Below are 57,671 nucleotides of genomic sequence, written 5' to 3' on the forward strand. Positions count from 1 at the left end.
GGGATTTTGTGTCCGGCTTCCTTCAGATTCTATCTCACGATAGACACCCTTGCCTTTCACTAACAGTTCCTACTGCCAAGTCTGTGGTGGACTTTCACCACCTAGTTATAACTCATGCCGGGCGCACGATCCACTCGGAAAGCGAACTTTGCTTATCCGAGTTAGCTGAAGCCGTGCCTGCGGAAAGAGAGTCAATTTCATTTGAGAAGCGGTAACTTTCGTTACTAATCACTGACTAAACGTATTAGGTTCTTAATGCGCAGTTTATATAAAAATAGTCATAACACAATCCATTTAGAAGAAAATAAAAAAAAGACAGGTGAAATCATCATAATTGATGATATCCCTGTCCTTGTACCAGAAAGTTTCGTCCACTAAATGTAATTTATGGACTTTCTTCTTGGGTAGTTTACCAATTGATAAACATTCTCCAGAGTTGCGTTAAAATAGAGTCTTTTTGCCTGAGAGATTCGCATAAAATACTTGCTCCTTCGGCGTCACCATATGGTGCTCTCTCCTCTATTCATCATTCGCTAGTAAAAATATGAAATTTGGACATACTATTATGTATCTAATGAATATGAACTTATCATTTAATTATCATGATTATAGCATATCCTTACTCAAAAAAGAGTGTTTTTTTTATAAAATAACAATAGTTCGGAAGGTGGATCTTCGTGCAAATTGATTTAAAACGTGATGTTGATTTCATCGAGAAGTTAGATCAAAAAGTAAAAGATGATGGTTCATTTAGTTCATGGGAATTATTTCATCTATCATACCAAGCTAGTGTTAACAATCTAACAACAGATTTCAAGGGCTTGAGATCACCAACTCTTTTGCCTCATGTTACATTTTTAACACATCAATTAGAGTGTGCAGAACAGGTTTTAGACGATATGAATGGAAGAGCAATCTTAGCAGATGAAGTTGGACTAGGTAAAACAATTGAAGCTGGATTAATATTAAAGGAGTATATGTTAAGAGGTTTAGTGAAAAAAGCTTTAATTCTTGTTCCTGCCTCATTAGTTAATCAATGGGCAATGGAGTTAACACAAAAATTTTATATTCCTGTTACAACCTCGAGAAAACGACCGGTATGGGATCAGGATAATATTATGATCACCTCAATCGATACAGCAAAACGTCAACAACACAAAGATATTATTTTAGAGCAAAATTATGATTTTGTCTTAGTTGATGAAGCACATAAATTAAAAAATCATCAAACAAAGAATTATCAATTTATTCGAGCTTTACAAAAAAAATATTGTTTACTACTAACTGCTACGCCAATTCAGAATAAGCTAAGTGATATTTTTAATTTAGTCTCCATATTAAAACCAGGATACCTAGGAGATTACCAGACCTTTACTGAAAAGTTTGGTAAAAATCATAAGACATTAGAACATGATGCACATTTAAAACAATTGATCCAAAAAGTAATGGTTCGTAATCGTAGAGAAGATACAGGTATAGATTGGACAAAGCGGAACGTAGAAACCGTATGGATCGATTTTACTGCTGAAGAAAGAGAAGCTTATAATAATTTAAAGGAAATTACAGAACAGAGTTCGCATTTTGCAGCCATTACATACCTACGTGAGTTATGCTCTTCACGCGAGGCTTGCTATGTGTCTATTAAAAAAAATTTATTACAGGAAAATAAAGAAAATAAAGAGGATTATGCAGCTTTTCTTAAATGTATAGAGAAGCTACCAAATCATTCAAAAGCGCTAAAAGTTGTTGAATTAATTCAATCAATGAATGATAAGTGTATTATCTTCACAGAATATCGTGCAACACAAGTATATTTACAATGGATCCTGCAGCAAAATGGCATCACTTCTGTACCATTTCGTGGCGGATTTAAGCGTGGTAAAAAAGATTGGATGCGGCAATTATTCCAAGAAAAAGCACAAGTTTTAATTGCTACAGAAGCTGGTGGTGAGGGTATTAACCTACAATTTTGTAATAATATGATTAATTACGATTTACCTTGGAATCCTATGCGCTTAGAGCAACGAATTGGTCGTATTCATCGTTATGGTCAAACGGAGGATGTCAACATCTATAATTTCGCAATAAAGGATACAATTGAAGACCATATACTACGACTACTTTATGAAAAAATCCAACTCTTTCAACGTGTGGTTGGTAATTTAGATGCAATTTTGTCAGATTTACAATTAACCAATATAGAGACAGAAGTAGAAAAAATATTTCAAGAATCAAAAACAGATGGTGAAATCAAAATAAAAATTGATAACTTATCTGCAGTTATCTCTAATGCTCAAGACTACTATGAACAGGAGGAGCAACATGGCAATCGCGAATCTTCATGATTTTCTGTTTACCTTTTTCAAAGCAAATCATTGTGACATATTAGAAAACCGTGGTGACAAATTAAGTATTCAATTAACTGATAAAATGGACGAATATCTATTAAACCGTCCATTTTATTGGCAATACGTCAAGAAGCTTGGTCTTCAAGGGGAACCAGGAAAAATCACCTTGCTAACAAATCCGTTATTGGACGATGAGGAAGGAGAACCTATTCATTTTGGCAGCCCTCGTTTACAACAAATTTTCCGTTTGTTAGATGAAGAAGGAAAGTTTGTTCGTCTGTATCAAATGGTACAGGTTGATCAACAAACTGCATTAGTGCCGTGGTTGGTTTTAAACATAAAGGTTAGCTTTATTGGAAAACAAAAAAAAGAAGCCATTAAGTCCATTGGCATTAATATGATTAATGGGGGTATGATCAACAATATAATTGATCAATTAGAAAAAATTCAGTGGGATACTAAAATTCCAGACTTTTGTTATAACTTAAGTCCATTAATACGTTTAAAGAGTAGCTATCAACGTATTATACAGCTTATTGAAAAAGAACTTCAAGAAACAGAGCATGATTGGGCTATTGAATCATGGCGACATATGGAAGAAGAAAAAAAGTTATTAGATTACTTTTATCAAACTGATAAAAAAGATTATACAGCACTTTACAAAAAAGAATCTGAAGCAATAGAAGCATTGTACCGGCCACAAATCGCAATATCCATTATAAATGGCGGTATTTTTCACATGACTCAATCTACCTCTTTGAATCAATTACTAGATTAAAATGAGAATTAACTTGTCACTATCTTTTATGATTGTTTCTCCAAATTTTAAACGAAACTGGTAACATTCCAAACCACTTGTTCGAAAGTTGGCTTTGTGTTTCCTGTTTCGTTTCTTTTTTTTTCTGTTTATACTGTATTCTTTCACTTTTTGGCATATCAACATACTTAACAAATTCCTCTGTTATATATTTCACTATATCATTTCCAGACATGTGCATCCCTCTTTTCATAATTTATTAATAGGATGCCCATAAATTTGATTTCTATAAAGGGAACTTACTTGAGTATGACATTACTAACCGTTTATGTAGATTAAGTCTAAAATATCTGAACCAATCTGTTCTACAGTTTTTCCGTCAGTCGGGACAGTGTATGTAGCTACTTGTAAGTAGGTACTTTCACGTTTACGCAATAGGGCTTGCTTATCTTTTTTTTGATCACTCCAAATCGGGCGTGTTGCATCATTTTTAAGACGGTTAAAAATTACATCCCAGCTAGTCTGCAAATATATAACCTGTTTATTTTGTAACCAATTTACATTAATGTCCCTTTCAATAATACCGCCACCTGTCGAGACAATACAGTCTTTTGTTTTGGTTTGCGTTAATACTTGACTTTCAAATGTACGAAAGGTTTCCTCACCATACGCTTCAAATATATCACTAATTTTCATACCATAAGCCTGTTCTACCATGTCATCGGTATCTTGTAAGGGTAATTGCAATTTTTCTGCTAGCCATTTTGCAACTGTTGTTTTACCACTTCCCATAAATCCAATTAAATAGATACTATCCATACTCTACCTCTTTTCAAACAAGTTGGATTTATTATAGCATTTCATTACATAATTTACGATTTCACAAAAAAAATTTTATGTTTTATCTTCGATTGGTTTCCGAAAAACAGCTAGATTTAAATTAAAAAACAATACTATAAGACTGCACGATAATACAATTTCTACTATTTCTCTCTTTTAAAAAGATACTTGCTTTTTCAAGAAAAGATTCGTATAGTAACCCTAGAAAGTGAGGTGAACAAATTGAATGACGCTGCCTTTTTCTCAAATGAATTACTTCATTCTGCTTTAGACTTAGCCGCTTCTGATATCCATTTTTGTCCTACTTCAACTACAACGAAAATTTACTTTCGTATTCATGGAAAGCGCGTTTTTCATAGTGAGATGCATGTAAAAGAGTACGAGACTCTAATCAGTTATTATAAGTTCTCTGCGGGTATGGACATTGGAGAAACAAGAAAACCACAAAACGGAGCTATTACATTTCACTATAGACATCAAACAATTTCACTTCGTTTATCTACACTGCCAGTTAACAATTCCGAAAGTCTTGCAATACGTTTATTACCTCAACAAGAAGCAATTTCATTAAATCATTTATTTTTGTTTCCAAATCAATTGGATAGAATTAAATCATGGGTTACCAATAAATCAGGGATAATTTTGTTAACTGGTCCAACTGGAAGTGGAAAGACCACTACATTATACGCATTGTTGCAAGTCCTTTTGGAAGAACAATCTTATCAAACCATAACATTAGAAGATCCAATTGAAAAAGAAATGAAGGACTTGCTACAAGTTCAAGTCAATGAAAAAAGCGGCATAACCTATCAAGTTGGGCTAAAAGCGGCACTTCGCCATGATCCAGATATTATCATGGTCGGGGAAATTCGCGATAAAAAAACGGCAGAATTTGTCTTCCATGCTGCCTATACCGGACACCTTGTCTTATCTACCTTACATGCCAAAAATGCATTTGGTACCATTTATCGTCTACTTGAAATGGGAATTAAGCAAACAGACTTAGAACAAAGTCTAATTGCAATTGCCGCTTTAGAACTATTTCCAATCATTACAAAAGGGAATATTCCCTCTCGTGCTGCAATCTTAGAATTATTGGATAAAGATATTTTAGAAGGTGCAATTAAGAATCCTGCTGATCAATCAAATCCCAAATTTGATACCTTTCAAAAGTTGAGGAGGAAGGCATTTGCTTATGGTTACACCAATCAAACGGAAACAACACGTATTAAATAAAGCAAAAGCACTATCCCTACAAGAACAAAATTATTTTTTAATCAGATTATCCCGCTTACTAGATCAACACTATACATTGCTAGATGCTTTGACAGTTTTACAGTGGAATACAAAATGGGAAAAACATGCAGAATTGATTGAATCTACATTAAAAGAAGGAAATTCGCTTGATATTGCTTTAAATAAAGCAAACTTTGATTCAAGAATTATTTCTTTTTTATATTTTGCTATGAAACACGGGAATATAAAGAAGGCATTACTACAAAGTATTCAGTTAGTCGACCAGCAATTGAGTTTATGGAAAAAATTCAAGCAAGTAACCCAATATCCGATTGTTCTATTTTTCTTGTTTATTTTGTTATTGTATTTTATTAAAACTTCTGTTTTTCCATCTTTTATACAACTCTTTTCAACGACAACACACACCTCTGATATGACTTCTTTTGCATTAAACCTAATAAACATTCTATTTCAAACTTTTCTATATGGTGGTATATTCATCATTTGCTGTGGTATTTATTGGTTGGTCATTCAAAGAAAATTATCAATTTATAAAAAAGTTAAAATATATCAACGAATTCCCCTACTAAAAAAAATTATAAGTCCTAATGCAACTTTACTATTTTCATTACATCTAAGTTCATTATTACAAGCTGGGTTATCACTAAAAGACTGCTTTGATATATTAACCAAACAATCACAAAACCCACTTCTTGCTTATCATAGTGAAATTATTATGGATGGGCTAAAACAAGGACAGTTGATTTCACAGATTCTTCCTGGCTGTGCTTTATTAGAACAAGACCTACATGCAATATTTCAAAAAAATACAACCTCAGAAATGTTAGCTAAAGATCTCCAAACCTATGCCGACTTTTTATTAGAGCATCTGCAATTAAAGATCAAAAAATTTCTTACACTTATTCAACCAACCTTTTTCATAATTATAGCTACATGTATCATTTTTATTTATCTTTCCCTTCTATTACCAATGTTTCAACTAATAAATACTATTTAGGAGATGTGACTCTAATGAACAACCAAAAAGGATTTACTTTAATAGAGATGTTAATTGTACTGACAATCATTACAACCTTATTAATTTTGTTAGTACCAAATCTCGCTGACAAGAATGAAACACTTCAACTTAAAGGCTGTGATGCACTTATACAAATGACCGAAAATCAGGTCCAGTCATATATAATTGATCATGGTACTTATCCGCCAGATGTAGAAACGCTTGTTGGGGATTATATTCAATCAGATAAATGCGCAAATGGTACAAAACAAATTCAATTCCAAACGAGTGAGGACTATACCATCATTGCAGCTGATGTAACTAATGAATAATCAAAAAGGGTTTACACTTATAGAAATACTGATCGTATTAAGCACTTTATCTATTTTGCTTGTAATTGGAGCTTCGTTGCAAACAAACACATATGATACTTATCAGCTGAATCGCTGGTACCAGCTATTTGAGAGCGATGTATTATATATGCAACAACAGACACTATTAAAAAGAAATAACCTTTATTTAATCATTAAGCCAGACACAAAATCGTATGAAATCCGCCAAGGTGGTAGGGGCAAAGTCTTAGTAGAGCGTCAAATCCCTCACAACTGGGAGGTGAAATTATATACATTATCTATGCCCTTATCTTTTTCCATTCAAGGAACTATTAAAGAACCTGGTATGTTTTTAATTATTATAGACGATAAGGAATTTGCTATTTATTTTCCTTTTGGAAAAGGAAGGAGCTATATTGTTGAAAGGTAAACGAGTAAAACAGACCGGCTTTGTTCTGTCAGAATTACTTGTCTCATTGAGTTTAATTATGATGGTTAGCTTTACATTGGTACCAATCATTTTTCAACTTAACATGGAACAACATATCTTATTTCAGCATAGAGAAGTACAATCACAACTTCATAATGAACTACAAACCTTCTCTAACACAACACCAAAAGAACCAAGTTATTTTGAGAAAGATATTAAAATAAATAACACAGTAGTTATGATTATATTTGAGAAAGAAGACCTATTATGGAAAGGATGTGCTACATGGATCAATGTTAAATATAAAAAAGAAAAAACATGTTTATACTATTATCCATCTAAATGAAAATGGTTTCACACTCGTATCACTGTTGATATCAGTTGCGATCATTGGATCCACACTAACATTAATTCCAACTATATTTCGCTTAATAGAGTATGACAGTCACACTTCTGAATATTCAATCCGGCAGTTCTTTCATTTTTTAAGCGATGAACTGCACAAAAACAAATATGATTATGTAGAGAACAACACGATTCATCTTACAAATGAATCAGGAAAAAGGATAACAATATCCTATTATCCAGAAGTTATTAGAAGGCAAGTGAATGGAGTGGGCCATGAGATTTTCGTCCGTAACATTGAAACATTTCATGTTAAAGAATTATCTTATGGTGTACATGTCTCTATCATTACGACCTCAGGAGAAAGTTATGCAAAAACATTTAGTTTTTATTAAGCACCGCATCTATAATCAAGACGGATTTTTACTGCCATATGTCACATTTATTATTACGCTTCTCTTATTGAGCGTGATGTCAGCTATTACACTATATAGTAATGATCAGTTAATTACTGAATTGCAGTTAGAACAGGTGGAATTAGAAACATTACACCAAATAGGATATACAGATTTTAGCAAAAATTTAGTAGATTACCCGATAACTACTCAGCAACAAATGATGAATTACTTCTACCCTAACGGAAAAGTACTTATTACGTATTATCAACATAATGATAATAAAATCGTCATTACACTAAAAGCAATAACATTAAAAAAGAACCAAAAAACGCGAGTATATTACTTAACGCTAGAATGATGAAGTTAAAAAATTCATTGTGTTTTGATGTATATTTTACTTAAATTAGTTAAAAATAAATTTTGTAACATGATGGGCTATAGCCAAGCGGTAAGGCAGCGGATTTTGATTCCGTCATTCGTTGGTTCGAATCCAGCTAGCCCAGTTAAATTAAATCATCTGTCCCTTAAACAAGGAACAGATGATTTTTTAAACACTAATAAATGGATTAAATTTCTTCTCTTTTTCTATGGTTGTCATTGGTCCATGACCAGGATAAATCTTATAACTATCCCCTAATGTAAGTAACTGTTCTTTAATACTGTTAATCAATTGTTGATGATTTCCACCCGGTAAATCTGTTCTGCCAATCCCATTTTCGAATAAGCAATCACCAGAAACAACAATTTTTTCATCTGCAAAAATAAATGAAACCCCACCTGGTGAATGACCTGGCGTATGTTTAACTTCAAAAGAAAATGACCCAACTTCCATCATGCCGATTGGAATAATGTAGTCAGCTGGTCTACATACAACATTCTCAACAGGAAAAAGTCCAGAACCATTTAATGTTGGATCTTCCATCCAATCTTCCTCTGCTTGGTGCAGATAAACTGGAATTTGATAGTGATTTCGTATATCTTCAACAGCACCAATATGATCGAAGTGCGCATGTGTTAATAGAATACTGATTGGTATCAGTTCCTTTTTTGTTAACCAATCACATAAAATTTTACTATCCCCACCTGGATCAATTATAATCGCTTGATTATCCTTATATATAACATAACAATTCGTCCCTAATTGACCTAGAGACAATCCTTGAATTTGCAAATTGTTCACTCCTTATTCACATTTAATTTTTATAACCCCTCGACAAAGTCCCATTACTATTTTAAAATGTGAAAGGATATTTATCAACACTACAATTAAGCGATGTTATATATGAATATTTTCTGTCGAGAGGATGTAGATTAAATGGCACTAACATTAATACTAATAATTATCACAATACTTTGTGGATCAGCTGTTTACAAAGAATTTAAATCTCAAAATATTTTTGGGGTATCTTTAACTGGTCTTTCTACTATTTTATTTGGCTTCTTATCTGTTACAACAATAATATAAGATATAATTGCTAGCACAAAAAACTCCTTATCTGTCGTCAGATAAGGAGTTTTTTGTTATCTTTTTATTATTCAGGATTATTAAAATCATAGAACCTAAATAAATCACCATAAATAATTTCATCCGAGTATGACAGTTCAGTCTGTACTTTTTCTTTTATCGGAGTACAAACATTATTTGCTTCATCTTCTTCATTGTTTAATAGACCGCTAGAGTCTATTGATATTAATTCACCTGTTTCACGATCAAAACATTGATCTTTTGTATAGATATAGTCATCACTTACAAAGCTGCCATCACGTAATGCTACAAATTCTTTTTTGTCTGCACTAAATAAATCAGTGCCAAAGTTAATATCTCCACTATTGTCAATACCTAGTAGATTGAGTAGTGTTGGTTTTACATCAATCTGCCCTGCAATATTAGAAATTACTTTTCCACCTTCTCCAGGTATATGAATGTACATTGGTACACGTTGTAATTGGACTTGGTCGTATGCCGTAATTTCATCTTTTTCTAAATATTGCGCCATTGCTTTATTATGAAAATCACTAATACCATAATGATCTCCCATTAACACAATAATTGAATCTTCATATTCACCAGCTATTTTCAGCTGCTCAAAGAAATTTTCAACTGCTTCATCTGTATATCGAACTGTTTGGAAATATTGGTTTAAGGTTTTAGAGTTTGAATCAAATTTAGCGATCGTAGCATCCTCTTCCGCCAAATCAAATGGGTAGTGATTTGTTAACGTAATAAAACGTGTATAATATGGCTCTTCTAACGCCTGCAAATACTTGATCGATTGTTCAAAGAAATCTTTATCTTTTAACCCCCAACCAACCTTATTTTCATCTGTAACTTGATAAGATTCCACATCGTAAAAGTGATCAATGCCAATATTTTCATACATTACGTCACGGTTCCAAAAACTTTCATTATTTGCATGAAATACTGCAGAAGTATAGCCTTCTTCTCCTAGTATTTCCGGTGTAGCATTATATTTGTTTTGCCCATGTGTGAAATAGACTGCACCACTAGGCAATGGATACATACCATTTTCAACTAGAAATTCAGAATCTGAAGTTTTCCCTTGTTCAGTCTGATGATAGAAATTTTCAAAATAATAACTGTCATCTATTAAATCATTCAAAAACGGTGTGATTTCTTCCCCGTGTAAGGTGTTGTTAATTACAAAACTTTGTACGGATTCAAGCGAAATAAAAATCACATTTTTGTCTTCTGCTACACCAAACAAATTATTTTCATCTTGATTAACCGTATCACCTTTCACATATTCTACTATCTCAGGTAATTGATTCCCATCTGCAAAAACACGCTGCGCCTGCGACCTGGACTGTTGGGCAATATCATAAATATGATAATTAAAAATACCAATATTTTTCACTAAATATTCTCGATCAAATGTCCGTTGTAATAATTGAGGACGCTCAATCTCTGCTAAAATATAATTTCCCAATAAAAATGCTATAGCTAGACTTAACGTAAGGGCTCTCTTCCGTTTTTCATACGAAACAGACAATTCGCCATCATATTTTTTACTTAAATACCAAATAACAGCTAAGTCACAAAACAATAAAATATCAGGTATGTGTATTAATGCTAATGCACTTGTACCTAAGTCAGCTGCATTGCTTCCCTGAAACAATACAGGAATTGTTAGAAAATCAGTAAAGTTTCGATAGAATACTAGATTAAAATACAAAATTAAAGACCCTATCAATGTTGTGTATCGAATAAACTTCATTTGATTTTGTTTTTTTAACCAAACACTAATCGCAAAAACAAAAAATGCTGATACAAATGGATTTATAAATAAGATAACTTCTTGCAGGAAATTATCCAGTTCGATATTAAATAAAAAACGATATACAATGTATGTTTTTATTCCAAATAAAATACTTGCAACTACATACAATGGTACATTATATTCTTTTCTTTGAAACATTACGTAAGTTTCCTCCTCGCATTTTATTCACCAAGTTTTTAATATTACATTTATAAATCCTTAAATCATTTATTCCACATAATCAGTAAAATAAACCTTATAAATAGAGACGTATTAACAGCGAAAAAAGTTTCATTTATTTTTACAATAACTTAACATTAACCTATTCTATGACAGATGCAAAAAAAAATAAACCCTAAAAACAGGGAATATTTTTTTATTTCAATTAAACTACTTTATTCACCTTTTTATATATAATTAAAACATGTCAAATTCATCTTCGCTTAGCTTTCATAACCTTCTTTGACAAGATATGCTCCACCAAAAATACCTGCATCATTGCCTAAGGTTGCAATGGCAAATTCACATCCTTCATCTATTCGAGGTAAAGCATAATTTGTAAAAGCTTTCTGAAGTGGTTGCAATAATTGTTCACCAGCCTTAGACACGCCTCCTCCTAAGATAATCTTGGAAGGATTAATAACTGTAGCTATATTAGCAAGCGCAAGGCCTAAAACATTTGTTACATCGTCTATTATCGATCGTGCTACATAATCGTCTTTAGCTGCCAAATCAAACACATCTTTTGCAGTTATGGTACCCTTCTGTTGAAGCTGTTCTTTTAATAAAGTATCTTTGCCTTCTGCAACTGCTTCATTCGCTAGGCGCGCAATTCCTGTAGCGGATGCAATCGTTTCTAAACAGCCATTTCTTCCACAATTACACGGAGCACCACCAGGTTCGACCATTATATGTCCAATTTCTCCTGCTGTGCCATTTGTACCATTTACAACTTGACCATTTGCTATAATTCCTCCACCAACACCCGTACCAAGAGTAACTGCAATAAAATTATCTGCCAGATTACCTGATCCTTTCCAGTTCTCTCCAACAGCTGCAATATTAGCGTCATTATCTACATATACTGATAACCCTGATAGTTCATGAAGAATTTCTGCTAATTTAAAATTCTCCCATCCTAAATTAACTGCAATTGAAACTTCACCAGTAGCAGTATCAACAAAACCAGGTGCTCCAGCTCCAATCCCTAAAACGTTAGATAAATCAATATTAAGTTCCTCTAATTTGGTCTCTATTGATCTCCAAATATCATGCGGGATTTTTTCTGCTTCAGCACCTTTACTTGTTGGAATTTCCCACTTATCAACAATATCCCCATTATATGTAATGACTCCGATTTTTACTGTTGTACCACCAATATCCACACCTAACAAAAATTTCTCCATTCTTCCACCCTTCCTCTCTCAATTATGTAATAGCGACATTTCTTGTCTTAATAATAATAAAGCCATTTGATATTCATTTGTTGAAAGACATTGTGCTTGATAAAGTTCTTTTACTTCCACTTCCATTAACTCTAAGTCAGCCAATCGATCACCAATATAAATAATTGTTCCAAACCTTTTTAATAATTGTTGTACGTCGTAAATTGTTCTCATTTTTATCACCTATTTCATTATAACAAATTTCTTTTTGATTATTAATCAAAACTTTAAAATAATTTTTTATACATCACTATAATTACGGCGTAAGAAGCCCCTCAGGAATGCGTAGTGTATTTCCGTAGCGAAACTACGTATAAAATAACTACATGATGACATTAAAATTCTATCCTTTCTTACTTTATTAAAAAGCCCTGATCGAATTAACGATCAGGGTCTTGAGGATCTAAAAAGGCCGGGCGTCTACTTTTTAGTGGAACTGGCGTACGTACAATTACATCAAGAAAGGCTTTAGCGGAAAAAGGAATAAACGGCCACATATACCCCGTCTTAAATGTATTCATACGAATAAGGTAAATTAACCATGCTGTTATACCAATCATATAACCCGCTACACCGAAACTTGCCGTAATTAATAATAAAAAAATACGAACGAGTCGATTTGCTAGACTTATTTCATAGCTTGGTGTTGCAAATGTTCCCATAGCTGCAATGGCCAAATACAACACTACTTCATTTGAAAAGAGTCCAACTTCTACTGCAACCTGGCCAATCATAATGGCAGCCACTAAACCAAGGGCGGTAGCAAGAGCGGTTGGTGTATGAATTGCTGCCATCCGCAACATGTCTATCCCTACTTCTGCTATTAAAAATTGTATTAATATTGGTATAGAACCGGTATCTTCTGGACCAAAAAAGCTAAGTATATCTGGTAATAATGTTGGATTACTTGATATTAAATAGTAAAAAGGTAAGACGAAAATAGATGCAAATACAGCTATAAAACGAACCATACGTAAATACGCACCAACAAGTGGTTTTTGACGATACTCTTCTGCATGTTGGAGATGGTGCCAGAATGTGGCCGGTAAAATCATCACACTTGGAGAACCATCAATAATCAAAATAATATGTCCTTCATAAAGGTGTGCAGCTGCTGTGTCAGGCCTTTCCGTATAACGAATAGTTGGATATGGATTCCAGTGACGTCCACTCAAAAATTCTTCAATAGTTTTTTCAGCCATTGGTAACCCATCTGTATCAATTAAACTCAAATGTTCTTTTAATAATTTTACTTTTTCAGGATCAGCAATATCTTCAATATAACAAATACATACATCTGATTGAGAGCGTCTACCTATACTACTATACTCCATACGAAGTGAGCGATCACGGATACGCCTTCTTGTTAAAGCAGTATTAAAAATGATTGTTTCTACATATCCATCTCTCGAACCACGTACCACTCTTTCCAAATCTGGTTCTTGGAGACCACGAACCGGGTAAGTTCTGGCATCAATCATAATAACTTGATCTAAACCATCAATTAATAATGCAGTCGGACCAGCAAGTATTGTATCCGTCACAACATTCAGATCATCAACTGTATCTAATTCAACATATGGAATGTAAGTTTTAAGCAATTTTACTAATGGTTCTGGTTCGAGTTGTTCTGGTTTTAGTTCTGCTAAGAAACGCATTACATAATGGAGAATGTCATCTTTCACAAAACCATCAATTAAAAACATTGCCATATCCATACCGGCATAATTCAAATCCAGTTGAACGACATCAAAGCTTTTCTCTACACCTAATCGCTCATGTAAATATTTTTTGTTCTTGGTAAATGACTTACTTAATGGTTTTTTTTCATTCATCTGATCACCCTTATCCTATACCATCATTTTTTATCTTCACTTACTTTTTACCAAGAATTAAAAAACATACATTTACATATAAAAGAAAACTTGTACATATACATCAATTAATAAGTATAATCACCATGGAGGGCTGTCATGCGCTATATTGCATTGTGTTTTACTACAATATTACTTATCGTTATATTTTTCCTTCATATACAAAATGTACCGACTAAAACTACAATAAAATATTTCCCACCAGATGAGTCTATAACTTTTCAAACTGCTTTCACAAAACTACAACTATTAATGGAAAAAGATCAGGATTCATATACAATAGAATGGCGCTCCTATTCGGAGACAGATGAGCCAACATATTTGAGACAAGATATTTCTCTTTTATATGTAGATGGGCTGCTTAAAGGGGTTAAAAGTGAATGGCAAGAAGAAGTAAGCCGTATCGAATTGGATACAACTTTGTATGGAGAAGATAGTAGTCATTATCAGGCTATTTCATATCATCATGCTGAGGTTCATCATCCAGAAGATAAAATTAAAAGTGTCCAAAAAATGTCTCACGATGAACTATATGTAATCGATTCAACAAATACGCCCTTAGAATCATTTAAGACGCCAACGAACGACACACAAACAGAATGGCAGCATGCGTTGAATCATACAAAGACGCAACAATTACACTATCACTGGCAACAGTTAATCAACCATTTTCAATTAGCTAGTTCTGATTTTTTATTTGTTCCTTTATCAAAACTTTATCAATATGAGACTTCACCTTTCCCTACTCTTACTCAGGATCAAACTGCTAAAGTAATCGGACAGCTGTGGGAAGGATTATATGCAAATTATATCCTTCCCTTTAATCAAGCTGATCCTTCTTCTAAAAGTTTGATACCGTTAATACTTGTAGACAAAGAAGGAACACATTTGCGCGTACTATTCCAAGATCATAATGGAAAAATGCAACAGTTAATTCAGCGCTATTCATTTCCAAGCAATTCTTGAGCTAAAGACGTAAAGGTTTCATTATTTGGACTCAATCTCACTGCTTCTCTTATTGCATTTTTTGCTTTTTCTGTATTACCACGCTCCATATATATTAGGGTTAAATTATAATAAGCTTCAGGAATGGCATTTGGTTCAAGCGCTACTAACACCTCTAAGTCTGCTAAAGCTTTTGATGATTGCTCTAATTTACTATATGCGTAGGAACGAAGGAAGAGTAACTCTGCCTGAAAATTTGTAGGTTCAGTCTCTAATGTCTCTGATGTAACATCTATCACCTGGCTGAATTCCTCTTCTTCTATTAGATGATTTGCTATTTGCGCTTGTAACATCGGATCATAATGCCCTGATTTATTTGATATACCATATAAGACTAAACTCACTACTATCACTATATATGCAACAATGGCAAGTAGCTGCTGACTTAGTTGTTTTTTGTTAGGAAAAAACACAATTGATGATGCTATTAACCCACCAATTAAGCCACCTATATGTGCTCCATTGTCAATTTGTTGTACCACAAAACCAAATACAATATTAAAGGCGATTATAACAATAACATTCCAACCCATTGTTTGGAAAAAAATTCTTTGATGATGAAAGCCAAAGAATAATAGAGCTCCAAATAAACCAAAAATCGCACCAGATGCTCCTGCAGCTAATTGCGGATTAAGAGCAAAACTAGTTAACCCTCCCATTATTCCTGCAAAGAAATAAATAATCAAAAAGCGTTTTGAACCATAGATTTGTTCTACAATACTCCCAACAATATGAAGTGCTAGCATATTCATTACAAGATGTAACAAACCGATATGTAAGAACATAGAAGAGATAATTCTCCACCACTCCCCATCTATAATAGCCGGATTATACTTTGCACCGAATTGTAGTAATATATCTGTTGAAGTACTTCCTCCTTGCAACTCTAATAAGATAAACATTAAAACATTAACTGCTAAAATCCAATAAGTTAGTGTAGGTTTTGCATATCGAAAAACTTGATCAGCTTGTTTTTTTACTTGATTATATTTTCCAAGAATTGATGTTTTTAAGTATTGTGTTTTACTTTCTAACTCCATGATGTTATCAGGTGGAGTTATCTCAAATTTTTCGACATCAATGGATTCAAATAATCGATTTTTCTCAATTGCCCCTTCCTTATCATCCAGATAATAAAGATGCATACGAGAAAACTTTCTTTGATTCATATTTACTGTTTTCTTTAAAGCCTTCCAATCATCCACAGGTGCATACTCTGCGACATAGACATTATGAAATTCTATATTTCTACCTAGAAATAAATTTGTGAGTTTTTTACTATTTTTTATTGTCCTTTCAATATCCAATCTCAATTGATTTTTCCAATCAAACCCATTATTAACTATACGTATCACATGGTTTTTCTTATTTTTCTTTCTTTGTAACCATATCTCTGTCTGGTCATTATTTATAAAAACAAGTTCAAAACCTTGTTGTCGAGTAAGATAATCAGTGAGTTGGTAAAAATAATATGTTCTTTCTATAAACATACGCTTCATCCTCTCCTCCTTTATCATACCATTTTTCCTTTAAAATAAAGAAGGAAACATCTCAACGTTAGAAATGTTTCCTTCTCAATTACTTTTCTTGCTCAAAGACACTTGGCATCATTTCATTTCGCAAAAGTGGAAATCGCATCGAGATTGCAACAATTATTTTTCGAAACACAGAGAATGCCAATAACATATTCATTACCTTATATTTTTTTCTATATAAAATCACACCACCAAAAACCATACCAATTATCCACAACATTTTTTGCACTGCTATAATCATCCTTCCTTTTTAATTTAACAAGGATAGTTTACCTCGATGTGAGAAAAATATGATTTTAATTACTATAAAGATGGTTTCTTTTGATCATTTGTAATTAATTGATCAACGGGAATATCAAAAGATTCAACTGGAATTGTATCTATAATTTGATTAACTGAAGCCAAAGACATAGTATCACCAGTATAATGTGCTAAGAAACGGTCATAATAACCTCCACCATGACCAACCCGGAATCTTTTTTGATCAAATACTAAGCCAGGTACAAGAACTAAATCGATCTGTTCTGGTGTAATCAAGACAGTTTTATCAGGGGCAGGTTCTAATAAACCATAATAGACTGTTTCCAATTGCTCGTATGATTCAAAAGTATAGAACTTAAGATCAGCTTTTTCTGGGTAACATTTTGGTAAAGCAATCTGTTTTCCTTGTTTCCAAGCATTTTCAATTATAGGGCCTGTATCCCACTCAATTCCCTTTGAAATTGTTGTAGCGATTACATCCGCTTGTTTCCAATTTGTACTAGAAAATAAATGATTATATAGAGTTTTTTCAATCTCAATTTTTTCTTCTAATGATAATGAAGAAAGTTTCTTTTTCATTTTATTTCGTAACGTCTCTTTCGAATCCATATAACCTACCCCCATATTTATATGTAGATATTTAAACACAAAATCTTATTCAACAAAAAAATTTAATCTAACACTTTTTCTGAAGGACTATTGTTTGCGACACGATTCAAATAGAATCCGTCGTAAGTGAAATCTGTATTTCCTAATCTCGTTACGATAGAACACTTCGCATTCCGCGGGCTCGGCCGAAGCTAACTTGGTAAAGAAGAACACTTTACCAAGTGGATCTTCGGACACGTGGGACTGCGATTACTCGCCCCATCAAAAACATTTGCTGTCACCACATCATTATCAATTTATTTCTATATATAACGTGGTGGATTATTATTAAATCAAACAAACACAAGTAATTTTCAGATATTGATTGGAGCGTAGGGTCAGTCGACTCCAGCGGGAAAAGTAACATCTGAAGATCCACTCGGAAGTGTTCTTTACTTCCGAGTTAGCTGAAGAGTTACCCGCGGAAAGCGACTGACCCTACGCGTAAATCAAAGTTAATGTTACGACGGAGTTTATATCAATTTCGTACTTTTACAAGCAACATTGCAAAGAATCTAATGAAAAAAACTCTTACCAAATGAAAGGTAAGAGTTTCAATTAAGACATATTATTTTGTTTCACGGTGAAGCGTATGTCTTTTTAGACGTGGGCTATATTTTTTCATTTCTAAACGTTCTGGATTTGTACGTTTATTTTTTGTAGTAATATAATTACGATCACCTGATTCAGTACAAGCAAGTGTGATATTTACGCGCATCATTATCCCTCCAAACTATTCATCTAACATCTTTTTAAAATTAATATCATTTTCAGACTTATTTATATTACCAAAAATATAAACATAATTCAAGTTTCTTCGATTGTTTTTTAGAATAAAAAATTATTTTTCCTGTTAACAATTGTTCGAATAGAAACAATTGTGTTATAACTAATAGTGTATACATATAGGAGGGAACAATGTGCTAACTACCGCTTTTATAAGTTTATTTGTTATTGCCATCGTGTTATTTATTGTTTCATTTTTCACAAATGACAAATTCAAACAATTGGAAGATCAATTAGAGCAATTATCTATATCAACATTGCAAGATACGTATCAAATTAAAAAGAAGATTAAAATTTTAGAAGAAGAACTACTCTCAGACGACCTAGATATGGGTACCATTGATTTACAAAAATCATCACAAACACAAACCCCTTTAATGCGTAAAGTACAACAAATGCATCAAAAAGGACATTCGGCAGCTGAAATTGCAACGTCAACCAATTTAAGTGAATATGATATTCATTCACTTATCAGACAGTTTTCATCAAAAGGGTAAAGGGGTTTAAATATGAAACAAATAGTTCGAGCATTTGCACTGGGGATTCTGACTGCTACAGTATTATTAGGAGTTATTTATTTTTTTGATAATGACAACGATGATGTTGTTGGTGAACAAAATACTGCAGAAAATAATGTAATGGATTTGGAAGAAATGATCGAAGAATTAGAGATGAATGGTTACTATGTATCGACAGAAGAACCTACGGATGAACAAGACTTAACTGAAACTGAGACACAAAAAGAAAGTACCGAGAATGAATCTGAAAATGAAAGTGGATCTGATACCGATACTGAGACAACTGCTCCAGAAACATTTAACTTAACAATCGAATCAGGAATGACTATTTCACAAGTTGCTGAAAGTTTAGAAAATGCAAATATAATAGAAGATCGTGAAGTTTTTATAACATATCTAAACGATAATGATTATGGAACCAACATACAAATAGGAGAGTTTGAGTTAAACAGTGAAATGACACTTCAAGAAATAGCTGATACAATAGCAAATCAAAATTAAAAAACAACAGTGCTTGATGCTCAAGCACTGCTGTTTTGTTATTCATTTAAGTTAAGGGACTCTCCTTTTACCAAGTACATAATACTTTCTGCAATATTTGTTAAATGGTCACCAAATCGTTCAATAAAACGTCCACAAAAAGCAATTTGCATAATAAATTGAATCTTTTGGGGATTAGTTACTGTCTCTTCGAGTAGTGACTGTAATCCATTTGAATACATTGTATCAATCTGATCATCTAATTCAGATAATTCTCTAGCTAATGAAATATCTTCTTGTTTATAAGCCAGAATTGCTAAATCAATCATTCGTAGTGCCACATCACGCATATCTCCCAAAGACTTAGGAATTTCCATGCCATGATTATCTCCCAGATGCGTTGTTGAACGGGCAATATTCTTTGCGTTATCAGCCATACGTTCTAAATCTGTAGAGAGACGGATTGCTACTATTAATTTACGTAAATCTGAAGCAACCGGCTGTTGTTTCGCAATTAATAGAATAGCTGTTTCATTAATATCAAGGTCCATTTTGTCCAATTTCTTATCTGCTTCGATTACTTCACCTGCAAATTTAGTATCTGCTTGATAAAGTGCCGAAACAGAATCTTGTAATTGTTGCTTAGCTCCTTCCGCTAGATGAATAACCTTTTGCTTCATTAAAGCTAATTCACTTTCAAACTGTTCTCTTGCTACCATAAATATTCTCCCCTTTACTATTTATTAACCAAATCTTCCAGTAATATAATCCTCTGTACGTTTATCTTTTGGTGTTGAAAATAATGTATCAGTATCAGTATATTCAACCACTTCTCCATTTAAGAAAAAAGCAGTTCTATCTGATATACGGGCAGCTTGTTGCATATTATGCGTAACAATAACAATTGAGTAATCTTTTTTTAATTCTTGAATTAATTCTTCTACTTTTAGTGTAGATTTGGGATCTAGTGCAGATGTAGGTTCATCCATTAAAATTACATCTGGTTCAATCGCTAAACAACGAGCAATACATATCCTTTGTTGTTGCCCCCCTGAGAGACTATATGCATTGTCTTTTAGCCTATCTTTTACCTCATCCCAAATATAAGCACCACGTAAACTTTTTTCTACAATTTCATCTAGGATTTTTTTGTTGCGGATCCCATGAATCTTTGGACCATATGCGATATTGTCATAAATAGATTTAGGAAATGGATTCGGTTTTTGAAAAACCATTCCTACACTTGTTCTTAGTGCTTCAACCTTAAATGATTTATCAAGTATATCTCTACCTCTGTATTTGATTGTTCCAGAAGTATGCACACTAGGTACTAATTCAACCATTCTATTTAGTGTTTTTAAATACGTTGATTTCCCACATCCCGATGGGCCAATAATGGCCGTCACTTCTCTTTCATATATTGGTAAATCAATGTTTCTTAATGCGTGTGTATTTCCATACCATAAATTTAGATCTTTTGTATCATATACAATGTTTTTGTTTTCACGCTCTGTACCGTTTGAATTTATATTATTCTGATTGACATCTGTAACAAGGTTCATATTTTCACCCCTAAAATTAATATCTTTGTTGGAATTTATTTCTTATAATTATAGCAGTTGAGTTTAGAATAAATAATAATACTAATAATACAATAATTGTTGCTGCAGCCAAATAAGCGTATTCTTCCATAAGTGAAGAATCCAATGTCCAATAGTATATTTGCATTGGAAGTACCGTGAATTTATCAAAAATACCTCCAGGGAAAGGAATTAATAATGCTGGTATACCAAGCACTACCAACGGTGCAGTCTCACCAATCGCACGAGAAAGCGCTAAGATTGAACCAGTAAGAATCCCTGGGAGTGACGCAGGCAAAATAATATTTTTTACTGTTTGCCATTTCGTTGCACCCATTCCATAAGACGCTTCACTTAAATGTTGTGGAACTGCACGTATTGCCTCTTGACTTGCTACAATAACAATTGGTAAAACAAGCAAAGACATCGTTAAACCACCAGCAAGAACGATATTACCAAAATCTAAAGCCCGTACAAAAATCGTCATACCTAATATTCCATAGACAATAGATGGCACACCAGCTAAGTTTGCAATATTCGTTTGTATAACAGATTGCAATCGACCTTTTTTGGCATATAACTCGTTGTAAATTGCGGTACTAACTCCTAAAACCATCGTAACTGGTATTACAACGACCATCAACCAAAATGTTCCCAAAATCGCTCCCATTATTCCTGCTCTTTCTGGCATAGTTGATAATTTTCCAGTTAAAAAGTCCATGTTAATATAGCTAAGACCCTGTGACATTACACGAAAAATCAGTACGGCTAGAACTACAAGTCCAAATATGGTTGCTAAAAAGAAAATACTTTTCAAAAAATTATTTATTATTACGCGTGATTTCATTTTTTTCTCAACTTGAGCTGTATCTATATATTTCATTTAATATTCCTCCCTAAATCTACGAGAGACATATCTTGCAACGATATTCATCAGTAATGTAAAACAAAATAACGTCATAGCAACTGCATAAAGGCTATAATAAATAGTGGAACCAGCAGGTGCATCACCACCAGAAACTTCAACAATATAAGCAGTCATGGTTTGCATCGATTGTGTAACATCAAGCGTAAAGTTTTTTGAACTTCCACTTGCGATAGTTAAAATCATCGTCTCACCAATCGCACGAGAGATCCCTAAAACAAAGGAAGCGATGATTCCTGACAATGCTGCAGGAACGATAACTCGTAATGTAACTTCTAACCTTGTTGCACCTAATGCTAATGCTCCTTCTCGCATGCCATTTGGTACAGAACTCATTGCATCTTCTGATAAGGATGCAATCATTGGAACAATCATAATCCCCATTACAATCCCTGGACTTAAAACATTTGTAGCTTCTAATCCAGGTATAAACTCCCTTAAAAGAGGTGTAACAAAAGTAAAAGCAAAAAATCCATAAACAATTGTTGGAATTCCAGCTAGTAATTCTAAAAGTGGTTTTAGTGTTCTTCTAACACGATCGGATGCATATTCACTTAGAAAGATTGCTGTCATTATCCCAATTGGACCAGCTACAAGCATTGCAATAACAGATGAAATGATTGTACCTGAAATTAGTGGTAATATCCCAAATTGAGGATTTTGACTTAAAGGTTTCAATACTGTTCCAGTAAAGAATTCAATAATAGAAACTCGATTAAAAAAATGTATTGTTTCTGTTAATAAAGTGACCAATATCCCAATAGTTGTTACTAAAGATATCATTGCGATTAGAAATAATATGATCGGAACTGATTTCTCTGTTATATTTGAGATACTTTTTGTTTTACTATTTTTGTGAATTAAATCTCTTACTTGAACAGCATTATTTTTTGTTGTATCGCTGTTGTTCATAACTAAATAACACCTCTCTTGTTCAAATTTCTAACAATAAGAAGAGAGCAATATTGATGCTCTCCCCTCCCTTGACTATTTACTTTTGTATAAATCTATTACTTAAGTCCCTCTAAGAAATCAATACTCTCTTGTGCTTCTTGGTCTGGAATAGGTGCAAAGCCAGTTTCACCAGCAAATGTATTAACGTTATTCATAAGGTAAATCGCATAGTCTAAGACTTGTGCTTCTTGTTTTGCGTTATTCACATTTAAATAAGTAAATACTGGTCTTGTAAAGTTTGCATAGTCTCCATCTTCAGCAATTGTATCTAGCGATGGTTCAACTGGTCCATCACCAAAGTCAACGTTTACTGCCTGTAATTTGTCTTGGTTATTTACATAGTAACCAAAACCGAAAAACCCGATCGAGTTAACATCTTCTGAAACCAATGTTACAAGCGTTGAATAATTTTGTTGAAGATTAGCGTCACCTACTAGATCTTGTTCTTCTAGAATACTTTCATAAAAGAATTCATATGTTCCATGGTTTTCATTCGGTCCATACGTGTTAATTTTTTCATTTGGCCAATCAGGATTAATATCCGACCAATTTGTTATTCCTCCATCTGCAAGGAATATATTTATTATTTCTTCTTCTGTCATCTCTGTTGCCCAGTCATTTTCAGGGTGCATTACAATTGTTAAACCGTCTAATGCAACTTTTAGTTCTTTCACTTCAATACCTAGTTCTTCTGCTTTAGTTTTCTCTTCATCCTTGATATGGCGAGATGCATTATTAAAGTCTGTTCCGTCTTCCACTAGAAATTTTTCAAATCCAGCACTTGTACCTGAACGTCCTACTTCAACTGATACACCCTCTTGTTCTGTAAACATATATTCTTCAGCTATTCTTGCCATCAAGGGATATACAGTACCTGACCCATCAACCTCGACACTACCTTCTAATGCAGTTTCATTATTATTGTTATTTGACTCATCTTCAGCTCCACAAGCAGCAAGTAAACCGATTGATAAAATTGCAAGTAAAGCAAATCCAACTAACTTTAGTTTCTTCATATCATCTGTCCCCTATAATTTTTATTTTTATATATTAGGCTTGTTTATCTCAGCCACAACTACATCATAACGTATAAGTTTTAATTTAATGTTAATCGAATGTAAAGATTGTGTAAATTAATCATATCTTTTGTCCAAACCATGCGAAATATGCATATAGGAACTAATTTTACTTTTATAGTTGAAATGCTTTCTCTTTTACTATATTTATGATTCAAATCTATTACATCAATAACATTATTTTTTATCGCTGTTTTTCTGCACTAAATAACACCTTTCTTGTACAAATTTTTATAAAAAATAAGAAGAGAGCATTATTTATGCTCTCCCCTCCCTTGACTATTTACTTTTATATAAATCTATTACTTAAGTCCCTCTAAGAAATCAATACTCTCTTGTGCTTCTTGATCTGGAATAGGTGCAAAGCCAGTTTCACCAGCAAATGTGTTAACGTTATTCATAAGGTAAATTGCATAATCTAAGACTTGTGCTTCTTGTTTTGCGTTATTCACATTTAAATAAGTAAATACTGGTCTTGTAAAGTTTGCATAGTCTCCATCTTCAGCAATTGTATCTAGCGATGGTTCAACTGGTCCATCACCAAAGTCAACGTTTACTGCCTGTAATTTGTCTTGGTTATTTACATAGTAACCAAAACCGAAAAATCCGATTGAATTAACATCTTCTGAAACCAATGTTACAAGCGTTGAATATTCTTGTTGAAGATTAGCGTCACTTACTAGATCTTGTTCTTCTAAGATACTCTCATAAAAGAATTCATATGTTCCATGGTTTTCATTCGGTCCATACGTGTTAATTTTTTCATTTGGCCAATCAGGATTAATATCCGACCAATTTGTTACTCCTTTGTCTGCAAGGAAAATATTTATTATCTCTTCTTCTGTCATCTCTGTTGCCCAGTCATTTTCAGGGTGCATTACGAATGTTAAACCGTCTAATGCAACTTTTAGTTCTTTCACCTCAATACCTAGCTCTTCTGCTTTGGCTTTCTCTTCATCTTTGATATGGCGAGAGGCATCATTAAAGTCTGTTCCGTCTTCCACTAGGAATTTTTGAAATCCAGCACTTGTACCTGAGCGACCTACTTCAACAGATACACCCTCTTGTTCTGTCAACATATACTCTTCAGCTATTCTAGCCATTAAGGGGTATACAGTACCTGAACCATCAACTACGACATTACCCTCTAATTCAGTTGATGTATCGTCATTGTTTTTATCTTCTTCTGTGCTCGCATTATCTTCTATGTTCATATCTTCTGTTCCTGTTTCTTCTCCGTTTGACTCTTCCGTACCGCAGGCTGCAAGTAAACTAATTGATAAAATTACGAGTAAAGCAAATCCAACTAACTTTAGTTTCTTCATGTAATGTTTCCCCCTATAATTTTTATTTTAGGCTTGTTTATCTCAGCCACAACTACATCATAACGTATAAGTTTTAATCTACCGTTAATTGCATGTTAAGAATGTGTAAACCAAACAAATCTCTTGGCTAATAATACGAAAGACAAAAAGGATGTGAGCGAAATAATCGCTCACATCCTTTTCTCTAGTCAATTAACCTTCTTGATTTTCTTGATCTGCTACTTCTTCGTTTAGATTTTCAGTTATACCTGTTTGCTGGCGTTCCTCTTTTAATTGAAAATATTTATTTATAATCCGGTTACCGATTGCGTGATGAATTCCATTTTGGTCATTTCCAGTTCCAGCACGAGGAATCATGATCGCAAATGCTACTTCTGGTTCATCGTATGGAGCATAACCGACTAAAGCTAGGTTATAGGTATAGATCTCCTTTCCATTATCATAAAAAATATTTTGAGCCGTACCAGTCTTTGCTGCTACCTTGTACTTATTATCACGCCAATGGCCTGAAGCAGTACCACTTGAAACAACGCGTTTAAACCCTTCTTGGACACGATCGATATAACTGTCATCCATTACAACACGGTTTAATACATCGGTATCAAAACTTTCCAGGACTGGTCCTAAAGAATCTTTAGCATTAGATTGCCTAATTTCTTTAACCAAGTGAGGGCGAACGCGGTAGCCCTCATTCGCAATCGTTGAAACATATTGTGCTAACTGTAATGTTGTATAGGTATCATATTGACCGATTGCAAGGTTTAGTAATAGTCCTTGACCGCGAGGGCCAGGATCACCTACTAACCCAGTCGCTTCATATGGTAAATCAATTCCCGTTTCCACACCTAATCCAAATTGATTATAATAGTTACGTAAGACTTGAAAGGAATCCCAATCAAAATTATATAGTGGTTCTTCGTAGCGATACGTAGCAGTTGCTAAACGAATTGCTACATTGAACATATAGACGTTTGATGATTTTTCAATAGCTTCTAAATCATTTACATACCCCATATTTCTCCATGAACTTTTCTCGCGAGTTCCTGCTATTTTAATTGGCGTATCATAAATTTCTTCTCCAGGTCTCACCACTCCTGAATCTAACCCTGCTAGAACTGTTGCACCTTTTATAGTTGATCCTGGTAAATGCGCATCAATAATTGTTCGATACGATTGATCTACGTACTCATTGTCCTCACGATCATAATGGGCACCAGATAGGCTAAGAACGTCTCCTGTTTGTGGATCCATCATCACTACTAATGCATCTTCCATATGTTTATTTTCACTTGGGTTTTGACTAATAAAGCTTTCTAGTTCTTCTTGAACAATCTTATCGATTTCTTGTTGCAATTTTATGTCTACTGTTAATACTAAATCGTTACCACTTTTACCTTCAATAATGGTCTCGGAACCTACTATATTACCGTTATTATCTGTCGTGTATTCAACGACTTCTTTTTGACCACGTAAAACACTTTCATATTCTTCCTCTAACCCACTTATACCTACACGATCATTTCTACTATAACCTCGTGTTAGATAATAGTCACTTTTATCCCTTGGTATTCCCTGGTCTGAAGACGTGATGTTACCAATAAATGTAGAAAGTGTATTTCCTACTTTTGATACCCGATTCCAATCTGGTAACGCATCAATTCCTGGAAGTTCATATAAGTGTTCTGAGACTAATGCATACTCTAACTCTGTTACATTTTCATTTTTTATTGTGTGTGGCGAAAGTTGATAAGCAGCATCTAATTCTTTTTTTATTGCAACAATATTTAATAGTTTAGGGTCTTCCCAATTAAATTCGTTATAATCATTAGGTTTAATTTTATCAAGCATTGCCTGATATTGACCACCGTTATCTAGATCCTTTTCTTCTTCAGTCAATCGGGCCGCAGCTTCTGTTGCATTGAATAAATACCAATACTCTTTCTTGTCTCTTTCTCGAACTAATTTCTCAAGGTCGTCCATTTTTTCTTCCATCATAATGAATTCCGCTAACTTTTCAGCAATCTCTAATCGCTTCAATACAGAATCTCCATTTTTGGGTGGGGTATAGACTATCGACCTTTGTGGAACATTGTCCAAAATCAGTGTGCCATAGCGATCATACATTAAACCTCTAGGAACTGAGATGGTTGCTTGTGTATTTTCAGTTTTATCTATTTGTTTTTGCGCCTCTTCTCCATTTAATATTTGCACAACACCTAACTGCAAAATTAGCAATGAGAATAGAACAAACACAAAAATAAACAATATATTTAACCGAAAGGGAAGTTGCGACTTTTTCTTTTTCTTTTTCTTTTCCCCCACTTAATTCTCCCCCTTTTATCATAAAAAATCAGATAGGGTTATTATAACATGATGTTTATCTATTTTCATGATTCATTACCTCATCTTTTAACGCAGAGGTGGGGTTTTTTGTGGTAGGAAGAAACGAAACTCTTCGAATAAAGAAATAAACAAGAAAATGACCGCCCCCTAGGATTACTAACACATAAGGAATAACTTGGTCAGTAGGAAAAAGTGTAACACTTAATATAAATAGTAGAATAGAACTAACTCTTCCTACATTTAGAAACAACTCTCGAACGACAATATATTCAATTCGCATTTCTTTTGCTTTCCACGCATGTCCAATAATGTCATAGGTCATTGATGCATAAGGAACTGTGAATAAAGGATAAGCTATACCGATTAATGCACCATATACTAGTAAAATGGTGTAATTCACATTAAATATAATTAGGAAGATAGCAAAATACAACGCTAACCCTCCAACTAAAATTGATTTTTTTCGCATTTTTTGTTTAATCAACCTTGTTGCCGCATAATAACAAACAAAGGAAAATCCTGAGAAAACGAGGTTAAATGTACCCAAAGCTAATTCACTTCCAGTTGCAATGAACACCCATATAGAAATAACAAATACGAATATACCTTCTCTTAACCCTTGTAAAGTATGTGCATAAAGTATGTGACGCCAATTTGAATTCTTTTTTCTTTCACGCAAAATGCGTCTAAAATCGAATTTACCAACAGCAGATCTTCTGTTTAAAAAGAAGCTACAAACTACTGCACATATAAATAATAGAAAAGAAATCGAAAAGATTATTGTATAACCTTGTGAATTATTCATTTGTGAAATAATAAAACCCGCAACGATAGGACCAATCATACCGCCAAATGATTGCATTAAACCTAAAAACCCATTAAAAAAATCACGAGTATCCGGTTCAGTAATCTCAAATGTCAATACATTAAACGCTAACCAGTAAAAGCCATACCCAACTCCTAGCAATCCCCCTAATAAAATATTAAATTTTGCCGCATTCTCACCGACCAATAAAACAGTCATAAAGAAGAAGGCTAAAAAAGTCACACCTAAACGTAAAACAATAACTCTGTCAACTTTTTTAGCAAATCGTCCTGCCACAATAAAAGTTGTCGGTTGCAAAACATATATGGCTAAATTATAAAGAGCAATAGCTATGTAATCATTAGATTGTTTCCATAAGTAAATATTAACAAAAGTATTTGATAAAAATGTGGCAAGAGCATATAACCCCCCAATTGTGAGTAATAACTTCAAGTCACGATTTATTTCAATATCACCTAATAGAATGTTATGTTTTTTTGGCATATCAGTTCTCCTCATTTCGTTCTATGGTTTATTGTTTTCAAAAGATAAGCAGATATGCACTATTGTAGAGATGATATTTAATACAATTTAATTTAGCTTTTTATATTTTTTTAGCAATAAAAAAAGCTGAGGATAGACCCTCAACTTTTTTAACTATATTATTTAGCTGCTTGATATAACTTAGCAACTTCATCCCAATTAACTACGTTCCAAAATGCAGCTACGTAATCAGGACGTTTATTTTGGTATTTCAAGTAATAGGCATGTTCCCAAACATCTAGACCAAGAATCGGCTTCTTGCCTTCCATCACAGGTGTATCTTGGTTTGGTGTACTTGTAATTACAAGGTTACCATTGTCTACAATCAGCCAAGCCCAACCAGAACCAAATCTTCCTGTAGCTGCGGCCTTAAATTTTTCTTTAAAATCATCAAGGCTACCAAAGGAGTCTTTAATTGCTGAAGCTAGTTCTCCCGTTGGCTCACCACCACCATTTGGTGAAAGCAATGTCCAAAATAAGCTATGGTTTGCATGGCCACCACCATTATTACGTACAGCAGTACGAACAGATTCAGGTAGGCTATCTAAATCAGAAAGAAGTTCTTCCAATGATTTATTTTGAAGATCTGCATGCCCTTCAAGCGCTGCATTTAATTTAGTAACATATGTGTTATGGTGTTTCGTATGATGAATATTCATTGTTTCCTTATCAATGTGTGGTTCTAACGCATCATAAGCGTAAGGTAGTTCTGGTAATTCAAATTTAGCCATAAATAATCCTCCTTAAAATATATGTAAGAAAAACGTCACAAAATTTTCGTTTTTCTGTTACATTTAGGTTATCAAAGCACTTTTAATCTTGCAACTTTTATGCTTCAGAAGAAAAATGAATTCTTCATATAGTTACTATTCACTAGTAACTCTTTTTTTAAACTCATTTTTTATTTTTTCTGTTTATCTTATTTTTTCCACTAATATCGGTTTGAGCAATATTATCCATTTCCTCTGTAGTACCATAATCTTTATCAGAATTAACGTGCATATTACTGTAACTTTCTTTTTCTTGATAAAAGTCTGATGGACTATTTGAAGAACCATACTCATCTACTGACTGCCATGTGTCTTCAGCATCAAAAGCAGTTGATTCATCTTCATCAGCTTTAGACTTTCTATTAATAATATTTGGATCTAATACCTGTTCTTCTAATGGTCTTCTGTTTTCGTCAGAAGTTTTCGCATGATTTATACAATATAATGCAGTAGGTAATGCTACTAAACGTTCTTCAGATATTTCTGTCCCACATGTTTTACATATACCATATGTTCCATTCTCAATTGCTTTAAGTGCAAGATTGATATCCTCAATCTCTTGAATTGAATGTTCATTTAATGCAATATTTTTTTCTCGTTCAAATAATTCTGATCCTTGATCACCAGGGTGGTTATCATAGTTAGATAACTCTTCTACAATTTGGTTTACTTGCTCTTTTTCTAGGTTGGTCTGAATTTTTATTTGACCTAAGACATTTTGCTTTTGTTCAAGTAATAGCTTTTCACATTTTTGTTTTACTCTATCTGATATCATAATTTATCCTCCCTGAACTTTCATTGGGTATTTATAATAGCTATACCTCAGAATAGAGTTTTTAAACTTTTCAGATTAAGTTCGTGTCAAACAGTCGAATACAATTGTTTTTAAACAAAAAAACAAGCAGATTTCTGCTTGTTTTAAAAGATGGCTCGGGACGGAATCGAACCGCCGACACACGGATTTTCAGTCCGTTGCTCTACCGACTGAGCTACCGAGCCGTAATATGTATTTAGAAAAATGGAGGAGGATGAGGGATTCGAACCCCCGCGAGCCGCGAAGCCCCTGTCGGTTTTCAAGACCGATCCCTTCAGCCAGACTTGGGTAATCCTCCGTAATACAAATATTTTCTTAGAAATGGTGGACCCTGCAGGATTCGAACCTGCGACCGATCGGTTATGAGCCGATAGCTCTAACCAACTGAGCTAAGGGTCCTTATTACTTTAAATGGGGCGACCGGTGGGAATTGAACCCACGAATGCCGGAACCACAATCCGGTGCGTTAACCCCTTCGCCACGACCGCCATCATTAGTAAAACATATTTTAATTGGTAGCGGCGGAGGGGATCGAACCCCCGACCTCACGGGTATGAACCGTACGCTCTCGCCAGCTGAGCTACACCGCCATGTTGGCTCCACAGGTAGGATTCGAACCTACGACCGATCGGTTAACAGCCGATAGCTCTACCACTGAGCTACTGTGGAATAATAAAATATGTAAAGCTAAAATTTTAACTAAAGTAACTATCGCACTTAAGCGACGTATAATAATATAACATGTATCTGTATACCTGTCAACAGATTTATTAAATATTTTTTTGTTTCTGTTTTTTTAAAATTAAGCAACAAAAATAATATAGCATGTACTACTAAATCATTCAAGCTTTTTTTTATAAAATATTAAAAAAGAGAGTGAAATTCGTAAATGCCACTCTCTTTTTATTTTTTGAATACTACATGCAGAAAGTTCTCTTCGAAGATAAGATCTAATATTTGCGAATAGCCACTTGAACTACACAGTCTTCCACCGTCGGTATCCCCAATGGGCAGAGTTACTATCATCCTTCTGTAACAGCTTTCTACGCTTTATTAATTATTTTATCTATACTTGGTGCACCTTTTATTTACAATTAAATAGAAAGAACTCTCTAGGTTGGTTTACTTAAACATTGTCACGCAAGTTATACAATAAACGCTTCTTCATCTATTATTCCCCTTAAGTCATTGATCTGTTTTTTTCTCAGTTTTTGCTTCTTCATTTAGTACGACCTTAGGACTACTCTTGTGCATTTTGGACTGGTCATGACTGTAACTAATACTGAAATTATCCGTTATAATAGATAGAGAACTAGACAAATCACGTAACCTTAAGCTAACCTCATTTGTTCTTTTCATTTCTTCGATTTGGTAGTCACTCGCTGCTAGCATCTGTTCTGAACTTGCCAATGTTTCCTGCGAAACAGAAGATAGGTTATCTGCAGTTTCTTCTAGCACTGGTAAAACCTCTTCAATTTCTACTAGATCACCTTGCATTCCTTGTAGATTACTACTAAACACAGAGATTTCGTGCATCAAATGATCAAAAGATACTTTAGATTCGTTAGCCATCTTCAAGTTGTTTGTAATTTTATTTAGCATTTGATCAAATTCTTGAGTTGCTTGTATTGTTATATTTTCCAAATTTGAGATTGACTTTGTTATCTTTTCTGTTGCAGCTGTTGATTGCTCTGCTAATATTCTTACCTCATTTGCCACTACTGCAAATCCTTTACCAGCTTCTCCAGCCCGTGCTGCTTCAATCGATGCATTTAGCGCAAGTAATTTTGTTTGTTCTGCAATGCCTTTTACTAACCCAACCAGATTTGTAATTATTAATGAGTTGTCCTTAACATGATTTATCGTTTTCGTTAGCTTATCAAAATCATGCTCAAATTTTTGAATCGTTATAATTAATTCAGCCATTGTGTCCTCACCATGCTTCGCAGATTCATTCATATGTTCTGAACTATCAAAAACAATATCCATATTTCCCAGCATTGCTTCAATTTTATCTTTCATTGTCTTAAAACTATTGACGCTGTTTTCAGAACTACTAGCTGTCTGTTGCGCACCTAATTTTACAATATTTATCGCCGATACTAGTTGGTGACTGGAACTAAGCGTATTTTCAGATGACTTGTTTAATTCACCACCTGTAGTTTCCAGTTCCTTTGTTGTTTCCTTTAATTCGTGGATCATATTTCTCATTTGATCAATCATCGCATTATAACTTGTATGTAATGATACAATTTCCGGAATGGTAGTAGAAAGGGACGCGGAATGCTTAAGATTACCCTCACGCACCTCTTTCATTGTACGCTTCAAAATATTAAGAGGTTTTGTTACACTTCCTACAAAAAGAATCGTTAAGATAGCAGTAACTATTATACTTATAGCACTAACTAATAATATAAAGTAACCCATTTGATCAATAGGCTCCATATAGGATTCTGTTGGAATTAAAAGTGCATATGTACCGTCTATTTCTTTCATTTCTCTGAATGATATTGTATAATTCTCACCACTTATTTTTTCATAAATAATTCCGTTTTTTTGTTCTTTTATTCTATTAATTTGGTTATCTGATAGTAAAGGCAAAGATGTTTCACTTACTTTAAATGCAGTGACATCACCATTTTCGAGATAGAAGAATTCAGATTCAATTCCATCAGAAGCAAGCTTTTTCTGTTGTGAGCGCACATTCTCCTCAAGTTGCTGCATAAAGTATTCATCGTCACTGACATAAACAAATTTTAAATTCTCTGCGATATAGCCCATTAATTCTGTTTCTCGAACTAACCTATTCTCTATCGAGTTCATCGTCATATCCTTAGCTTTCATATAAGAACTATACCCAATAATTGCAATAGTTATTACTAGCAGTGAAACAAACAGAATACATAGTCTGGCACTCAAACTAAGCTTGCTTAATAATCTTTTGTACCAATTCCTTTTATTAAGTATTTTGTCCTTTAATATTTTTTCTTTTTTTCCCTTTTCCAAAATAAATGCCCCCACAATCACTGTACTATTTTCCTAATATAGGTTTGATTATACAGGTGAAGTATGAAGTTACTGTAAATTTTCCGATAATTTTGATTTACAATACAATCTTTCATTTTTTAATTATTTACGTTAAAAAATGAAAACTTGAATTACTTATTTGAGGTAAATTAGAACAACAAAAACAAAATGATATTCCTTATGTATATTAATAATTTTAAAAGGCTATATCAGCAATTTTAACAGTCCACCTTTGACAATAGTATTCGATCCTATTACACCATTTCTCTTTCTGGTTAAGATTTGGATACTTATTATTTTTCTGTAGCTAAAGTTTAATATAAGAAATATCTGTTTTATTTCGTTCATTGTTATACCAATAGACATAACCTTCTATTCGATTTTTTAACTCTTACTATTTTATCCACTACTGGCAATTTAAATATATTAAAAAATTAAAAAATACCTGTAGTTTAAACACTTTTTTTAAAGTGTTCTAACTACAGGTACCATATTAAAATACCCTCTTTTTTCTAGTGTACCGTCTCAGGAATCTTCTCTCCTAATACCTCTTCTGCAATATTTAAGGAGTGATCTCCAATACGTTCTAAATTACTTAGTATATCAACAAACACAATACCTGAAGCTCCAGAACATAGCCCCTCATTTAAACGTATAATGTGCTTTTTACGGAAATTTTTCTCCATTTTGTCTATCTCGGTCTCTTTTTGTACTACTTGTAAAGCCAATTCACGATCCATATCTGCTAATGATTGAACTGCAAGCTTAACAGTTGCTGATGTCAAATCAAACATCTCATTGAGATCAATTTTAGCTTGTTCAGTAATCGTAATTTTATTAGATATCTTGTATTGAATTAGTTCAACTATATTCTCAAAGTGATCCCCAATTCTTTCAATATCTCGAACAGAGTCAATTAATGTTGAGTGTTTCTCACTTTCAACATCAGATAAAGAAGCGCTAGACAATTGAATTAAATAATCTGTTATTTCACGATCTAATTTATTCAATGCATTCTCAATTTGTAAAGCTGATTCAGCATGTTTTGTCTGCTGATTGTTCAGATATAAGCTTGTTTCTTCCAACCCTTTATAAGCATATTCACCCATACGAATCACTTCTTCTTTTGATTGCTCTAATGCAACAGAAGGTGCTTGTTGTATGAATATCGGATCAAGATGAGTTGGTTTATATTTAACTACCGAATCTTCTCCTGGGATTAATTTTGTTACTAACAAGGCTAATGCCCCAATAAACGGAAATTGTATAATTGCATTTGAGAAATTGAATATACCATGCGCAAATGCTATCGTCATTTCATGATTTAAGCTTAATTCATTTTGTATCATTGCAATAAATTGCGTATATGGTCCAATAATGATTAAAATAATCGTTGTCCCAATGACATTAAAAATAACATGTGTTAATGCTGCTCTTCTTGCAGCAACAGTAGCACCAATTGATGCAATAACTGCTGTAATTGTTGTTCCAATATTATCTCCAAATAAAACTGGAAGTGCGGCTTCTAACTCAATCGCACCTTCGGCAAATAAACTTTGCAATATCCCAATTGTTGCACTTGAGCTTTGGACAATTACTGTAAATAAAGTCCCAACAGTAACACCTAGGATCGGACTACTAGACATTTCCACAGTTAGATCTTGGAACGCTCCAACATAGCGAAGTGGTTTTAAACCGCTGCCCATTAAGTCTAGTCCATAGAACAATGCACCGAAGCCAAATACAGCTTGTCCAATGTTCGAGATCTTATTACTCTTAAAGAAAAATAGCATTAAAGCACCAATAGCTAAAATAGGTAAAGCGTACTCCTTAATTTCAATACCAATGATAAACGCAGTAACTGTTGTACCAATATTTGCACCCATAATAACACCAATTGATTGTCTAAGTGTCATAAAACCTGCATTAACTAATCCAACTGTTAGTACCGTTGTACCTGTACTTGTTTGTAATAGAATCGTTACTACAATACCAGCAAGAACCCCCATAAAAGGATTACTTGTAAACTTATCAAGGATATCTTTAAGTCTTTCACCCGCTGACTTTTGTAGTCCTTCCCCCATATATTTAATACCTAACAAGAAAATACCTAATCCACCGATGAATTCAAATATCAGTGATTGAATATCAATATTCACTGGACCATACACCCCTTTGTACAATTATTTATATAAAAATCAATAACACACCTCTACCATTATTAAAGATAGTAGCATAATTGTAAAGTTTTTTTAATAAAAATTTACACTAAATTTACACAAAGTTTGCGAAAATTCGACAATATTATTAAAAATGTAAAAAACAGTCACTGAACTTATACCCTATAAGTTTCTCTAAGGTACAAAAAATATTGCTTCTAAAATATAGAAGCAATATTTTTAACCATTCTTTATTTGTTCTGCTACTAAAATTCTTGTTCCGTCAACTTGCTTCACTACAATCGGTTCGCCTTTCATTATCCATTGTCCATTCGAAACTGCACTATAATCTATATTCTCAATACGTACTGTTCCAACTGGGCGCATATCAGTCAGTGTAACACCATCTTTACCAACTAAATCTGTATAGGTATGATTCATCGAACTGTACCCTTTATCTGTGGTAAGTTTATCAAGCAAAGCTAATTTATTCCACATTTTTCTTCCTTTAAAGACCTTCAAAAAGAAAAATGAGCTACTACCTCCAATAAAGACACCTATTATAGCATATAAACCTGCTGACCAATTTGGTGAACTTAACCCAACAGACACAATCATTAGAACAACACCAATTGTTGCAAATGTGCCATCATTAATTAATTTTCCATCAAGAATAATTAATAACAGTCCAATTGAATAGATAATGATCATGACAAAAAACATTCCAGGGTCTAGAAATGTTAAAAAATATACTGTTATAAAACCAAATCCTAATATTGCGAAGATACCTCGCATATTAATTAGTAATTCACCTATTAAAAATAAGGTACCAAAACCTACCATTATAAAACTCATCCAGTCATTCGATATTAAAGACATTTGATTTCACTTCCTCTCACTTTATAATTTACTATACGAACTAAAGAAGTATTTTGTTTCAAAAATTATCTATATCACCATATTACATAGAAAGAAGTGAGGTTTATGCTACCATCTAAGAAAATAATACTTATTATTGTTATTTCATTGATCTTTTTCAGTGTTGTTAAGGATCTTAAGGATGGTTCTCCAATCCATCATACCACAGAAAAACAAGTTGTAACGAGTAAGTTCACAGACAGTAAAAATGACCCGGATGGCCCAGTCTCTTTTCAAGTGATCTCATATAAAGTTAGTGCAAGCGAGACATTCATATCGATTATTGACCAAATAAATAATCAACAGCAAACAATAGATATTGAGCAAGCAATGGTTGATTTTAAGGCATTGAATCCAAAAGTTGATATTCTCGACTTACAGCCCGAAACCACTTACCTGTTTCCTATGTATTAATAGTTGATTGATAATTAAATTGTCGTAAATATATAAAAGAGCTGAGAAAGTAATTTCTCAGCTCTTTTTATTACACCATTGGAACAATAAATAAAGTAATGATCATCGAAATAGCACCAGCGATTATTGCTGTGTTACCGAGCGTATTAGCTCCTCGACTCTTAGCAACAAATCCAAGTACAATCCCTGCCCCGCTTAAGATAACAGGCATCATGAAAAATGAAACAATCGACAGTACTACTGCAAACCACCCGAATCCACTCTTTACATCCACTTCCGCAGTATCAGATTCATTTACATCTGCTTGACTAAATTCATTAGCAGTCAGTTCTTGTGCAAATTCAACTTCATCATCTTCTTCTGCAGTTGGATAATTTGTATATCCAGCGATAATTGGAGGATTTCTTTGGGCCCCTTGTTGTCCAAAACCAACTTGGTCTGCATCTAGATCGGCTTCACCATCAAATTTTGGTGCATCTTCTATCTGTTCATTTTCATCAAACGATTGCATTTCGTCCATATCATGACCCTCTCTTTCATTTCTTGAGGTGCCTTTTTAGTCTATGGACTTTCTTATGCTTCATTACCTGTAAATATTTCTAATCAATTAGCATAAGCAACAGTTCTATGCTCTTTTGCTCTGTTTTGAATTAACATAGCATATTGACTTTCTGCAGTTCCATTAGATTTTTTATAAGCTTCCATACCTGACATTCCGCGATGGTAAGCAGTAAGTGCTTCATCCCAATTATTATATTGATTGTGTAAAAAGTCTAAATAGACCACAGATAGCTGGATCGAATAATAAGGGTCAAAAAGTAATTCTTCATCATATGGCAAGTCAGCCATATCAGCAATCCAAGGTGCTGTATTTTTCATAAACTGTGACATACCATAAGCATGCCCGTATTTTGTTTTTGGCCCGACTAAGTTTGGATCAAATGTATTACCTGTTTCAACCTTCAATAGTTCGTATACAAGATAGGGATCAATCTCATATTTTTTCGCTTCATTGGCTAAATATATCCCCCAAGATTTCTTGAACGCCCCATCACTATCTGACAAGAAATTTTCGGCTTTACTTTCTAGATCTGAAAAAGTATGATAATTTACTGATTCTTCCTCATTTGATTGATTACCTTTATATGCTGCTGTTGCTTGTAACTTCTTATTCTCTTGCTGCAATTCTTGTTTCTCTTGGTTCAATATGTCGATTTTTGTTTGATAATCTTTAAATGATATTATAAAAATAATAGCTACTAATGAAATTAATCCACAATATATGCCTATAGTTTTTTTCACTATTACATGTACTCCCTTCCTGTTTTTCCATTATTTTATCCTACAGCTTGTTATCCTAACGTAATAACTATTATTTTGCAACTAATAAAGCTTTTAATTGGAACAAATTTGATTGGCTCTGCATATATTATTGTAATGAACTTATATTTCAAAAAATCGAGGTGGCAATTATGCAACCATTTGTTCAGCAAATGATTGAAAAAAAAATTAAAAACCTTTCCAGCTCAGAATTACTTAATTATGCTCAACAATATCAAATAAACCTAACACGCACACAGGCTAATGAAATTGTAACTTTTCTGCGATCTACTGATTTAAACCCATTAGAGCAAGCTGACCGTGTTAAATTACTAAAAAAATTAGCACAAATCACAGATCTTAAAACAGCACAACAAGCGCAACAGTTATTTAACCAAATCATAAAACAATATGGAGTGGAGTCATGGTTTAACTAACTTATTGAACTTCTCTAGATAAGCAAAAAAGCACTCATCTCATGATGAATGCTTTTTTGTTATTGCTACATAATTTTTTCTTTTAAATCTGATTGAAACTTAGATTTTTTTAACATTTCAATTTCAAATTTATATGGTGGCTTTTTATTTTTCTTATCTTCACCTACATATGGCGTTTCTAAGATTTTTGGTAAATGACTTAATTGTGGATGGTGCACGATGTAACGAAGAGCATCATATCCAATGTGACCAAATCCAATATTTTCATGTCGATCTTTATGTGCTTCAATTGGATTTTTACTATCATTAACATGAATGACTTTCAAGCGGTCTAATCCAATAATTCGATCAAATTTGTCTAAAACACCATCAAAGTCATTTACTATATCATAGCCTGCATCATGAACATGACAAGTATCTAAACAGACAGATAGTTTATCATTTCGCTCGACACCCTCAATAATTTGTGCAAGTTCTTCAAAGGTTCTCCCTACTTCCGAACCTTTCCCAGCCATCGTTTCTAGAGCAATCTGAACATCCTGTTCCTTAAGTAATACTTCATTCAAACCCTCAATAATTTTAGCAATTCCTTTATCTGCACCTTGTCCCACATGGGCGCCAGGATGTAGTACAATTTGTTTCGCCCCAATAGCTTGCGTACGTTCGATCTCACTTTGCATAAAGGTAACACCCAATTCAAATGTTTCCTTCTTTGTAGTATTACCCAGGTTAATGATGTAGGGTGCATGAACAACAATATCATCAATACCATTATTTTTCATATGTTCGCGACCCGCTTCAATATTTAATTCTTCTATTGGTCGCCTTCTTGTATTTTGGGGTGCACCTGTATATATCATAAACGTAGTAGCACCATAAGAAAATGCTTCTTCACTTGAGCCTAACAGCATTTTTTTTCCGCTCATTGATACGTGTGAGCCTATCTTCAAATTCAACACCTCTTTTTTCTATAGCTTGTCTAATTTTAACATACAAATATTTACCCACACATACATTTTGCTTCTATTTAGAACGCTTATTTTGTTTATGGCTGATTCTCTTCTTCAATTTCTCTTGTTCGTATTTCATTTTCTTTTTATATCCTGGCTTTACTTTTTTTGTTTTACGAACACGATTCCAAGCCTCTTGATCCGCTGTATTACCCGTCTGTTTTCGCTGTGAACGCTCGTTCCAACCCTTTATTTCTTTCCATTCACCCTTCACGATGTCAAACGTAGTAAAGGTTAGACCGCGCTTTGCTAACTTTTGGATAAACGGAATATCACTTTCTGCGTAGAAGTTAATTGCCGTTCCTTCCATACCCGCACGAGCTGTTCGCCCTACCCGGTGTATATAAAATTCCTCTTCTTTTGGCATTTGGGCATTGATTACATGACTAATACCTTTGATGTCTATTCCTCTAGCTGCTAAATCTGTTGCCACAATATATTGATAACGTAAAGATTGAATTTCTTTTAAAACACGTTTTCTTTCACGAGCTTGCAGTCCTCCATGTATCAGACCAGCTTGAATACCTTTTTCCTGCAGTTCTTTATGAAGCTGATTTGCGGATTCTTTACCATTAGTAAAAATTATAGCTAAATAAGGGTTGATTACCTGTGATAAACGATAGATTAATTCTGCTGGTTCACGATGCCTTAGCGGAACTAATCGATGCTCAATTGTTTCTGGTGCAAAATGATCTTTTATGTGAAAGTGGGAAGGTTTTTGCAAGTATTTTGTTAAAAAAGGTTGTAACCTTTCTGGAATAGTTGCAGAAAACACTAAGAGTTGAATGGATTCTGGAGCACGGACCAGCATTTTATCAATTTCAGTAATTAAACCTAAATCTAACATTAAATCTGCTTCATCGATTACAAAACCTTGTGCAGTATAAATATCCAGTGCACCTTCTTGAATTAAATCCAGGACCCTTCCTGGTGTACCAACAACAATTTGTGGTTGAACTTTTAACTTTTCAATCGCTCTTTTTTTATCAGTTCCACCGATAAATAATTTCGCATTAACTTTATCTTCTTGATTAGAGAACTCAAGAATTTTTTTTACTTCATTATAAATCTGGGTTGCTAGTTCCCTTGTTGGTGATGTAATTACAATTTGAACTTCTTGTTTTGTTACATCTAATCGGCTACATAATGGCAGTAAAAATGCGTGAGTTTTACCTGAGCCAGTATGCGATTGTCCAATGACACTTTCACCTCGTAGCACGGCAGGAATAACTTTCTGTTGGATCGGTGTAGGTTCGTTAAATTTTAATTGGTCAATAACTTCCTGAATCCATGGCTGTAAGTTATATTGTTTAAATTGATGATTCTTCATTATTTAACTCCTTGTTCTTCTATTTTGTACCCCCATTATAAAGGAGATATACTTAAAATGCACACACTCTCACCATTATATATCTTAGTTTAATAAAAACATATCTTTATTTTGATATTTACACTATTTATCGCTAAAATTTGCTTTTTGGGGAAATGTATGGAGGTCATGTTATTGTTATGATGTGTAGACGCCCGGAAATTGCACAAAATGTTGTTATAGATCCAAACCTACCAAGACTATTAAAAGCAGATCAGTTCCAACAGATAAAACTGAACTGCTTTTTATTTTTGTTTACTGAAAGAGCAATAATGTTTTTTAAATAGAACTTAAATTCTAAAGAAATTGAAATGGCTCTGTGTTTTGTTCGGATATTATGAATGTAATATTTAAATCTTTTTCAGAAGCTTTCATTTCCATGTATAACTTCACATCTTCTATCATTACTTTTTCCACATGATGACCAGGGTCAACTATCGACAAGCCCATTGCATTTGCATCTTGGGAATCGTGAAACGTCATATCACCTGTGACATATACATCTGCCCCCGCACGCTTTGCCTGTGCAATAAAACCTTCACCACTTCCTCCTAATATAGCTACCTTCTTCACCTTTTTTTCTAAGTCACCTACTACACGTAGATTAGGAACTGAAAATTTTTCTTTTACGAATTCACAAAACTGTTGTAATGACATCGTTTCACTTAACACACCAATACGACCTACTCCAATTTTTTCACCATGATTTGCTAAAGGAATTAAATCAAAAGCAGGTTCTTCATACGGATGAACATGTTTTATCACTGAAAGGAGCTGATTCAATTGATCCTCTTTTATAATTGTTTCAAGTTTAACCTCTTCAACAAATTCAACCTTTCCTTCTTGACCAATAAATGGATTGGAACCAGCTATTGGTTTAAATGCCCCCTTACCTTGTGTTTGAAAGGCACAATGACTATAATTACCAATATGCCCAGCACCATGCTCTGCCAGTGCCTCTCGTAATGAATCTACGTAGGCATTAGGTACATAGACAATTAACTTATATAAATTCACTTGTTTTGTCGGAATTAATACCTCTCTGTCTGACAGTTCCAAACGGTCTGCTAACATATCATTGACGCCACCTTCGGTTATATCAAGATTAGTGTGGGCCGCATAAACAGTAATGTTATGTTGTAATAGCTTTGCCAAAATTCTACCTTTAGGTTGGTCGATGTTAATCCGTTTTATGCTTTTAAATAACAAAGGGTGATGTGCAATTATTAAGTTAACTTCATTTTCAATCGCCTCATCCACAACGCTTTCTAATACATCTAATGTTATCATTACTCTATTAACTTTTTTATTTAATGATCCCACCTGCAAACCAACATTATCCCAATCATAAGCATATTGTTTTGGTGCCCAATCTTCAAGAATACGCACGACGTCACTCACTAGTATCGTCTCTGGCATCTCGTAAAACCTCCTCAATCAATTTAACTTCTTGTTTAAAGTGTTCTAACTTTTCATAATCAACGACTTTTGCTTTTTGCATTTGACCAATGATACGTATTCGATTGATTTTTTCAAGTTGCCACTTCTCGATAAAAGCTTCATTTTTCTCATGCAATAAATACGGACCAAATAAGATATCCTTTTGTTCATCCAGAGAAACGTTTGTTTCATCCACGCTGTCTGCAACTAATATTTCATAAATATGCCCGTCTTCCTTTAAAATTTGTTCTGCCACTAATTCAAAATGATGCTGAACGAACCACTTTCGAACTAGGTGTGCATCAACATTAGGCTGAACAATAACTCGCTCTATATTTTTTAGTTTATCTTTTCCGTTATCTAAAATTGAACGGATTAATCCACCACCCATACCTGCAATAACAATTTGGCGAACGTCATAATTTGTTATTACTTCTAACCCATCACCCTTTACTACTTTAACTCGATTTTCTAAATTGAGTGCTTGAACATGTTTCTTAGCACTTTGAAATGGTCCTTCATTTATTTCCCCGGCAATTGCAGTCGCAGTTGGATCAACAGAACAGATGTAACAAGGTAAATAAGCGTGATCACTACCTATATCAGCAAAATAGGCATTTTGAGGTAAGTACATTGCTACCGTTTTTAAACGTTCAGATAATACTTTATTATTCATAACACGAACTCCTTAACTAAATAGCATTATTTTCATATATCTAAAGTAATAAAACAAGGCTTTCTCATCAACATTTATGCTTGCAAATATTCGGACTTGATGTAAAAAGTGCAATAACTATAGTCGTGAATTACTCACCCGCTCCATAAGTGAAATGGACTCGCTTTCCGTGGGCACGGCTTCAGCTCGTGGGTAATGAAAGGATTACAGGCTAAAACCGTCCTTGCCGGACAACGCCTGCATGACCCTTGTCGGGCCCCAGGAGTCTCGACCATTTCACTTACTTCGCTAGGTAGTGTGTGTTTTTTTTTATAGCTTTTAATGTATAGTTACTAAATCCCTTTGCAATTAAATATAATAAAGCACTTTAAACCTTCTTAATTTACGAGTTACACTAGCGCATCAAATGAAATTGGTGACACTCCAGCAGGAACAGCGGATGTTTTTGATGGGGCGAGTAATCGCAGTCCCACGGGCCGAAAATCCATTTTTAGAAGTGTTCTTCTTCTAAAAATTAGTTGAGGCCGTGCCTGCGGAAAGGGAACCAATTTTATTTGAGGAGCGATAATTTACGGTATTAATTGCTGACTTAGCAGATTAGATTCTTACTACAGAGTCTACTTATTATGTGTCATAAACAACAATCTTTTAAAAAAAAGCGTAAAACAAAGAAACTAATAGTCCAATACTTCCTAATACAATTAAAACTTTATTTTTAAGATATAATCCTAAACTTACCCAAATTAAACATTGGATTCCTGCAACTATAATCGTCAGCAGAAGAACCCCAAACCAAGACTGAATAAAGTATAAAGATATAAAGAGAAATATACATAAAACAACAATAAAAGAATACGTAATATTTATGTTTGTTTTTTTTCTTAATACGATATAATAGCCAATCGCCATAAGTAACATAATCAGTGAAAATGTCAATTGCACAGAGCTGAAATCTATAAAATATAACCCTAAAAATGTTGCAGGTAACAGGAAAAAATTTGATGATATAAGGAATACATTATATTTTGATATTTGATCAGACTGCTCGTCTGATTCCTCTATAAAATTAGTTGTATCTCCTTGAGTATAAAGGGCTAATAAAAAATCACAATAATGGCTTGGCAATAATTTATTCTTCTTCCAATGTTGAATTTCTTTAATAATAATATTTGTGCGGTTCTCTGTCATTAGCAGCACACTCCAATGCAATGAGTTTACAGATGCTGGCAATCATTTACAGAAATAAAAAGGCACAGCCAGTGAACTCCAACTGTTTAAATCGTAAATTGGGAGAGTATACCGACTGCGCATATTTTTCAAGATATATCTATTCAAGAAAGTCTTTTAACCGTTTACTTCGGCTAGGGTGACGTAATTTTCGTAATGCTTTCGCTTCTATTTGTCTAATTCTTTCCCTAGTTACACCAAAGACTTTACCAACTTCTTCTAAAGTTCGTGTCCGCCCATCATCTAACCCAAATCTTAAACGAAGTACATTTTCTTCCCTGTCAGTTAAAGTGTCTAACACATCTTCTAGTTGTTCTTTTAATAATTCATACGCCGCATGATCAGATGGAGATGTAGCTTCTTGATCTTCAATAAAATCTCCTAAATGAGAGTCATCTTCTTCCCCAATAGGAGTCTCTAATGATACAGGTTCTTGAGCTATTTTTAGAATTTCACGAACTTTATCCGGTGTTAGTTCCATTTCTTCTCCGATTTCCTCTGGAGTAGGTTCACGACCAAAGTCTTGTAATAATTGACGTTGAACTCGGATTAGTTTATTGATTGTTTCTACCATATGCACTGGAATTCGGATTGTTCTTGCTTGATCAGCAATCGCTCTAGTTATTGCTTGACGAATCCACCAAGTAGCATACGTACTAAACTTAAAGCCTTTTTGATAATCAAATTTTTCTACAGCTTTTATTAACCCCATGTTCCCTTCTTGGATTAGATCCAAAAAGAGCATACCGCGACCTACATAACGTTTTGCAATACTTACAACTAGGCGCAAGTTTGCTTCAGCCAGTCGCCTTTTGGCTTCCTCATCACCTTGTTCAATCCGTTCTGCCAAGTTGATTTCTTCTTTTGCAGATAATAGGTCTACTCGACCAATTTCCTTTAGATACATCCTAACGGGGTCATTGATTTTAATTCCTAAAGGTACGCTTAAATCATTTAGATCAAATTCCTCTACTTTTGAAATTTGTTGCATACTTGGATCCTCTTCTGAATCACCAATTATCTCAATGCCTTGTTCACCTAGGTACTCATAATATTCGTCCATTTGTTCTGATTCTAATTCAAAATTAGCTAAACGCTCTACTACTTCTTCGTAAGCTAAAACACCGCGCTTTTTACCAACTTCTAGTAATTGTTCTTTTGCTTGTTCTAGTGTTAGTTCGGTCTCGTTTTCTTTAGAACGTGATGGCTTATTATTTGCCATGAGTCCCCCTCCTTCCAACTAATTTCCTCTATCAATGACTAGCATTTTTAAACTTTTTCTGTAATTCGAGTATTTCCATCCCAATCTGAGCTGCTTTAACGAAATCTTTTTGAAACTCCGCATCTTTTTGTTCTTTTCTCAAAAGACGTATTGTTGTTTTATCTTCCTGTTCATATCGAATGATACGAATATAGTCTTGAATTTCTTTATTACTAATATCTTGATGAATTGGCTCCATTGCAATTTCAACAATTTGATTTTTAAGAAATTGATCTTGGATCCGTTCAATAAAATGACTAATATCAGATTCATAACCCTCTTCATAATAAGCATATAAATGCGTCACAATAATTTTATGTGTATCAACGTTAAAAGAAGCCCCTAATTCTATTTTAACCTTCTCAGCGATTGATGAGTCATGAAGCATATATGCAATAAGCTGTTTTTCTGCATTATGATATGCTGGAAGTAATGATTTTTTTCGTTTGAAACTCTCAGTGCTTTTAGTATGGCTAGTTGTTTTAGCGTTATCCTGACGCTTGCCTAACTTTTCCCTACGTAGACGTATTTCCTGCAAGATCGTATCCATCGATAAGTCAAATTCATTAGCAAGTTCTTTTCCATAGTGTTCTCGTTCCATTGGACGAGAAATAATTGCTATTTCATCTATTACCTTTTCTATATATTGTATACGATCCCCTTCTAAATTAAGATTAAAATCTTTTTTGATATAGCGCATCAAAAAAGTCATATAGGTGCTACTTGCTTCGATTATCTCATGTTGAAACCTTTCAGCTCCATAGCTTGCTATATACGAATCAGGATCTAATCCATCTGGAATACTAGCTATTTTCACAGTACAGCCAACATGGCGGAGTAACTTAGCTGCTTTATATGATGCTTCAATACCCGCTCTGTCCCCGTCATAGCAAATTATTACTGTATCAACGTATCTTTTTAACAGACTTGCCTGTTGCTCGGTAATTGAAGTGCCCAAAGTAGCTACTCCATTTAGGATTCCTGCTTGATGTGCTGCAATAACATCCATATACCCCTCAAATAATATCGCTTGTCCTTCTTTTCGAATAGCACTACGAGCGACGTCAAAGTTATATAAGAGTTTACCTTTTTGAAATAAAGAAGATTCGGGACTATTTAGATACTTTGGTTCTTGGTCAGTAATTGTTCTGCCACCAAAGCCAACACTTCTTCCTAAATGATTACGAATCGGAAAGGTAACTCTACCTCGAAATCGATCACTTATTTGATTTTGATCATTTGCAGTTAACACCCCAGCCTTAACCATTTGTTGTGGGTGAAAACCTTTTTTCTCTAGAAATTGAACAATCACATCTCGTGATTGTGGTGAATAACCAAGTTGAAACGTGTCTATCGTTTCATCTGAGAACCCTCGCTCTAGCAGATAACGATATCCTTGCTTACCTTCTTTTGTATGTCGCAATAAATGATGGTATAATTTTGTTAACCAATCAAATGCTTTCAAACCTGCCTGATCTTCTTCATTATATTGTTGGTTCGTTTGTTGCCTCAAATTCTCTGGCAAGACTTGACCACTTTTTTCAGCTAGGTATTGAATTGCTTGATAAAACGTGTAACCTTCCATCTCGGTAAGAAAGGTCACTACATTTCCACCTTTACCGCAACCAAAACAATGAAAAATCTGCTTATCCTGTGTAACCGAAAATGAAGGTGTTTTTTCACCATGAAAAGGACACAAACCAAAATAGTTTCTTCCCTGTTTTTTTAAAGATACATATTCACCAACAATATCTACAATATCATTCGCTTTTTTTATTTGATCAATTGTTTCTTCAGGGATTTGTTCTGACATTCATATCACCATCATCTTAATTTCTATAAAAAATGAAGAATTCCTGCAAATTTCGACATTTTTTTAAGATTTTTTTATTACCCACTTATTCTTATGATACCTCTATTTCAAGATGTATAAACTTACTATAAATATGAAATGCCTTTTATTTCGTGACCTTACCACTATCGACAGTACATCATATGTAAAAATGATTAATAGTGCATAGAAGTAACCTAACCTATTTCTTTATGTTCTACAAAAATAACAAAAATCCTTCTTTATTTACAAAACATATCATAATAGGCAACCAATTAAGGATACTTATCTAAGATCATTTTTTTCACAATTATCAATTATAATACAAAAATATTAAAATTGCTATGAATTTGTTCAGTTTCTTAAAGTATATTCATTATATTCATTTTTAATCAAAATAAATATAAAATCCTTGTTATTAAGGAAACAAGGATTTTATATTTGTTTAAAAATATGATCTACAGGTTAGTTCGAATTTGTAAAATGTTGTTTGCAGTTTCTTCAACTGCCTTATTTGATACATCTATAGTTGGACAACCAATCCGATCAATAATTGCTTGAAAATAATCTATCTCATACATAATCCGTTCATGTCTTGCATAGCTAGCCTCTTCACCTAAACCTAATGATTTTAATCTTTCTTTACGAATATAATTCAGCTTTTCAGGACTGATTTTTAAACCAATACACTTACTCGGTGACACAGAAAACAGTTCTTTAGGCGGTTCAACCTCTGGTACTACAGGAACGTTAGCTACTTTAAAGCTTTTCAACGCTAAATATTGCGATAAAGGCGTTTTTGAGGTTCTTGATACGCCAATCAATACGATATCTGCTAACTCTATTCCCCTTGGGTCTCTTCCATCATCATATTTAACTGCAAACTCAATTGCCTCAACTCTCTTAAAATAAGCTTCATCTAATCGATGTAGTAGACCCGGTTGCAATTTCGGTTTTTGACCGAAGAACCTTTCCATCGCTTCAAGCATAGGACCAATAATATCAATCGATTCCACGTTCATTTCAATAGAAGCATGCTTAATGAATTGACGCAAAATTGGGTTAACCAATGTAAAACCAATCATTGCTTTGTCCCTAGCTGCTTGTTCAACGATTGCTTCCAATCTAGTTATATCTTCCACATAAGGCGCCCGAATAATTTCATAGTCATTTCCATTTATAAATTGAGATAATGCTGACTTAATTACTTGCTCTGCAGTCTCACCAACAGAGTCCGATACAAGGTATATAATCGGCTTTTTCAAAATCACACCCCCAATTATTTAAGATGAAAACTGTTGTTTCCATTCAATTTTGCTTAAATCTGCAAATTCAAGCATTAAACTTTCGATTTGATTTAATAATGAGATTCTATTTTTTTTCACCGCTTCGTTATCAGTCATGACCATTGTATGATCAAAAAATGCATGAATAGAATCGGTTAATTCTTCTAATGACATCATAGCTTCGTTTGCTTCAAATAACTGAATTTGCTTCATGAACATTTTTTTTATTTCTTCATAGCGTTCATAAAGCTCTTGTTCTTGCTTATTTTCGAATAAGTCAATATTCACACCAGTATCTTTTCCTTTTTTAGCCAAATTAATCACTCGTACAAAGGCCTCTTGAACAGGTTTAAAGCTATCTTGTTGTCTTTTTTCAGCTAACAGTTGTGCTTTTTCAATTGTAAACGTTAGATTTGCAATACCATTTGCTAATACAGCTTCAATAATATCTTGCTCTATTCCTTCTTCTTTTAAAATATAAGCTGCTCTTGCATAGAAAAATGCAGAAACACTCTGATTCACTTCTTCTTTCGTATTTGTTGCAATTTCTAACGGTTGATGGATATCTTGCGTAACATTTAGTAACTCTTCAATTGTAATGGACCAATTTTTATCTTGTAAAATTTGTAATACACCCATAGCCTGACGCCTTAGTGCATATGGATCCTGTGAACCAGTTGGTATAATGCCAACTGAGATGCAACCAATAATCGTATCTAACTTATCTGCGACACTTACAATAGCACCTTCAGTCGTCTGAGGTAATGCATCATTAGCATGTCTTGGCATGTAATGTTCATTAATTGCTTTTGCTACGTGTTCATTTTCACCAAAGAGACTTGCGTACTTTTCACCCATTACACCTTGAAGTTTAGTAAATTCATTTACCATGTTCGTAACCAAGTCAAATTTACTTATTTGCGCTGCACGTACGGCATTTTCTTTCGTTGAATTATCAGCACCAATTAAATCAGCTAACTTTGAAGTCAACTTGACCACACGATTTACTTTATCTGAAATTGTTCCCAAACTTTCCTGGAAAACCATCCGTTCTAACTTTTTAAGATTTTGTTCAATAGATTGCTTTTGGTCTTCTTGATAGAAAAACATTGCATCAGATAAACGTGCTTTCAAGACTTTTTCATTTCCTTTTGCTACCGTATTAAGGTGTTGATCATTTCCATTACGTACAGCAACAAAATATTGGAGTAGTTCTCCTTCATTATTTAATACAGGGAAATAACGCTGATGTTCTTTCATCGATGTTATTAATGCTTCTTTAGGGATTGTTAGGAATTCTTGACTGAACGATCCAAAAAAGGCAGTAGGGTATTCAACGAGTTGACTTACTTCTTCCAGCAATTCTTGGTCTTCTGGTATAATCCACCCATTCGTCTTCTCTAACTCTTTTATCTGCTCTTTTATTAGAGCTTTCCTTTTTTTGGCGTCTGCAATTACATATTGTGAGTTCAGTAATTCTTCATAATTTAACGGATTGTCTACAACAACTTTTCCCCCTAAGAAACGGTGCCCATATGTTTGATTCGAAGTTTTAACACCTGCAATTTCAAACGGAATAATTGTTTGATCATTTAATGCTACAAGCCAACGTATTGGGCGAATAAAGCGCAAGGATCCATTTGACCAACGCATGTTTTTAGGAAATGTTAGACTTAAAATAACATCTTTAAAGCCAGATAGTAATTGATCTGCCGTTTTGCCTTCTGTGTATTTTTTGACAAATGCATATTCTGTATCTTTAATTGTTTTAAAATAAATGTCATCTGCAGCTTTCCCTTGGCCTTTAGAAAAACCAATTGCTGCTTTAGACCAATTCCCTTCTTGATCAAGTGCGATTTTTTTCGCAGGACCTCTTGCTTCTTCTTCCATATCTTCTTGTTTAGTAGCCAGTCCTTCAATCACCACTGCTAATCTTCTAGGTGTTACAAAAGTTTCTACTTTTTGATAAGGCAAACGAACCGAATCCAGCCACTCTATTGTTTTTACGTGTAATTGCTTTTCTGTATCATCTAAAAATCGAGCGGGCATTTCCTCAAGTCCTATTTCAAATAAAATATTAGTTGTTTTCATTTTGTTTTCCCTCCTCTTTTAACATTGGAAAACCTAATCTTTCTCTTTCTTCAACATATAATTTAGCTATTGCACGAGCTAAGTTTCTTACACGTCCAATATAAGCCGTTCGTTCAGTTACCGAAATAACACCCTTTGCATCTAATAAATTAAATGTATGGGAACACTTTAATACATAGTCATAAGCTGGAAATACTAATCCTTTTTCCATTGTTTGTTTCGCTTCTTGTTCATACGTAGTAAATAAATCAAATAACATTGTAGTATTTGATTCCTCAAACGTATATTTGGAATGCTCCCACTCAGGTTGGTAAAAAATATCGCCTACCGTAACACCATCAGTCCATTCTAATTCAAAGACATTTTCTTTATCTTGGATATATGAAGCAAGACGTTCCATTCCATATGTAATTTCAACAGCAACAGGCTTTGCTTCCAGCCCCCCAATTTGTTGAAAGTAGGTGAATTGTGTAATTTCCATTCCATCCAACCATACTTCCCAACCTAATCCAGCCGCTCCAAGTGTTGGATTCTCCCAGTTGTCCTCAACAAATCTAATATCATGCTGCAATGGATCAATCCCTAACTTTTTCAAAGAATCCAAATAAAGATCTTGTATATTATCAGGTGAAGGTTTCATAATTACTTGAAACTGATGATGTTGATACAGACGATTTGGATTTTGACCATAACGACCATCTGCTGGACGTCTAGATGGCTCAACATACGCCACATTCCAAGGCTCAGGACCTAGACTACGCAGTAATGTCATTGGAGACATTGTTCCTGCCCCTTTCTCAACATCATAAGCTTGCATTAATATACAATTTTGATCTGACCAGTGTTTTTGTAAAGTTAAAATCATCTCTTGAATATTCATTTATTAACCCTCCGCTTCGATTAATTCCACAGTGCATATAGTGCTTTTAAACATCCTTATATAGAAAATCCCGTCCCTATGCCTCATCTATTGAGACATAGGGACGGGATTTCCGCGGTTCCACCCTATTTGCTACTCTAAATTAGAATAGCCACTTTTATAAAGATGCTCCAGAACGCCTTCCTTTTAGCAATCTATGTCCAGCTCTCACCGTCCTGGACTCGCTAAAACAGAATATCTAAAAGTACTACTCTCTATCATTGCATAACTTGTCGAATTTGTACTAAAATCATAAGGTAAAATCTTACGTTTGTCAACTATAGAAAAATTTAAAATGTATTTATTAAGTAAATAAATCCAGTTGCTTCAAAAATTTCTTCGATTTAATAAAAAAGCCACCATATTGTTCATAATAGGTTTCCATCAATTGCTGTAAAATTTTCTTATTTTCAACCTTAATAGAAATGTTTCCAATTCGTTCAACATTAACATCAGCAAAAACTTGTAATAATTTTACTAGTGTACTAGATAATACTACTGATTCTGGATCACTTGAAACACACCTTTGACAGATCAATCCACCTTCTTTGACAGAAAAAGCTTGTAATGTATTATTTCCCTCACAAATTGCACATTGATGTAACATGGGTGCAAAGCCAGCTTTTTTATATAACTTTAATTCATACATCATTGTTACAATCTCTGGATCTTTTTCATCTGTAATCGCTTGTAAAGTTGCCATAAACTGTTGGTAGAAAAATTGGTCTGGTATTTTCTCGTCAAAGATTTTTTCTGTAAGTTCTGCAAGATAACTTGCATACGCAGTCTTGACTATATCTTCTCTAATCTTGCGGAATGAAGAAATAACTTCACCTTGCTGTAACGAACCTAAACCAGAACCAATTTGCATCAAAAAAGTTCCATGTACAAATGGCTGCGTTATTGCAGCCATTCTACTTTTTGTTTTTTTAGCACCACGAGCAATTGCAGCCACTTTGCCTTTTTCTTTTGAGAATAATGTAACAATTTTATGTGTTTCTCCATAATCCTGCGTACGTATAATTATTCCTTCGATTTTGTCAAACAAAAAATTCACCAATCTCTCAATTCTAAACGCTCTAAAGCGGTATATAGGTAATAGCTTACCATTTTTTACATTTGATTATCATACTCTTGCACTGCTTCTTCATTTGGTTCTGTTCCACTTTCATGATAGACAATTTCTAATTCTTTCATTAATAAATAGGTTTCAATGTTTCCCGTTTGACTAAATATCTTCCATGGCAAGTCGATCACAAGAAACCCCACCTTTCTAATGCAATATAGTTTGTGCCTACTTATAGAATGACCTCATTTAATCAAAGCATGTGTTAAAATATTTACCATGTATTAATAATCATTATCGCTAAAACCAAACTCTTGCAGGTTTTGCGGGCGGTTTCGCCAATCTTTTTGCACTTTCACCCATAATTCCAAGTAAATTTTTGTTCCCAATAGTGCTTCGATATCTGCCCTTGCCTTTATACCAATTTGTTTTAACATAGAGCCTTGTTTTCCAATGATGATACCTTTTTGCGAGCTTCTTTCCGTAACAATTGCTGCCTGTATTAGTATTTTTTCGTCTTCTTTTTTCTCTATTTGTTCAATTATAACAGCAATTGAATGTGGAATTTCTTCACGTGTTAACTGAAGTACTTTCTCTCGAATTAATTCACTCATTATAAATCTTTCGGGATGATCTGTTACCTGATCTTCAGGATAATATTGAGGTCCTTGTGGCAAATGTTCTTTTAGTACCTGTATCAAGTGTTCCACATTATTTCCTTCTAAAGCAGATATGGGAACAATCTCAGTAAAGTCGTACTTGTCCTTATATTTATCAATTAGTAGAATCAATTGATCGGGATGTATTTGATCAATTTTATTAATAATCAAAAACACTGGGCTTTTTATACTTTCTAAGCGCTCAATAATATACTTATCTCCTGCACCATAGCCCTCTTCAGCATTAATCATAAATAGAACAACATCAACTTCATTTAACGTGTTTTGAGCCACCTTGACCATAAAGTCGCCAAGTTTGTGTTTTGGTTTATGAATACCTGGTGTATCAATGAATACATATTGTGCATCAGGCTCTGTTAATACACCTTGTATTGTGTTTCGTGTCGTTTGTGCTTTATCACTCATAATTGCTATTTTTTGGCCTATTACACGGTTCATAAAAGTTGATTTTCCAACATTTGGTCTACCAACTATTGTAATAAAACCAGATTTGTATGCTTGATCCATGATGTATCCTCCATTGGTTTGTCAAATGAGTTATCTCCTACACTTATTTTACTATAAACTTAATTACATTTCATGTTTTCGACAAAAGCTCTTATGACTTGCTATTTTTATTACTACGCTGTTAAAACTTTATTAAATAAAACAGGGGGACATGTCGATTTTTGGATCTAGCTTTTAATGAGTGACTAAATCCCCCTTATTACAATATCAACAAAAATTTTGGTAAAAAAATAATTAAACCAATAATGATTGACGTAAATGCTGCTACTAACACTGCACCTGCAGTTAAATCTTTTATCTTACCTACAGTTGGATGTATTTCAGGTGCAAGATAGTCCAATAAATGTTCCATTGCTGTATTGAATAACTCACATATTAGAACAGCTCCAATAGTTAATGTTAGTAGCATCCATTCGGTCGCAGAAACTCCAAGAGCATAACCACAAAACAATACAATAAAAAGAACTACAAAGTGTACCTTCATATTCATTTCCGAACGAAATGCATACACTATCCCATTTACTGCATATTTCACACCTAGCCGATTTGGTTTATTCCCTTTGTAATCCGAACCCATTTAAAAGTTCCTCTTGTTTTAAAAACATTTGTTTTTCATCTTCTTCTTTTATGTGGTCATACCCTAACAGATGTAAGAATCCGTGAAGTACTAAAAAACCTAATTCTCGTTCAAAAGAATGCTTATACTCTTCGGCCTGTTCTTTTACTTTATCAACTGATATAACAATATCACCTAAAGCAACGGGAAGATCCTCTCCAATAATTGCTAACTCACCTTCGACTCTTTCTTCTAAAGCAAATGAAATCACGTCAGTTGGCTGATCAATTTGACGGTAATTACGATTGATTATCTGAATTTCACGATTATCAACAAAATTAATTGATAGTTCTGCTTCCTGTGTTACCCCTTCAGCTTCAGCTGCATAAGTTAGAAGTTTTTCAATTAAATCAATATACGCTTCTGTTATAGAATTTGTTTCGTCATGGAAATCAATATGCATTATAATGCCTCCTTTGTTTTATCATCAGTAGGATACTGTATTCTTGAATGATATATACCATTCAATGTTTCACTTATTGTTGTTTTGATTACTTCAAGCTCACTAAATGTTAATGAACTTTCATTTAATTGACCATCTGTTAATCGATCATGCATAATTGAAGTAATCATTTCATCAATCTTTTCTTTAGTTGGCTCATCTAGCGAACGAACAGCAGCTTCAATTGAATCACAAATTGAAATAACAGCTGCTTCTTTTGTTCGAGGTCGCGGACCTGGATAACGAAAATCTTCCTCCTCAATTTTTTTATAAGAATTTTTGGCTTTATAGTAAAAATATTTCAATAAAGTTGTTCCATGATGTTGTTCAGAAATGTCGATAATTTCCTTGGGTATCTTATGTTCTCTTAAAATTGCTGCTCCATCATATGGATGAGAAATAATAATCGCTGCACTTTGCATTGGCTCCAAATACTCATGTGGATTTTGCATTCCCATTTGGTTCTCAATAAAATAATGGGGATGTTTTGTTTTTCCTAGATCATGATAATAAGATGCAACCCTTGCTAACAAGCCGTTTGCTCCAATTTTTTCACACGCTGCCTCACTTAGATTGGCGACCATCACACTATGATGATATGTCCCTGGTGCTTCTGTTAATATCTTTCGCAATAATGGATGATTTGGGCTTGCCAAAGTTAATAATTTTGTATCTGATAAAATACCTAATCCTGATTCAAAAAATGGTAATATGCCTATCGTTAGAACACACGAGATAAACGCTGCAGTTAAAGCATATCCGCTAAATAATAATGAATCAAATAATTCATATTTTTCATATGATAAAAACAAAAATAACAAAACAGTTAATAAATTCACAATAGCAGAACCAACACTGGCTTTTAAAATGGTTGTTCGATCTTTAACATTGAATAGAAAAAGGATGCCAGCAAGTTGCGAAAATAAAAAATAAATTCCGGCTTCTATATTTAATGACCCAGGAATATGTCCATTAAAAATAACAGTTCCAATAATTGATAAACAGATAGCAAATGTAATGGCAATTCTTTCACTAAATAAAAGCTTTAATAACATTGTACCAGTTGCAATTGGAACTAAGATATATAAGTGATTTGCTGTTGTAGCATAGTAGCTAACAAATTTCATTAATCCTACCGTACCTAGACTAATAAGTGTAATTGCGGTTAGTTTCTTATGGTCAAGTTGCGTGTACCTGCTCAGATCAATGATTTCATATGTGATTAAACTTAATAATAAACTAATTAAAAGGACTAACCCTATTACAGGAAAAACATTTCTATCACTGTCCAATAAACCTACTAATGTTAATTTTTCATATATTTCATTTGTAATCGTTTGACCTTCTCGTACGATTACCTCGCCAGCCTGAATCATAACTGGATCTACGTTATTAATTGCTTGTTTTTCAGCTTCCATTGTCTGTTCTACAGAAAAAAATGCATTCTCTACAACTGCAAATTGTCCAATTATAATTAAACTTTCCCTTAGTTCCGGAGTTAAGCTAGAATATCTAAGCCTGTGATTCATACTATCAACAGCTTCACTGACCTCTTCAGTACGAACACCATCATTAAAGATATTATATAGTGTTGTTGTCAATAATTCTCTTGCAATTGAGCGCTCATTTTCGCTTGCTTCCATTAGTTTTAGTAACGTTTGTCTCTCTATACTTTCAATTAGGACAGGACTAAGTATTTGCTCTAAATCTTGGAGCTTTTCTGCTGTCGTTTTTTTTATTTCTTCACCTTCGTCGTCTAACTCAATTGGGCTCTCTTGGACGGTGGAGATTCCATCAAATAATTCATGAATATAATTTATTCTTTCCTTTGTTATCTCGTTAGAAATACTATAGCGGTCCTCAACAGACTGAACAGCTTGTCTTCTTCTACGTTCTGTTTCTTGCGTATCCTCTATTGTTATTGGCGAACGTATTGTTTTTTTTGCGTTACTAAAACGTTCAATTTCGTAAGTCTCTGTATATACATTGGAAAGAGTAGATATTAAAAATACAACACCTATGAATGCTATTGCTAAAGCAAGCTGTAATGATTTATTTGAAATACGATAAATACGAAAAAGTTTTTTCCAGTTTACTCTCATATATCTTCCCCTTTTCAACTATACAAAAACATGTACTATTTCTATTTCTTTTATCATACAATGATTTTTAATTTATGTATATATCGATGTAAACTGTTTCATTTCTTTATATAGAAATAGACCCACAATTGGGTCTACTTCATTTTTCCTGAGTGTTATCCTCTTCAAATGCATCTATAATTTTTTGAACAAGTGGATGACGCA

General features: G+C 33.7%; 59 protein-coding genes, 7 tRNA genes, 1 riboswitch and 1 other annotated feature (1 of these 68 running past the window's edge). Of the genes, 17 read left to right on the plus strand and 49 right to left on the minus strand.

Annotated features, from left to right (window positions below):
• Positions 1-439 precede the first annotated feature (439 nt).
• Positions 440-530, minus strand: a riboswitch (glycine riboswitch).
• Between the two features lie 147 nt (positions 531-677).
• Both D2K40_RS06895 and D2K40_RS06900 read left to right on the plus strand, forming a co-directional pair.
• A complete protein-coding gene (locus tag D2K40_RS06895) occupies positions 678-2,345 on the plus strand; it encodes a DEAD/DEAH box helicase (RefSeq protein WP_117154299.1) in 1,668 nt (555 codons plus the stop codon).
• The gene (locus D2K40_RS06900) at positions 2,323-3,126 is read left to right on the plus strand and encodes a YqhG family protein (protein WP_162879158.1); all 804 of its coding nucleotides are present in this window, start codon (positions 2,323-2,325) and stop codon (positions 3,124-3,126) included. The genes D2K40_RS06895 and D2K40_RS06900 overlap by 23 nt, the downstream gene beginning before the upstream one ends.
• Positions 3,127-3,145: 19 nt before the next feature.
• Here D2K40_RS06900 and D2K40_RS06905 read toward each other — a convergent pair whose 3' ends face one another.
• A complete protein-coding gene (locus D2K40_RS06905; RefSeq protein ID WP_117154303.1) occupies positions 3,146-3,340 on the minus strand; it encodes a YqzE family protein in 195 nt (64 codons plus the stop codon).
• An 83-nt stretch (positions 3,341-3,423) separates the two neighbouring features.
• Positions 3,424-3,924, minus strand: coding sequence for a shikimate kinase (locus tag D2K40_RS06910; RefSeq protein WP_117154305.1), 501 nt, complete (start codon positions 3,922-3,924; stop codon positions 3,424-3,426).
• A gap of 234 nt (positions 3,925-4,158) precedes the next feature.
• Between D2K40_RS06910 and comGA the strand changes: the two genes are divergently transcribed.
• The 8 genes from comGA to D2K40_RS06950 all read left to right on the plus strand — a co-directional run bounded on the left by comGA (position 4,159) and on the right by D2K40_RS06950 (position 8,207).
• Positions 4,159-5,181, plus strand: coding sequence for a competence type IV pilus ATPase ComGA (gene comGA / locus D2K40_RS06915; RefSeq protein WP_373285563.1), 1,023 nt, complete (start codon positions 4,159-4,161; stop codon positions 5,179-5,181).
• Entirely contained in the window at positions 5,141-6,199 is a 1,059-nt protein-coding gene (comGB, locus tag D2K40_RS06920; protein WP_229666681.1) for a competence type IV pilus assembly protein ComGB, read from the plus strand. Before comGA ends, comGB begins: the two co-directional genes overlap by 41 nt.
• Positions 6,200-6,213: 14 nt before the next feature.
• Positions 6,214-6,531 (plus strand): competence type IV pilus major pilin ComGC, encoded by a 318-nt coding sequence (comGC, locus tag D2K40_RS06925; protein WP_117154311.1) that lies wholly within the window; start codon positions 6,214-6,216, stop codon positions 6,529-6,531.
• On the plus strand, positions 6,524-6,961 hold the full coding sequence (gene comGD, locus D2K40_RS06930) for a competence type IV pilus minor pilin ComGD (protein WP_117154313.1): 438 nt from the start codon (positions 6,524-6,526) through the stop codon (positions 6,959-6,961). The genes comGC and comGD overlap by 8 nt, the downstream gene beginning before the upstream one ends.
• Positions 6,951-7,307 (plus strand): hypothetical protein, encoded by a 357-nt coding sequence (locus D2K40_RS06935; RefSeq protein ID WP_117154316.1) that lies wholly within the window; start codon positions 6,951-6,953, stop codon positions 7,305-7,307. Before comGD ends, D2K40_RS06935 begins: the two co-directional genes overlap by 11 nt.
• Complete coding sequence (locus D2K40_RS06940) at positions 7,255-7,701, plus strand: ComGF family competence protein (protein ID WP_117154318.1); 447 nt, start codon at positions 7,255-7,257, stop codon at positions 7,699-7,701. Before D2K40_RS06935 ends, D2K40_RS06940 begins: the two co-directional genes overlap by 53 nt.
• On the plus strand, positions 7,676-8,062 hold the full coding sequence (locus D2K40_RS06945; RefSeq protein WP_117154320.1) for a hypothetical protein: 387 nt from the start codon (positions 7,676-7,678) through the stop codon (positions 8,060-8,062). The genes D2K40_RS06940 and D2K40_RS06945 overlap by 26 nt, the downstream gene beginning before the upstream one ends.
• 73 nt (positions 8,063-8,135) lie before the next feature.
• A tRNA-Gln gene (locus tag D2K40_RS06950) sits at positions 8,136-8,207 on the plus strand.
• A 44-nt stretch (positions 8,208-8,251) separates the two neighbouring features.
• Here D2K40_RS06950 and D2K40_RS06955 read toward each other — a convergent pair.
• Positions 8,252-8,875, minus strand: coding sequence for an MBL fold metallo-hydrolase (locus tag D2K40_RS06955; RefSeq protein WP_117154322.1), 624 nt, complete (start codon positions 8,873-8,875; stop codon positions 8,252-8,254).
• 144 nt (positions 8,876-9,019) lie between these two features.
• Here D2K40_RS06955 and D2K40_RS06960 point away from each other — a divergent pair, with 144 nt between their 5' ends.
• On the plus strand, positions 9,020-9,169 hold the full coding sequence (locus D2K40_RS06960) for a DUF2759 family protein (protein WP_117154324.1): 150 nt from the start codon (positions 9,020-9,022) through the stop codon (positions 9,167-9,169).
• A 67-nt stretch (positions 9,170-9,236) separates the two neighbouring features.
• Here the strand turns inward: D2K40_RS06960 and D2K40_RS06965 are convergent, their stop codons facing one another.
• The 4 genes from D2K40_RS06965 to D2K40_RS06980 all read right to left on the minus strand — a co-directional run bounded on the left by D2K40_RS06965 (position 9,237) and on the right by D2K40_RS06980 (position 14,262).
• The gene (locus D2K40_RS06965) at positions 9,237-11,141 is read right to left on the minus strand and encodes an LTA synthase family protein (protein ID WP_117154327.1); all 1,905 of its coding nucleotides are present in this window, start codon (positions 11,139-11,141) and stop codon (positions 9,237-9,239) included.
• A 284-nt stretch (positions 11,142-11,425) separates the two neighbouring features.
• Positions 11,426-12,388, minus strand: a complete 963-nt coding sequence (locus tag D2K40_RS06970; protein WP_117154329.1) for an ROK family glucokinase — start codon at positions 12,386-12,388, stop codon at positions 11,426-11,428.
• An 18-nt stretch (positions 12,389-12,406) separates the two neighbouring features.
• The gene (locus D2K40_RS06975) at positions 12,407-12,601 is read right to left on the minus strand and encodes a YqgQ family protein (protein ID WP_117154331.1); all 195 of its coding nucleotides are present in this window, start codon (positions 12,599-12,601) and stop codon (positions 12,407-12,409) included.
• Between the two features lie 206 nt (positions 12,602-12,807).
• Positions 12,808-14,262 carry a spore germination protein gene (locus tag D2K40_RS06980; protein ID WP_117154333.1) on the minus strand — a complete coding sequence of 485 codons (1,455 nt, stop codon included), beginning with the start codon at positions 14,260-14,262 and terminating at the stop codon, positions 12,808-12,810.
• Positions 14,263-14,400: 138 nt separating this feature from the next.
• Here D2K40_RS06980 and D2K40_RS06985 point away from each other — a divergent pair, with 138 nt between their 5' ends.
• On the plus strand, positions 14,401-15,267 hold the full coding sequence (locus tag D2K40_RS06985; protein WP_117154335.1) for a hypothetical protein: 867 nt from the start codon (positions 14,401-14,403) through the stop codon (positions 15,265-15,267).
• On the opposite strand, the gene D2K40_RS06990 is transcribed toward D2K40_RS06985, so the two are convergent.
• The 4 genes from D2K40_RS06990 to rpmG all read right to left on the minus strand — a co-directional run bounded on the left by D2K40_RS06990 (position 15,243) and on the right by rpmG (position 18,468).
• On the minus strand, positions 15,243-16,805 hold the full coding sequence (locus tag D2K40_RS06990; RefSeq protein WP_162879159.1) for a rhomboid family intramembrane serine protease: 1,563 nt from the start codon (positions 16,803-16,805) through the stop codon (positions 15,243-15,245). The two genes, D2K40_RS06985 and D2K40_RS06990, sit on opposite strands and share 25 nt — an antisense overlap.
• A gap of 79 nt (positions 16,806-16,884) precedes the next feature.
• Positions 16,885-17,070, minus strand: coding sequence for a hypothetical protein (locus D2K40_RS06995; RefSeq protein ID WP_117154339.1), 186 nt, complete (start codon positions 17,068-17,070; stop codon positions 16,885-16,887).
• 74 nt (positions 17,071-17,144) lie between these two features.
• Positions 17,145-17,711 carry a 5-formyltetrahydrofolate cyclo-ligase gene (locus D2K40_RS07000; protein ID WP_117154341.1) on the minus strand — a complete coding sequence of 189 codons (567 nt, stop codon included), beginning with the start codon at positions 17,709-17,711 and terminating at the stop codon, positions 17,145-17,147.
• A gap of 607 nt (positions 17,712-18,318) precedes the next feature.
• On the minus strand, positions 18,319-18,468 hold the full coding sequence (gene rpmG, locus D2K40_RS07005; protein ID WP_117154343.1) for a 50S ribosomal protein L33: 150 nt from the start codon (positions 18,466-18,468) through the stop codon (positions 18,319-18,321).
• 202 nt (positions 18,469-18,670) lie between these two features.
• On the opposite strand from rpmG, the gene D2K40_RS07010 reads away from it, so the two are divergent.
• The gene (locus D2K40_RS07010) at positions 18,671-19,033 is read left to right on the plus strand and encodes a hypothetical protein (protein ID WP_117154345.1); all 363 of its coding nucleotides are present in this window, start codon (positions 18,671-18,673) and stop codon (positions 19,031-19,033) included.
• Positions 19,034-19,045: 12 nt separating this feature from the next.
• Positions 19,046-19,555 carry an endolytic transglycosylase MltG gene (locus tag D2K40_RS07015; RefSeq protein WP_117154347.1) on the plus strand — a complete coding sequence of 170 codons (510 nt, stop codon included), beginning with the start codon at positions 19,046-19,048 and terminating at the stop codon, positions 19,553-19,555.
• A 38-nt stretch (positions 19,556-19,593) separates the two neighbouring features.
• Here the strand turns inward: D2K40_RS07015 and phoU are convergent, their stop codons facing one another.
• The 19 genes from phoU to D2K40_RS07110 form a co-directional block, all read right to left on the minus strand.
• Complete coding sequence (gene phoU, locus D2K40_RS07020; RefSeq protein WP_117154349.1) at positions 19,594-20,253, minus strand: phosphate signaling complex protein PhoU; 660 nt, start codon at positions 20,251-20,253, stop codon at positions 19,594-19,596.
• 24 nt (positions 20,254-20,277) lie between these two features.
• Entirely contained in the window at positions 20,278-21,096 is an 819-nt protein-coding gene (gene pstB, locus D2K40_RS07025; RefSeq protein WP_117154351.1) for a phosphate ABC transporter ATP-binding protein PstB, read from the minus strand.
• A gap of 16 nt (positions 21,097-21,112) precedes the next feature.
• On the minus strand, positions 21,113-21,997 hold the full coding sequence (gene pstA / locus D2K40_RS07030; RefSeq protein ID WP_117154354.1) for a phosphate ABC transporter permease PstA: 885 nt from the start codon (positions 21,995-21,997) through the stop codon (positions 21,113-21,115).
• Complete coding sequence (gene pstC, locus D2K40_RS07035; protein WP_117154356.1) at positions 21,998-22,951, minus strand: phosphate ABC transporter permease subunit PstC; 954 nt, start codon at positions 22,949-22,951, stop codon at positions 21,998-22,000.
• 98 nt (positions 22,952-23,049) lie between these two features.
• On the minus strand, positions 23,050-24,009 hold the full coding sequence (locus D2K40_RS07040) for a PstS family phosphate ABC transporter substrate-binding protein (protein WP_117154358.1): 960 nt from the start codon (positions 24,007-24,009) through the stop codon (positions 23,050-23,052).
• A 362-nt stretch (positions 24,010-24,371) separates the two neighbouring features.
• A complete protein-coding gene (locus tag D2K40_RS07045) occupies positions 24,372-25,394 on the minus strand; it encodes a PstS family phosphate ABC transporter substrate-binding protein (protein WP_117154361.1) in 1,023 nt (340 codons plus the stop codon).
• Between the two features lie 192 nt (positions 25,395-25,586).
• Positions 25,587-27,716, minus strand: a complete 2,130-nt coding sequence (locus tag D2K40_RS07050; protein ID WP_117154363.1) for a peptidoglycan D,D-transpeptidase FtsI family protein — start codon at positions 27,714-27,716, stop codon at positions 25,587-25,589.
• Between the two features lie 55 nt (positions 27,717-27,771).
• Positions 27,772-29,046, minus strand: a complete 1,275-nt coding sequence (locus tag D2K40_RS07055) for an MFS transporter (RefSeq protein WP_117154365.1) — start codon at positions 29,044-29,046, stop codon at positions 27,772-27,774.
• A gap of 158 nt (positions 29,047-29,204) precedes the next feature.
• Entirely contained in the window at positions 29,205-29,816 is a 612-nt protein-coding gene (locus D2K40_RS07060; protein WP_117154367.1) for a superoxide dismutase, read from the minus strand.
• A gap of 163 nt (positions 29,817-29,979) precedes the next feature.
• Positions 29,980-30,630, minus strand: coding sequence for a TraR/DksA C4-type zinc finger protein (locus tag D2K40_RS07065; RefSeq protein WP_117154369.1), 651 nt, complete (start codon positions 30,628-30,630; stop codon positions 29,980-29,982).
• 151 nt (positions 30,631-30,781) lie between these two features.
• A tRNA-Phe gene (locus tag D2K40_RS07070) sits at positions 30,782-30,854 on the minus strand.
• A gap of 20 nt (positions 30,855-30,874) precedes the next feature.
• A tRNA-Ser gene (locus D2K40_RS07075) sits at positions 30,875-30,967 on the minus strand.
• Between the two features lie 24 nt (positions 30,968-30,991).
• Positions 30,992-31,068 (minus strand) — tRNA-Ile (locus D2K40_RS07080).
• A 13-nt stretch (positions 31,069-31,081) separates the two neighbouring features.
• Positions 31,082-31,157: transfer RNA gene (locus tag D2K40_RS07085), tRNA-His, on the minus strand.
• Positions 31,158-31,182: 25 nt separating this feature from the next.
• A tRNA-Met gene (locus tag D2K40_RS07090) sits at positions 31,183-31,259 on the minus strand.
• 4 nt (positions 31,260-31,263) lie between these two features.
• A tRNA-Asn gene (locus D2K40_RS07095) sits at positions 31,264-31,338 on the minus strand.
• Between the two features lie 516 nt (positions 31,339-31,854).
• Positions 31,855-33,675 carry a methyl-accepting chemotaxis protein gene (locus tag D2K40_RS07100; RefSeq protein WP_229666676.1) on the minus strand — a complete coding sequence of 607 codons (1,821 nt, stop codon included), beginning with the start codon at positions 33,673-33,675 and terminating at the stop codon, positions 31,855-31,857.
• 533 nt (positions 33,676-34,208) lie between these two features.
• Positions 34,209-35,855 (minus strand): Na/Pi cotransporter family protein, encoded by a 1,647-nt coding sequence (locus tag D2K40_RS07105; protein ID WP_117154371.1) that lies wholly within the window; start codon positions 35,853-35,855, stop codon positions 34,209-34,211.
• 240 nt (positions 35,856-36,095) lie between these two features.
• A complete protein-coding gene (locus tag D2K40_RS07110) occupies positions 36,096-36,734 on the minus strand; it encodes an NfeD family protein (protein ID WP_117154373.1) in 639 nt (212 codons plus the stop codon).
• 105 nt (positions 36,735-36,839) lie between these two features.
• On the opposite strand from D2K40_RS07110, the gene D2K40_RS07115 reads away from it, so the two are divergent.
• Positions 36,840-37,187, plus strand: coding sequence for a hypothetical protein (locus D2K40_RS07115; RefSeq protein WP_117154375.1), 348 nt, complete (start codon positions 36,840-36,842; stop codon positions 37,185-37,187).
• Between the two features lie 70 nt (positions 37,188-37,257).
• Here the strand turns inward: D2K40_RS07115 and D2K40_RS07120 are convergent, their stop codons facing one another.
• Positions 37,258-37,707: a hypothetical protein gene (locus tag D2K40_RS07120; protein WP_229666674.1), complete on the minus strand. Its 450-nt coding sequence runs from the start codon at positions 37,705-37,707 to the stop codon at positions 37,258-37,260.
• An 83-nt stretch (positions 37,708-37,790) separates the two neighbouring features.
• Positions 37,791-38,489, minus strand: a complete 699-nt coding sequence (locus D2K40_RS07125; RefSeq protein ID WP_117154377.1) for a transglycosylase SLT domain-containing protein — start codon at positions 38,487-38,489, stop codon at positions 37,791-37,793.
• A gap of 170 nt (positions 38,490-38,659) precedes the next feature.
• Between D2K40_RS07125 and D2K40_RS07130 the strand changes: the two genes are divergently transcribed.
• Positions 38,660-38,944, plus strand: coding sequence for a DUF2624 family protein (locus D2K40_RS07130; protein WP_117154380.1), 285 nt, complete (start codon positions 38,660-38,662; stop codon positions 38,942-38,944).
• Positions 38,945-39,009: 65 nt separating this feature from the next.
• Here the strand turns inward: D2K40_RS07130 and D2K40_RS07135 are convergent, their stop codons facing one another.
• Both D2K40_RS07135 and D2K40_RS07140 read right to left on the minus strand, forming a co-directional pair.
• Positions 39,010-39,894 carry a deoxyribonuclease IV gene (locus D2K40_RS07135; protein WP_117154382.1) on the minus strand — a complete coding sequence of 295 codons (885 nt, stop codon included), beginning with the start codon at positions 39,892-39,894 and terminating at the stop codon, positions 39,010-39,012.
• Between the two features lie 73 nt (positions 39,895-39,967).
• Positions 39,968-41,284: a DEAD/DEAH box helicase gene (locus tag D2K40_RS07140; RefSeq protein ID WP_117154384.1), complete on the minus strand. Its 1,317-nt coding sequence runs from the start codon at positions 41,282-41,284 to the stop codon at positions 39,968-39,970.
• 179 nt (positions 41,285-41,463) lie between these two features.
• Here D2K40_RS07140 and D2K40_RS16375 point away from each other — a divergent pair, with 179 nt between their 5' ends.
• Positions 41,464-41,610: a hypothetical protein gene (locus tag D2K40_RS16375; protein ID WP_162879160.1), complete on the plus strand. Its 147-nt coding sequence runs from the start codon at positions 41,464-41,466 to the stop codon at positions 41,608-41,610.
• A gap of 10 nt (positions 41,611-41,620) precedes the next feature.
• Here the strand turns inward: D2K40_RS16375 and D2K40_RS07145 are convergent, their stop codons facing one another.
• From D2K40_RS07145 to D2K40_RS07215, 15 genes are all read right to left on the minus strand, one after another.
• On the minus strand, positions 41,621-42,742 hold the full coding sequence (locus D2K40_RS07145) for a Nif3-like dinuclear metal center hexameric protein (RefSeq protein ID WP_117154386.1): 1,122 nt from the start codon (positions 42,740-42,742) through the stop codon (positions 41,621-41,623).
• Positions 42,717-43,439 (minus strand): tRNA (adenine(22)-N(1))-methyltransferase, encoded by a 723-nt coding sequence (locus D2K40_RS07150; RefSeq protein ID WP_117154388.1) that lies wholly within the window; start codon positions 43,437-43,439, stop codon positions 42,717-42,719. The genes D2K40_RS07145 and D2K40_RS07150 overlap by 26 nt, the downstream gene beginning before the upstream one ends.
• 648 nt (positions 43,440-44,087) lie before the next feature.
• The gene (locus tag D2K40_RS07155; RefSeq protein ID WP_117154390.1) at positions 44,088-44,627 is read right to left on the minus strand and encodes a hypothetical protein; all 540 of its coding nucleotides are present in this window, start codon (positions 44,625-44,627) and stop codon (positions 44,088-44,090) included.
• 139 nt (positions 44,628-44,766) lie between these two features.
• Positions 44,767-45,888, minus strand: a complete 1,122-nt coding sequence (gene rpoD, locus D2K40_RS07160) for an RNA polymerase sigma factor RpoD (RefSeq protein WP_117154392.1) — start codon at positions 45,886-45,888, stop codon at positions 44,767-44,769.
• A gap of 31 nt (positions 45,889-45,919) precedes the next feature.
• A complete protein-coding gene (dnaG, locus tag D2K40_RS07165) occupies positions 45,920-47,740 on the minus strand; it encodes a DNA primase (RefSeq protein WP_117154394.1) in 1,821 nt (606 codons plus the stop codon).
• A gap of 476 nt (positions 47,741-48,216) precedes the next feature.
• Positions 48,217-49,023: a pyruvate, water dikinase regulatory protein gene (locus tag D2K40_RS07170; RefSeq protein ID WP_117154396.1), complete on the minus strand. Its 807-nt coding sequence runs from the start codon at positions 49,021-49,023 to the stop codon at positions 48,217-48,219.
• A gap of 18 nt (positions 49,024-49,041) precedes the next feature.
• Positions 49,042-51,135, minus strand: a complete 2,094-nt coding sequence (glyS, locus tag D2K40_RS07175; protein ID WP_117154398.1) for a glycine--tRNA ligase subunit beta — start codon at positions 51,133-51,135, stop codon at positions 49,042-49,044.
• Entirely contained in the window at positions 51,122-52,015 is an 894-nt protein-coding gene (gene glyQ / locus D2K40_RS07180; RefSeq protein WP_117154400.1) for a glycine--tRNA ligase subunit alpha, read from the minus strand. Before glyQ ends, glyS begins: the two co-directional genes overlap by 14 nt.
• Positions 52,016-52,111: 96 nt before the next feature.
• Positions 52,112-52,285, minus strand: a binding site (T-box leader).
• 73 nt (positions 52,286-52,358) lie between these two features.
• Entirely contained in the window at positions 52,359-53,111 is a 753-nt protein-coding gene (gene recO, locus D2K40_RS07185) for a DNA repair protein RecO (protein WP_308422903.1), read from the minus strand.
• Between the two features lie 56 nt (positions 53,112-53,167).
• The gene (locus D2K40_RS07190; RefSeq protein ID WP_117154404.1) at positions 53,168-53,311 is read right to left on the minus strand and encodes a YqzL family protein; all 144 of its coding nucleotides are present in this window, start codon (positions 53,309-53,311) and stop codon (positions 53,168-53,170) included.
• Between the two features lie 93 nt (positions 53,312-53,404).
• The gene (era, locus tag D2K40_RS07195) at positions 53,405-54,307 is read right to left on the minus strand and encodes a GTPase Era (protein WP_117154406.1); all 903 of its coding nucleotides are present in this window, start codon (positions 54,305-54,307) and stop codon (positions 53,405-53,407) included.
• A gap of 199 nt (positions 54,308-54,506) precedes the next feature.
• A complete protein-coding gene (locus D2K40_RS07200; RefSeq protein WP_117154408.1) occupies positions 54,507-54,884 on the minus strand; it encodes a diacylglycerol kinase family protein in 378 nt (125 codons plus the stop codon).
• A complete protein-coding gene (gene ybeY, locus D2K40_RS07205) occupies positions 54,859-55,326 on the minus strand; it encodes an rRNA maturation RNase YbeY (protein WP_117154410.1) in 468 nt (155 codons plus the stop codon). The genes D2K40_RS07200 and ybeY overlap by 26 nt, the downstream gene beginning before the upstream one ends.
• Positions 55,326-57,467 carry an HD family phosphohydrolase gene (locus tag D2K40_RS07210; protein WP_117154412.1) on the minus strand — a complete coding sequence of 714 codons (2,142 nt, stop codon included), beginning with the start codon at positions 57,465-57,467 and terminating at the stop codon, positions 55,326-55,328. The genes ybeY and D2K40_RS07210 overlap by 1 nt, the downstream gene beginning before the upstream one ends.
• Before the next feature lie 139 nt (positions 57,468-57,606).
• Positions 57,607-57,671: the 3' portion of a PhoH family protein gene (locus D2K40_RS07215; RefSeq protein WP_117154414.1), read on the minus strand. 907 nt of this gene lie beyond the right edge of the window; 65 of the gene's 972 nt are visible here — the last part of the coding sequence; the start codon falls outside the window, past its right edge; the stop codon is at positions 57,607-57,609.

The organism is Paraliobacillus quinghaiensis (assembly GCF_003426025.1).
Lineage (GTDB): Bacteria > Bacillota > Bacilli > Bacillales > Amphibacillaceae > Paraliobacillus_A > Paraliobacillus_A quinghaiensis.

What these genes read in the sequence shown, in the direction of transcription:
- D2K40_RS06900 (WP_162879158.1), top strand. Translation starts at nt 2,323, where the DNA reads ATGGCAATCGCGAATCTTCATGATTTTCTGTTTACCTTTTTCAAAGCA.
- D2K40_RS06905 (WP_117154303.1), bottom strand. Translation starts at nt 3,340, where the DNA reads ATGTCTGGAAATGATATAGTGAAATATATAACAGAGGAATTTGTTAAG.
- D2K40_RS06910 (WP_117154305.1), bottom strand. Translation starts at nt 3,924, where the DNA reads ATGGATAGTATCTATTTAATTGGATTTATGGGAAGTGGTAAAACAACA.
- comGB (WP_229666681.1), top strand. Translation starts at nt 5,141, where the DNA reads ATGGTTACACCAATCAAACGGAAACAACACGTATTAAATAAAGCAAAA.
- comGC (WP_117154311.1), top strand. Translation starts at nt 6,214, where the DNA reads ATGAACAACCAAAAAGGATTTACTTTAATAGAGATGTTAATTGTACTG.
- comGD (WP_117154313.1), top strand. Translation starts at nt 6,524, where the DNA reads ATGAATAATCAAAAAGGGTTTACACTTATAGAAATACTGATCGTATTA.
- D2K40_RS06940 (WP_117154318.1), top strand. Translation starts at nt 7,255, where the DNA reads ATGTTAAATATAAAAAAGAAAAAACATGTTTATACTATTATCCATCTA.
- D2K40_RS06945 (WP_117154320.1), top strand. Translation starts at nt 7,676, where the DNA reads ATGCAAAAACATTTAGTTTTTATTAAGCACCGCATCTATAATCAAGAC.
- D2K40_RS06960 (WP_117154324.1), top strand. Translation starts at nt 9,020, where the DNA reads ATGGCACTAACATTAATACTAATAATTATCACAATACTTTGTGGATCA.
- D2K40_RS06965 (WP_117154327.1), bottom strand. Translation starts at nt 11,141, where the DNA reads ATGTTTCAAAGAAAAGAATATAATGTACCATTGTATGTAGTTGCAAGT.
- D2K40_RS06970 (WP_117154329.1), bottom strand. Translation starts at nt 12,388, where the DNA reads ATGGAGAAATTTTTGTTAGGTGTGGATATTGGTGGTACAACAGTAAAA.
- D2K40_RS06975 (WP_117154331.1), bottom strand. Translation starts at nt 12,601, where the DNA reads ATGAGAACAATTTACGACGTACAACAATTATTAAAAAGGTTTGGAACA.
- D2K40_RS06980 (WP_117154333.1), bottom strand. Translation starts at nt 14,262, where the DNA reads ATGAATGAAAAAAAACCATTAAGTAAGTCATTTACCAAGAACAAAAAA.
- D2K40_RS06985 (WP_117154335.1), top strand. Translation starts at nt 14,401, where the DNA reads ATGCGCTATATTGCATTGTGTTTTACTACAATATTACTTATCGTTATA.
- D2K40_RS06990 (WP_162879159.1), bottom strand. Translation starts at nt 16,805, where the DNA reads ATGAAGCGTATGTTTATAGAAAGAACATATTATTTTTACCAACTCACT.
- D2K40_RS07000 (WP_117154341.1), bottom strand. Translation starts at nt 17,711, where the DNA reads ATGGATTCGAAAGAGACGTTACGAAATAAAATGAAAAAGAAACTTTCT.
- rpmG (WP_117154343.1), bottom strand. Translation starts at nt 18,468, where the DNA reads ATGCGCGTAAATATCACACTTGCTTGTACTGAATCAGGTGATCGTAAT.
- D2K40_RS07015 (WP_117154347.1), top strand. Translation starts at nt 19,046, where the DNA reads ATGAAACAAATAGTTCGAGCATTTGCACTGGGGATTCTGACTGCTACA.
- phoU (WP_117154349.1), bottom strand. Translation starts at nt 20,253, where the DNA reads ATGGTAGCAAGAGAACAGTTTGAAAGTGAATTAGCTTTAATGAAGCAA.
- pstB (WP_117154351.1), bottom strand. Translation starts at nt 21,096, where the DNA reads ATGAACCTTGTTACAGATGTCAATCAGAATAATATAAATTCAAACGGT.
- pstA (WP_117154354.1), bottom strand. Translation starts at nt 21,997, where the DNA reads ATGAAATATATAGATACAGCTCAAGTTGAGAAAAAAATGAAATCACGC.
- pstC (WP_117154356.1), bottom strand. Translation starts at nt 22,951, where the DNA reads ATGAACAACAGCGATACAACAAAAAATAATGCTGTTCAAGTAAGAGAT.
- D2K40_RS07040 (WP_117154358.1), bottom strand. Translation starts at nt 24,009, where the DNA reads ATGAAGAAACTAAAGTTAGTTGGATTTGCTTTACTTGCAATTTTATCA.
- D2K40_RS07045 (WP_117154361.1), bottom strand. Translation starts at nt 25,394, where the DNA reads ATGAAGAAACTAAAGTTAGTTGGATTTGCTTTACTCGTAATTTTATCA.
- D2K40_RS07055 (WP_117154365.1), bottom strand. Translation starts at nt 29,046, where the DNA reads ATGCCAAAAAAACATAACATTCTATTAGGTGATATTGAAATAAATCGT.
- D2K40_RS07060 (WP_117154367.1), bottom strand. Translation starts at nt 29,816, where the DNA reads ATGGCTAAATTTGAATTACCAGAACTACCTTACGCTTATGATGCGTTA.
- D2K40_RS07065 (WP_117154369.1), bottom strand. Translation starts at nt 30,630, where the DNA reads ATGATATCAGATAGAGTAAAACAAAAATGTGAAAAGCTATTACTTGAA.
- D2K40_RS07110 (WP_117154373.1), bottom strand. Translation starts at nt 36,734, where the DNA reads ATGTCTTTAATATCGAATGACTGGATGAGTTTTATAATGGTAGGTTTT.
- D2K40_RS07115 (WP_117154375.1), top strand. Translation starts at nt 36,840, where the DNA reads ATGCTACCATCTAAGAAAATAATACTTATTATTGTTATTTCATTGATC.
- D2K40_RS07120 (WP_229666674.1), bottom strand. Translation starts at nt 37,707, where the DNA reads ATGGACGAAATGCAATCGTTTGATGAAAATGAACAGATAGAAGATGCA.
- D2K40_RS07130 (WP_117154380.1), top strand. Translation starts at nt 38,660, where the DNA reads ATGCAACCATTTGTTCAGCAAATGATTGAAAAAAAAATTAAAAACCTT.
- D2K40_RS07140 (WP_117154384.1), bottom strand. Translation starts at nt 41,284, where the DNA reads ATGAAGAATCATCAATTTAAACAATATAACTTACAGCCATGGATTCAG.
- D2K40_RS16375 (WP_162879160.1), top strand. Translation starts at nt 41,464, where the DNA reads ATGATGTGTAGACGCCCGGAAATTGCACAAAATGTTGTTATAGATCCA.
- D2K40_RS07145 (WP_117154386.1), bottom strand. Translation starts at nt 42,742, where the DNA reads ATGCCAGAGACGATACTAGTGAGTGACGTCGTGCGTATTCTTGAAGAT.
- D2K40_RS07150 (WP_117154388.1), bottom strand. Translation starts at nt 43,439, where the DNA reads ATGAATAATAAAGTATTATCTGAACGTTTAAAAACGGTAGCAATGTAC.
- D2K40_RS07155 (WP_117154390.1), bottom strand. Translation starts at nt 44,627, where the DNA reads ATGACAGAGAACCGCACAAATATTATTATTAAAGAAATTCAACATTGG.
- rpoD (WP_117154392.1), bottom strand. Translation starts at nt 45,888, where the DNA reads ATGGCAAATAATAAGCCATCACGTTCTAAAGAAAACGAGACCGAACTA.
- dnaG (WP_117154394.1), bottom strand. Translation starts at nt 47,740, where the DNA reads ATGTCAGAACAAATCCCTGAAGAAACAATTGATCAAATAAAAAAAGCG.
- glyS (WP_117154398.1), bottom strand. Translation starts at nt 51,135, where the DNA reads ATGAAAACAACTAATATTTTATTTGAAATAGGACTTGAGGAAATGCCC.
- glyQ (WP_117154400.1), bottom strand. Translation starts at nt 52,015, where the DNA reads ATGAATATTCAAGAGATGATTTTAACTTTACAAAAACACTGGTCAGAT.
- era (WP_117154406.1), bottom strand. Translation starts at nt 54,307, where the DNA reads ATGGATCAAGCATACAAATCTGGTTTTATTACAATAGTTGGTAGACCA.
- D2K40_RS07200 (WP_117154408.1), bottom strand. Translation starts at nt 54,884, where the DNA reads ATGGGTTCGGATTACAAAGGGAATAAACCAAATCGGCTAGGTGTGAAA.
- ybeY (WP_117154410.1), bottom strand. Translation starts at nt 55,326, where the DNA reads ATGCATATTGATTTCCATGACGAAACAAATTCTATAACAGAAGCGTAT.
- D2K40_RS07210 (WP_117154412.1), bottom strand. Translation starts at nt 57,467, where the DNA reads ATGAGAGTAAACTGGAAAAAACTTTTTCGTATTTATCGTATTTCAAAT.